The organism is Odoribacter sp. AF15-53, from assembly GCF_003479425.1.
Taxonomy (GTDB): domain Bacteria; phylum Bacteroidota; class Bacteroidia; order Bacteroidales; family Marinifilaceae; genus Butyricimonas.
This window is the reverse complement of sequence record NZ_QUHC01000013.1, coordinates 1-57,671: the sequence shown is the minus strand read 5'-3', so window position 1 is coordinate 57,671 and position 57,671 is coordinate 1. Positions and strand designations below refer to the sequence as shown.

Here is a 57,671-nt window from a genome sequence, read left to right as displayed (position 1 = left end):
TTGGGAGAGTGCGGACCGTCATAGCGAAACGATAAATCCTTTATTGTAATTTCTTTTGCAGGTGGTATTTCGTATATCAATCCACTATCTTGACTTTCTTCATCCTCTTTTTGATGAATTTCTCCCAATCTCTCTATGCTTATTTTTGCATCTTGAGCACTTTGAATAAAATTAATAAATTGGTCAATAGGCACATTTAATTGGGCTATAATGTATTGAATTGCGACCATCATACCTAATGTCATATCCCCACCAATCACAGCTCTTGCCGCCAGATAGGATACAACAATATTCTTTAATTCGTTAATCATCGTTGCCCCGATTTGCTGATTCTGTTGCAGGGTCATACCTTTCACACTAGCGTTGAATAAACGTACTTGTATTTTTTCCCACATCCAACGTTTTTGCTTTTCACATCCATTCAATTTTATTTCTTGCATCCCTGTTATTAGTTGCACCATGCTATTTTGATTGGCAGCAGCCTCCCTGAATCTAACATGATCTATGGCTCTCCGCTTTTTTAAAAACATTAAAACCCATAGTATATATATGGCACTACCAACAATGAAAGACAAAAGAATACCTCCATGATAACTTGCCATCATGAATGTATATATGATAAAAGTAAAAATAGCAAATAGCATACTAATCATAGTTCCAGTTAGAAAAGTTTGTATGCGGCCATGATCATCAATTCGTTGTAAAATGTCGCCTATCAGCTTGGCATCAAAAAAAGAGATTGGTAACTTCATGAGCTTAATCAGAAAGTCAGAAATTAATGCAATACTAAATCTCGCCGTGATGTGTAACATTAGCCAATTTCGAATCAACTCGTTCATGGTCTTGCCAAAAGATAATGCTAACTGCGCTATTAAAATAATTACAATAAAAGATACATCTCCAGTACCTATGCCATAATCGACAATCGCCTGAGTTAAAAAAGGCATTAAAACACTGATAATCACACCAGTTGTCATTCCTAAAAATACCTGAAAAATGTACTTTTTATAAGGATACAAATAATTTAATAGATAACTGTAGTGAAATTTTTCTTTTTTGTTTTCTATAAAGAAACTAGGTGTCGTTTCAAACGCTATTAGATATCCTTCTTGTTCATTAGAATTCTTACATATCCAATGATTCAAAAATTCATCTTTTGAATATATCGCAAAACCGATAGAAGGGTCCGCAATGTAGATATTGAATTCACCTTTTCGTTTTTTCTTTATTCTATACACGACAACAAAATGTTTACTATCCCAATGTACAATTACAGGAAGTGGAATGTCAATCAAATCCTGCCATTCAACTTTCGCTCCCTGGGCTCGTAATCCAATTTGTTCAGCAGCTTCACATATATCTAGCATGGTCACGCCAAATTTTCCAACATGCATAAGCTCGCGTAGGTGTTGCAATGTATATGATTTGCCAAATTTTTGAGCAATCATCCGCAGGCAAGTCGGACCGCAGTCCATACCGTCCAACTGAAGATATAAAAGAAATTTTTTCACTACATACTTTATAATGGTTATTATGCTGATGCAAATATATAAAACAAAGTTGAATAATCACATTTAAAAATAATATTATTGTTTATATAACTGTATTACAGTAATATAAAAATATGTAAGTTGTTTTGACTGAAAGCATTTATAAATACTATTTGGTATTCTAAATTATATACATATATTTGCCATGGCAAAATTATAATAATAACAAGATGTCAAATCTAACATTAGATCATAAACTCGAAAAGATTGCAGCTAGCATAACTTTGTATGCAAAGGGTAAAATGAAGACTCAGGAAGCACATGAAGATTTTGGTTTATTTAATGGACAGTGGGGTATGTTACTGTTTGAAGCATATTATCTGCACTACAATCCTAAATGTAGTATGCAGAAATTTTTTGACGAACATCTGGATTTTTGCCTGACGAGTTTAAGTGATGGATACCGAGCATATAGTTACAGTAATGGATTGTGTGGCATGTTATTAGCCTTAGAACATTTGCAAAAGAAAGAATTTATCGAAATTGAAATGTCAGAAGCTATTGATGTTTATGACAATCTTTTCAAGCAAATACTAGACCAGGAACTTCAAAATCCTAATTATGATTTTTTACATGGAGCTATTGGACTAGGATTTTATTTTTTACACCGGAATAATGCATTATCTATTTCATGTATAGAAAATATTATAAATCATTTATGGGCAGATGTGATTATAAATGGCGAACAGTATGCATGGAAAACTATATTAAATCTATCTGGAATTAAGGCGTTTAATATATGTTTATCACACGGGATGTCTAGTATAGCAATCTTTTTAGCTAGGGTTTATGAAAAAAACATATTAGAAGAACATACCCTTAAATTACTAAATGGCTGCATTCGATTTATTTTAGCTCAAGAAATTGATCACAAAAAATACGGTTCATTTTTTCCTAGTATAACAATAGAGTATGAACAACCTGATATTCTAAAAAGTAGAATGGGGTGGTGTTATGGCGATCTTGGTATCGCATTAAGTTTATGGCAATGTGGGAAAATATTACATGATGATGGTCTGAAAATGAAATCACTTGAAATTTTGAGATTTTCAACTCAACGAAAGCAACTAGAAGAAAATTCCGTGTGGGATGCCTGCCTATGTCATGGTACTAGCGGTATTGCTCAAATTTTCTTGCGGATGTATTATGAAACAGGAATATCTTCATTTTTAGATGCCAATAAATTTTGGATTAACGAAACATTGAGAATGGCTACATACACTAATAACGGAACTGGATTTAAGGCATTGGAAATGAAACAGTCAAAGCTTGATTATTTTGATAATTATAGTTTTTTGGAGGGGATAAGTGGAATCGGTTTATCATTAATGGCATCAAATTCGGATATCCATTTTTCTGATTGGGACGCTTTTTTATTAATAAAATGAACAGGAGATGCTTTTACTCCTTTATGTTAAAAGCAAAACAAATATAAATTCATATCATGAAAAAGTTATCAGTAAAAAAGACTGTTATCGCAAATCTTAACAGTAACGAAATGCAAAACGTTGCAGGTGGAACAGATCGTTTATGTGGTCCTCAAACCTACAACACAAAAACTTGCAGTGGACAAACTTACCAGACTTGGGAGGTTAATTGTAACGTTAGACCATGCAAGTAAAACATGATGGAGGGTATTATACCCTCCATTCATTTTAGTTACAGAAAACTAATTTCCAAATAATGTTTTTATAGCATGAAAAAGTTGAGAGAATATTCTTTTTTCCCTTCCGTGTTTTTTAGGACACCACTGTATCCATATAATTTTTGTTTCAATAAAGATCATTTAGAAGATGTATTCCTGGAAGGACTTTATATTGCTTCACCGGATTTATTTCAAGAAGTTTTAAAGAAGAAAACCGAAGAAAAAATAGATATTTCTCTGGAAAAATATTGTTCTCGCACAAGAACAAGGCCCACACCTTTTGGCTTATTTGCTGGTTGTTCAATCGGAAGTATAAATGGCACACACACGCATATACAATTAGTTCCCGTAAACAATTATCAACGAATTACCAGGCTTGACATGCTTTATATATATGAATTGATTCAATGTATAGAAAAGCAGGAGCATATATTATTTCAATTAACCTTTTATCCCAATAACAGTTTATATGAAATAGAAAAAGAATATCGGTATATTGAATATTTTAATTTTAATAAAAAAAGAATTCATCAAATTGTTAGTGTTGAAAAGGAGAAATATATATCCTTAGTACTAGATTATTCTAAAAATGGCGTGAAATTCTCTGAATTAATACAGGTTATTACCAAAGAAGGATTCACTTACGAGGAATCTATTGAGTTTATCAAGGATATGATTTCTTCTCAATTAATAAAAAGCGAATTAGATATATCTGTAACAGGTGATGATCCGCTAGAGATTTTAAAGAATAAATTATTGAATATTAAAGAGGCGAATCGGTTTGTAAGTATTATTGATGAAATACAAATTCTATTGAAAAAGATCGATGCTACTAATGATTGTAATAAGATTTCATATTATAAAAATATTAAAGAAATAATAGAACAGATTACCCCAGAGTTCATCCCGAAATATTTATTTCAAACAGATCTATTCAAACCGACAATAGAAGCTAAAATCTCAAATTCTATCACTGAAGAAATATATGCCGTAATCTCATTCTTAAATAAACTAACCTCATTGCCGACAAAAAATAATATTACAGAATTTATCACTAAATTTTCAGAGAGGTATTCTGACCAAGAAATGGATTTAAATTTTGTACTCGATACCGAAGTAGGAATTGGGTATCCCGTAAATCATGAAACAAATGATAGTTCTTCATTAATCGATGATCTATATTTTTCACAAATAAAGAAACGGGAATTATGCGAATATACTGCTTTGGAAAAAGTACTTGTAAACAAATATCAAAATGCCTTACAAAATAGATGCAATGTCATAAAATTAGATGATAATGATTTTCCTGATTTCAAAATTGATTGGAATTCAATGCCAGATACATTTTCTGTTATTTGCAGCATAATATCTGACACTGACAATAACAAACAGGTTTTAATTAAAGCTATAGGAGGGCACTCAGCGGGTTATTTATTGGGGCGTTTTGGACATCTAAACCCTGATATAAAATCTTTACTAATAGAAATTGCAGAAAAGGAAAAGGAATTGAATCCAAATACAATTTTCGCAGAAATAGTACATTTGCCGGAAGCTCGTACTGGAAACGTGATATTCAGGCCGACGATTCGAGAATATGAAATTCCTTACCTTGCAAATCCTTCTGTAAAACGGGAATGCCAGATTCCACTATCAGATATTACAATCTCAATTGCAGATGGAGAAGTTATACTTAAATCCAAAAGCTTAGAAAAAAGGATAATACCAAGACTTACAAATTCTCACAATTATAGCTATAACAGTATGCCTATCTACTATTTCCTTTGTGATTTACAGGGTCAAAACAAAAAAACAATACTATATCTTGACCTCGAAAACTATTTTAAAGACCACTCCTATTTCCCTCGTATCATGTATAAAAATCATATTCTTTTCAAGGAAAAATGGATTATAAAATCTGAAAAATTAAAACGCATGATACATTTGTCCGATGATGAATTGTTGGCTAACATAAGTGTATTTAGAAAAGAGAATAAATTACCCCAATATATCGTCATTCAAGAAGGAGATAATGAATTGTTTATAGATTTTAAAAAATTGATTAGTATAAAGACATTGCTATCACTAAGTAGAAATCGAACCGAGTTGAGATTTGAGGAGTTTGTTTTCTCTCCGAAAGATGCTGTTATCGAGGCTGAAAATGGATGCTTTACAAATGAATTTGTATTTACTCTTTACCGTTCATAATAACTATGGATAGATTTTATTTATTAGGCAGCAAATGGTTGTATCTTAAAATATATACAGGAATAAAAGTCGGGGAAGACCTTTTAATCAAAGATATTTATCCTATAGTCATACAACTGAAAAAGAAAGGATATGTATCTGAATTTTTCTTTATAAGATATTCAGATCCAGATTTTCATTTTCGAGTAAGAATAAAAATGATTGATACGTCTTGTCTTCCTGTACTCATATCGGAACTATATCATATATTGTATCCACTAATGAAAGAGAATATTGTTTGGAATTTACAGTATGATACATATAAAAGAGAGATTGAAAGATATGGAGGTGAAGATACGATACAATATATTGAAAGAGTTTTCAGTGTAGATAGTGAATGTATTATTTTACTTTTACGATTGTTACCTGAAGCAAAAAATCCAGATCAAGATCGATGGTTATTAGCAATTCCTCTAATTGATGATGTTTTAGATTGTTTCGGGTATTCAATTCTGGAAAAAAGAAATATAATGAAATATTGTTCAGATTCTTATAAAACAGAGTTCGATTTCACAAATCACACTTATAAAAAACAATTAGATGATAAATATCGCTTGAATAAAAATTTGATAAATCAATTTCTATCTAATACTTGTAGTGAGAGTAGTTCTTACCATGATATCCTTAATACGAGAAAAAAAGAATTACGAGAAATTTCTACCCGGTTAGGCAAACAACTCTCTCCTGATGTGATGTCAAGTATCATCCACATGTGTTTAAATAGACTTTTTAAGTCAAAGAACAGAATATACGAGCTTGTTATTTATGATTTTGTATATAGATTGTATAATTCAAAATTAGCGCGATGAATAAAATTAAATGTTTACTAGTATTGATCGTTTTATCATTTCCGGTTTGTGCCCAAAATGTATTAAATCGTTTGGATGAAAACCTTACCTTTGAAAATATATTATTTTATGACGCTGATATTTCTTTGGATCAGTGGGAAAATCATTGGAATGTAAAATGTGGAGATTTCAAAATAGATACAAATGTCTTTTTTGAGGGGGAGAAATCTCTTTTATATACGGTAAATAGTGGAAACGGAAGAATACAGTATTATATTCCGACCAACAATATCAAGGGGGATTCTTTGTATTTTGGTGGATGGATTAAGTGTGATGCTGTGAAAGATTGTGATATTACAATGTCGCTATATTATTCGGACTTCCTCGCTAGTAATCATCACCCCTCCGTACACTTGAAAGCAACAGGTAGTTCTGGATGGAGATTCTATTCAGATAAAGTAAAATATCGCCCCGGCAAGTATCTTATTATTGATTTACAAATTCAAGGCGAAGGTGGACAAATTTGGTTTGATAACTTGTCCATTAAAATAGATAATAATCCCGTATCAAATAAAGTGAGAGTTACGTATCCGAAGTTACCTTCCGAGATAAATTGCATACAGTCGGGCGTGAAAATGAATTCGTCTTTATCCAAAAAACAATTACTAAACCTAGAGTCATTATGCAAGATTTGGGGATTTTTAAAGTACTATCATCCTAAAATCGCCCAAGGGGAAATTGATTGGGATCAAGAATTATTCAAATATATACCATTGTGCATTGATGCAGATAGAAAAGAACTGAATAATATCTTTATTCAATGGATAAATCGTATCGGTGACGTGAGTACTTTGTCTCCTGCAAACAACCAAGGGGATAGTCTGGTACAATTAAAACCCGATTGGAAATGGCTAAAGAATTCTCAATTTGCGAATGAACTCCAACAAAAAATAACAGGATTAATTTATGATATAGAAAGAGTTCATCGCAATAAATACGTGAGTTTTAATGAATACGCCGGAAATCTATCGTTTAGCAACGAGAATGCATTTCCAGAGGCCAACCTTGCTGAAGATATCGGTTTCCGTGTTTTAGCATTGTTCCGATTATGGAATGCAATTCAATATTGTTACCCCTATCGAGATCTTATGGATTCGGATTGGCATACCGTATTACATGATTTCTTGCCAAGAATAATGAAGGCCGATACAGAAATGGACATCCAATTCGTATTGATGGAATTAACAAACTGTTTGAATGACTCCCATGCGGCAGTATCGTTTAATGGCTATCCATTAATTTACACGTCATCATTATATCCTGCTAATATTATTCCAGCAAATGTAATTCTCCAAAAAAGACAAGCGGTTGTTCGTAGTTTTAATAATGAAACATGGGAGAAATCAAAATTGAAAGTTGGAGATATTATTAAAAAAGTAAATGGAGTAAATATAGATCGCATTATTAAGGAAAAAAGTAATTACTTTTCATTTTCCACGCCTGGATATGCACTAAATAGAATATATCCTTTATTGACAAGTGCAACAGATACAATACAACTAACTGTTTTAAGAAACGGACAAAAATTGGAATTGAATATTGATGTAAATTCTTTTGATAAAAATTACAGACCATCCCTAAAAACAGCCGGGAAAGGATTCAAATTTGTATCAGATAGTATCGCGTATATTTATTTAGCGGAATTGTCTAAAGAGGACATCCCTGCAATATATAGCAAAATCAAATATACAAAGGGGTTAATAATAGACCTCCGTTGTTATCCCAAAGATACAGTTCGTAATGTATTAGGCAACTATTTATTTCCCAGGCCTCGTTTATTCGCTAAAGAAACTCGATTGGAAATTAAGAATCCTGGCACATTTACTTTTCAAAAGGAATATGTTATCGGAAAAGACAATCCCGATTACTATAAAGGGAAAGTGATCGTGCTAGTAGATAATAATACGATAAGTCAATCGGAATTTATTGCAATGGCCTTAAAACAACTTCCCAATAGCACAATTATTGGCTCCCAAACTGCAGGAGCAAATGGTAGTATTACCTTTTTACCTTTGCCCGGAAATATAAGCATGATTTTTACAGGTAATGGTATATTCTATCCCAATGGTGAAGTTATGCAAAGGAGGGGAGTGTTGCTAGATAAAACTATTCTTATGTGTAAAAGAATGGGGGATAGTAATATTGACTATTTACTACTAGAAGCAATTTCTTTGGTAAAATAATGTTGTGGTATCCTATTCAACAAGAACCTTTGTACATGTGAATGATTGGTCTGATGTTCTTTCCTGAACTAGATATTCTTTTGCAAACATGAAAAAAGAAGGAGTATACACAGTTTTTGAAACACTATCTTGAAAGGGAAAGTTTGATAACTAAGAAATATTCTTGTTGTAACTGTTTAAATAATAGCTATATAAAACAAAAAAGCAGCCCTTTTACAGACTGCTTCTCCTGAGCTGTTAATGGGATTTGAACCCATGACCTCTTCCTTACCAAGGAAGTGCTCTACCCCTGAGTTGTAATAGTAACTATTTGATTTATAGTTGTTTTATGTGATATAATCATTTTTATTTTTATATGGGTGAGAAAGTGGGTGTTTAAAATTATCAATATGCCAATATGTCAGATTATTATTAAACTTAAATTGTCTGTATTAGTTGTTTCTCTCTAGTGTAAAGAGAAATTTCTAATGAAATTCATAAGATAACAAGTAAAAATGATATTCTACTGATTATCTTATCCTCAACACTTCGAAGATATTTATTTTCTATATAATAACAGATCGAAGTGTAGGTGGTGAAAATTTAGCTAGTGTTGTTCATAAGTTATTGTTTTATAAATTATCTAGTATCTTTTTGTTGTGTGTGGTTGAATTTGAATTTTATATAAAAGATATATTATTGTTTGAAGTGTTGGTGATAGAGATTTAGTTTGTGTTGGTGTTAGTTCTTGTTTTTTGCGTTTTATTGAAAAAACATCGTCTGAATTATGATGAGGGAGAATCAATATTTTTATTTTCGATGTTCAAAGTATTTCCCAGATAGAAATGCGGAATTGTTCTCCTTCATATTCTTTTCTGGGAATGAATGTAATGTTTTTATTTCTAGTGTTTAATGTTGATGCCTTTTTGTTTTTGTAAAGAGGATCAATTGCATTTTTTCCATTGTTATGTTTTGAGTAATATTCAAGATGCTCATAAGTACTAATCATTAGAAAATAAGCCTTTATGTTGCTATTTATTTGTCTTCTATTGTATAATTTCACAAAATCTCGTCTGATTTTATCCATTCCAATTTCTTCAAAATCTTTGAAGTATGTTTTTAACTCGTAGATGGAATGGATGTTTTCTTCATTTTGTTTTTTCCTGTATATAACTATATCAGTTTTATTATAACATTCCTTTTTAAGTAAATATGTTCTATGGTGTTCGCTATTGTATATTGATATTATTCTTTCTTGAATATCTTTTTCTGATATGTTATTTCCTTTTTCTATTTGCAGTTCCAGTACTGCTGTACTTGTTAGTTTGACAAAATCGGTGTATTTCATAATTATATTTTTTATTAATGTATGATCAACTTCATCGTTGTTGTGTATAGCGATGAAGTTGATCGTTTAATTGTTAGTTACTTGGTTGTTTCTGGTAGTTTGGAGCATTCTCCATTTAATAATTGATACTTCGTTGGGTTATATCCATTACCAATGGTGTAGAAGTCGCTATTGTTATTTTGGACAATATTTTTTAGTACGCAGAAATCATAAAGTTTGGGACAGTCTGTAATTGAAATGTTTTTTACTGTACTAAGGTTTGTTAAGCCGTCAATATTATTAAGCATGGGGCACTTTGTGATTGTTAAATTTCCTGTGATTGTTGTTAGGCTAATTAAGTCAAGCGAGGTCATTTCTCCATTAATATAAAGATCTCCATTGATATTGTTTAATTTATTTAAGGCTAAAGTTTCGAGTGTTGCGCTGATCCTTGTTTCCCCTCCGATAGTTATGAGATTGTTTAATGATAGATTTTTTAAATCGGAACATACAACTTCGAACTCTCCACCAATACAGTTTAGTTGGTTTAAGCCTTCAAATGATGCGAAGGATTTTAACGCAAAACGAGTGTATTCAATTATTTTGAAATTACCATCGATTTTTTCTAAGTTTTCCAGTCCCTTGAATGATGCTAGGGCAGTTAAACAAGATGTGGAATTATAAGGTGAAGATGAGAGTAAAGATGAGGCATTTATTTCAAAGTTTCCACCTATGTAATTTAATTGATTCAACCCTTCGAATGATTTTAAGTTTTTCAAGGAAGAAGATCTATATTCGGGGTGAGTAGAAGCTATGATTTTGAAATTTCCGTTGATTTTTTCTAGGTTTTCTAATCCTTTGAATGATGTTAGGGCTTCTAGAGAAGAGCCGTCCTTCGTAGAAGCATTAATTTCAAAATCTCCACCTATATAGTTTAGTTTATTTAGTCCTTCAAATGAACCCAAGGAATTTAGAAAAAAAGTGTTGGTTTTAGTATTTTTTGCATCAGTTGTTATTTTGAAATTTCCGTTGATTTTTTCTAGGTTTTCTAATCCTTTGAATGATGTTAGGACTTCTAAAGAAGAACCTCGTTCCATAGAAGCGTTAATTTCAAAATCCTTGCCAATGCATTTTAATTTACTTAACCCTTCAAATGAGACTAAAGCTTCTAAAGAAGAGTTTCCTGAAGTTACTAATTTAAAACTTCCATTAATTTCCTCTAAGTTCTCTAATCCCTTGAATGATGTTAAGGTTTCTAAGGAAGTCGTAGCATTTATTTCAAAGTCTTCACCGATGTAATTTAGTTGACTCAACCCTTCAAATGATGTTAAGGTTTTTAAGGAAATACTAGAAGCTATAACTTTAAAATTTCCATTAATTCTTTTTAGACACTCTAATCCTTTGAATGATGATAATGCATTTAAAGATCCTATTGCAGCAGATGTATTTATTTCGAAATTACCTCCGATACAGTTAAGTTTATCCAGTCCTTCGAATGATGTTAAGGCATCTAAAGGAGATTTAGAAGAAGTGTTTATTTCAAAATTTCCCCCGATTGTTTCTAAGTTACTTAATCCTGCAAAAGACACAAGATTTGCCTTTTTTACTATTAAATCTCCTGTGATTTTTTTTAGTCCGTATAATCCATCCAAGTTAGTTAATTCACAATCGAGGGTTAAATTTCCGTCGATTTCGGTCAGTAAATTGTCAAGCTTTTGCAAAGTATTGCCAGATGTTGCTATATAAACATCTCCTACAATCTTCTTGTATCCTTTTTCTTTGAAATTAATCAAATCTTGTTCATAAAAGAATCTTACGTTTCCAATAAAAACATCGTTTCTCGGTGCTTGTATTATTTTAATTGTATCTGATAAATTACTGTTTTTATCTTTAATAACTATTTCTCCTTTTCTTTCAGTGTAATTTGGATTTTGTTTTATATTGAAATTTAAGATACTAGGAGAAAGGGATTTGGAAAGCTCTATTTGTTCTATCCAATTTTGAGATTCTTTAGCAATAATTACCTCAAAATCTATATTACTTTGTATTTTGATTGAAATTTGTTTACCTTCCATTGGTATATTGTAAATTTTTGTATCTAAAATAATAGCATCATTTTGCTCTTGACAAATAGTAATTGTATCTACTAATTCATCTTTACGAATTATAATTTCGGCTTTACGTTTTTCATAAGTTGAATTTTCAGATATATTAAATGTTAAACTATCTGTTATGAGATTTTTGGATGCAATTTGTGTTATCCATGTTTTTGCAGAGGAAGGAATAATAATATTATAATCTATGTTGCTTTTAATTCCAACTTTAACAATTCCTCCTTTACTAGAAATATTATATTCTTTTTTTTCTATAATAATAGCACTCGTCGGATTTTGTATAATTTCCACCGTATCAGATAAATCACTGCCCTTGTCTTTTATAATAATTTCTGCTTTGCGCTCATTATAAGTAGTATTAGGTAATATGTTATAATTTAGAGTGTTTGTTGCTAAAGCCCTAGATAAATCAATTTTTTCTACCCATTTTTCAGCATCGGTAGAAAGCAAAATATCATATTCAATGTTACTCTTTATTTCAATAGATATTTGTTGCCCTTCTGCTGGAATATCGTATTTTTTTTGTGTTAGTATAATCGTGTTGTTTTGTTTCTGGGTAATCCGTATAGTATCTGATAAATTACTATTCTTGTCTTTTACAACAATTTCTGCAGCCCTTTGTTCATACGATGTGTTCTCGGATATGCTTAGATTGATAATATTCGTTATTAATGCTCTGTATTGAATTTGTTTGATCCATTCTTTTGCATTGTCAGGAATGATAATGTCGTATTTAATGTTACTCTTGACTTCAATTTTAATATTTTGCCCTTCAGAGGGAATTTCATATTTTTCTTGTGTCAAGATAATAGCGTTGACTTGTGTCTGGTTGATGTTAAGCGTGTCTGCAAGTTCACTATTTTTATCTTTGATAATCACCTTTGCAGAACGGTTGTCATAAGTCGGATTTGCTTCAATGTTGAATATAAGATTATCCACCCTTGAACTTCTGCCAGTGATTCGAGTAACCCAATCTTTCACATCCTCCGGAATGATCACTTCATAATCGACATTACTCCTTAATTCAACATTTATATTCTCTCCCTCCGAAGAAACATTGTACGTGTCTTGTGTAAGAATCAATTCATTTTTTTGTGCTTGGTAAACATGAATTGTATCAGCTAAAGAGCTACTATTGTCTTTAATTATAATGATTCCTTCTCTTTTGTCTGTGGTCGGATTTGCTGAAATTTCAAAATTAAGATTCTTTGTTTCTAACCCTCTCCCAAGTTGTTTTGTCTCAACTTGCTTGATCCATTCGTTGTGTTCCTCTGGGATAATGGTGGAATAGCTAATGTTACTTTTAACTTCAACTGTGATGTTATCTCCTTCTGTTGGAATGTCATATTTTTCCTTGGTTAGAATAATCGCATCTTTTTTCTTCTGGGTGACGGTCATTACTTTTGTTGTCTCTCCTGCTTTAATGGTTAGATTGAAGTTTCTATCATCGTATTCGTCACTGGGATCAGCAATAGTTGTTATTGTAGAGTTTCCATTACCTTGGGTCGGATTAATTTTACACCATGTACTTGGGTTTGTAATAATCCAATCAAAATTGGAGGTGATAGAAAATGTTTTCTCTTCTCCTTCCGATTTAAATGTTAATTCATTTGGAGAGATTGTTAATGTTGTTTGTTCCCCTCCATTCCCATTTGGATTGTTGGGATCATCAGTTCCATTATCTTTACCACAACCGATGAAAAAGCTAGATAATTGTATCAGCATTGTTAGATAAATAATTGCATTTCTCATGTTATTAAATTTATTTGGTTAACGTTATTAATGCGTGTATGAATTTTTTTAAAAGATTTTTTTTAATTCGAGCTTTCATCGTGCAAGTTTTTGAATTCTTGTAATCTTCCAAATAGAAGTATGTTTTATCTTGCGAGAATCGTCCATGAGCGAAACTATTTCTTATATGAGTGAGTAAAGAAACAACTTGGTTGAATTTGCTATGCTGATAACAATAAAAATAATTATCAAGTTGCGATTTTGTGTCAATATTACTAATATTGAGAATGGTGGTAAAAGATATTGTTATTTTCGATTTTGCTAAAAAGAATTTAAATCTTTTTAAATTAAAGTTGTAGCCTTTGGGATTTTTTTTGATGTCATTCTCGTATCTCAAAATTATCTCTTTATAGATAAAGTCAGCCATATAGGAACTAATCGTGCAATTATTCATCTAAACATGAATTATTTACCCCAATCCCCTAGTGGTAAGTTATTAAAAAAAGAAGTGTGGAGATTGCTAGCTTATTAATCTTGAGGTACGACCAAGTAACCTTCGCAGAAATAAACAGCCACCCCACACTAGACCATAGTATATTTAGAAATTATATATGGCAAGCATGAGCGTTTGTACCGTCTATCCTTCTGCTTTAAAATTGGTCGTTTTCAAGATTAGGATAAAACCAAACACTTCTTATTAAATATGTCTGCCCTTCAGATTTCTCCAAAGGACACCACAAATGTAAATAATAATTAGCATTCTACAAACACTCATTTGGGGTGGCTGTATGGCAAAAGTATTAAATTTCAACGTGAATAGCTTGTGATCGCTCTTAATATATAACCATTCTATAATTCACCTCTTTGGTAGTCTATCCAGTGTAGACAACCAAAAAGATGCAATCCTTACCTCTTCTTGGATAGTAACAAGATCATGATAAAGATAAGAACCGCAATAAATTCCAACCTTGCAGACCTTGGATAAATAGTGAATATAGCGACTACATGAATGATGAAAGTGATCACGGTCATCACCATGATCACTTTTAAGCTCCTCTCGAATTTTCTATCTCTCATCTATTTTATATATAATTACCCACGCTAGTAACCTCCCTCTGAATAGCTAGAGTAACTTTCCTCACCGACTATAACATGATCCAGACAAGCCATGTTTAACAACCTGCAAGCCTCCATGATGTTCCTTGTTACTTTTAAATCCTTCGAACTCAAGGTTAAATTCTGGCTTGGGTGGTTATGGAAGATTATAGAACTAGCTGCATTAGTCTTTAGCATTAATTGTAAAACAGTCCTAGGATCAATGATAGTGTTCTCTTGATTACCGACACTCAGCCTTGCAACACCCAACACCTTTAAATTTCTATTTAACAACATGATCCATGCCTCTTCATGGTGATGTAAACACCCCTCAAAAAAAGGTCTGATTAATTTGTATGCCTCCATGGCCATCGTCACTCTTGGTCTATCTTTTGGCCGCACTTTCAGCTTGTATCTAATCTCTACCTCTGATAAGCTTGTTAAATCATCGAAATGTTGATTCGGTTCTATTCCAGTTTTAATTTCTGGTGATAAATATTCTTCTTTCATTAGTGATAAATTTAATTGATAAGACATTGATTTAAATAGAAATTAAAAAAGTGGAGAACTTCCACTTTAATTCGATTTCTTAAATGAAAGTTAGGGGGCGTTAGAGAGTAAATAATCCTAGTGTTCGATTAACACTAAATTTTTTTACACAGGGGGGATTCTATATAAGGTAGCCTTTTAAATAATCATTTCCCTTCAACACTATGATAGAATATATATACTATATAATATAGTCCAAAGTGTAGAGGGGGAATGGTGATTCACTTCATTATTTTTTTATATCCTTCTTCTTTTTGTAAAATCATGGACTTCGGCATCGTTTGAGTTGGTGTGGGTTTATTCATGATTTATTATAGAAAATGATTGATTTATTTCTTGCTATTATATAGAGCATAAAAAAAGGACAGGATTTGATGAAAGTTATATCCTTCAATCAAACCCTGTCCTTGATTTCCTTGTTTATCTATTTAACCTCTTCAAGCAAGAGATAACCCCATCCATTTTCCCTTCCTCCACGAGTTTTAAAAATCGCTTGCATAACTTGTTAGATTCATCCTCTAGATCTTTATTAATAAATTCCATCTCTCTATGGTAAATTTCAGTAATTTTAGATGGAAGAAGTTTAATGTAGTCTTCTCCTGCTTTTGAACTTGTTTTCATGATGTTATGATTTAAATTAGTTATATATGATTAACTGGCTAGAACGTGCTTATAATCTCCCAGCCCCATGTTTCTTTGCCATCAACATTCATTTTCGCCCTCTTTGTTTTAAATAACAGGTTAAAAAACTCGACTGCTGTTTTCTCTTTTAAAATGGAATCACCCACCTGTTGCCTGCAATTGTTTATCCTGTTACATATCTCAGGACTGGTTAATCTCTCTCCAACATTAAATGCTTTAAGTAACATTAGCCTGTACATTTTTATGCTTGGGTCTGTTCCCAGTTTTATTATCGCTATCTTTTTAAAGGCATTCATTTTTTTAGTGTTAATCATGAATCTCTTTAATTCATCATGTATTTTACACGAGGGTTCACCTAAAGCGTGTAGAGTTTCATAATGTTCGTTTATAGTCTGGTAAATAGGACGTTCCTTTATATCTAGTAGTATAGCCTCACCCTTTTCTTTTGGATAGGCATAATCATGAAAGAAAGTATCAACCGCAATATTTATCTCCTCTTGTGTGTATTTCTTCTTCTCTTTCGCCTCAATTTCCTCTTTTAAATCCATACAATCTTTTGATAGTTCCATGTCAATATTAAATGTTTCAAGTATTTTCTTCATCCTGTATAAATTGTTGTAAGCAATGTTGTTGATGTTATTATATGTAATGTTAGCTATCTTCTGGTGATTTATATAAGGACTGGAATAAATAAATTGAGAGAAGTAATTACAATTTAATTGTTGATCCAGCTTGATAGCTCTATAATCCTTTTCCAGTGTCTGGATTCTATTAAATTCCTTTCTTGTTTCTTGGGTAATCTTGTTTAATATGATAGTATATATTTGTTGATAATTAAATTCTTGTTCTTCATACAAATTATTACATAATAGATACCCTTCACTCGTGGTGCAATCCCTAAACCTGTTCATCACCTGTATAATATCAGTGTAGGAATGCCTGTTTTTACTTGGTGCTATAATTAATTTGTAATTATCCCCCTTAATATCGTACCCTTGTCTATAAGTTGTGATGATTATATCGGCATCAACTTTACCTGTCGTGATTAATTGATCGTAATAATCTGGATTACCTTCAACCTCTATATCATTCTCTATCTCTCCCTCTCCTTTAATATCTTTCCCTTTAGTTTTCTTGTTCGTCAAGGAATTGATAACAGCTATTTTATTAAATCCATGGTTAGGTAATCTCTCTATAATAGTATCCAGTTTATCGGATTTATCCAGTAGAGAGAGAACTGGTATGTAACCCTCTTCTTTAATCATTCTAGCCAGTTGAAGTATAGCTCCCTCTAAATTCTCTGAAAATCTTGTTACCCATAATTTCCTTTTACTAACCTCATTGGGAATGGCTCTGACTTGTTCAATTCCATTATATGCTGAATCATTAGATAATAAAGGAGTGCCAGAGAGAAGGATCACTCTATCGTATCCTGTCATCGCTGTTAGAGTGTTCTCTACCGTTTCTCTTCTCCAACTGTAATCAGTAACAAGTGAATGCGCTTCGTCAATGATTAACGTCATACCCTTTCTAATAAATCTAGGAATATGCTGATAAACAGTTATTAATTGCCTCTCTTCCTCTTTACTTCTATCGGCTGCACAATAATAAGGTATTCCATGCCTGTTAGCTAACCCTTCCATGAGGAATAATGTATCTGTGGCGTATAAAAATGGAATGTTATTCCTTTTTAAATAATCTAGCAAGTAATAAGATTTCCCACATCCTGTTGGTGCCTCAATGGAAATCTTGAATCTAGCGTTAAAATCCAGTGTCTCTAAAAAAACTGTTTCTGATAGATGCTTGTTGTAATTTAAATCTTTAATTTCTTTTTTTCTTTCTAGTATAAACATTCTCACGTATTAAATTATCCACTTCTTTCATCATTTTGATGTTGCAAACCATGGTTATTATTTATATATAAATATATCCAGTTTGCAACTGTATTGGATAGATTTAAATAGTTCAAGAAGTGGTTAAAACTATTATCATCTATAAAGCATGATTCAGGTGTTATTGATAGTGTTATTCATTATAAATGATTAGAATATCATTCGATTCATTAATTCCTTATTTATTTTTAATGATATATCAATCTAATTTATCTGGATGATTAGATATAAAAGCATTCCATTCTACATACTATATCCATTTGCAACAATCCGGGTAAAATGAAAACCCTATCAATTAAATTAACAGGGTTTCATGCCTCAATGTCAGAGAATGTTTATATGTGTAGATTTTGAGAAAGTAGATATAATGGTTATATATTATCTTATTTATTATCACAAAGATATTGATTAAAAAAATCAAAAACTATGAAAAGATAAGGAAGTTATAAAATTCATTAAATGATAACTTCTACTTTATATAACATGGTGTTAATGAAGGAGTATTGGAAGAAAACAAGTAAAATGCTTATCTCCTGTATCTATTAGATATTTATTATAACAATGCGAATGATCTGGATGATTAAACTTTAATTTTACTTGATTCATTTATAAACTTGTAATCATTATTTATAAACCTCTATCTCCTTCTTCTTTTACTTGTTGCAAATCATGATTATTATTATTTAATAAATAACTCTGGTTTGCAACATGAGGTTAGTAAGTTAAGGAGGTGTTTAATTGATTTGTTTTTGGTTAGTTGTTTAAAACAGGTAAGAGGTGAATGTTTATAGAATGATATTGTTAGATAGAAGAAAATAGAAAGAAGGAGGGGGATAAAGTGTATGTTTTATAATATTGTATTTAAATGGTAGGGTGTTTTAATAAAGGTATGGTATAAATATAGATAATTGAAATAATAGATTAGATAAATGGGGTAATTTCGGTGAAGGGTAAAGGATTGATGATAATATAGGGTTAGGTGTTATGTTTTTAGTCAATTACAGGGTAAAAAGTAATGTTTTACCCCAATTATAGGGTTGAAAGTTATGTTTTAGGGAATTATAGGGTATGGAGTTATGTTTTTATATAATTGATATAAATAGGCTCTGGTTGGTGATTGTTGAAGATATTTTTCATGAGGAAGGTGTCAATGATGTTACTTTTTCATATATTTGTAATGTATATAGGAGAGGCTTACAGGTATGCCAATGACTGTGATGTTTTTCTTATATATTATATAGTTCCTAGTTCTGCCAGATTTTTAATTTTTTTGGTTTTTATTTTTTTTAATTGGTTTAAATTTTTAATGTAAAATTATAATCAAAGAACGATGGAAAACTATATAGACAAAACGGAACAAAATGTTTCAAGAGAAACTAGTTCCAATAAAGTGGCTAGAAAGCCGAAAGATGCTTTTTGCATGGTAAATGAGAAGTATAGAAATATTCTTTCTAAACAAGTGCAAAAAGAAAATATTGACGTGAAAAAAATGGTCTTTGAAGAGGCTTTAAAACAGGTGGATAGTATAACTAAAAATAACTATCTCTCTGCACTTAGAGATATCGTCTTGAATAGATTAATTTCTAATGTGAAGTTCTGCAAGGACTGTATAGATTTAAGTTTGAATCCTTTTGCAGCAGCCCAGAACATTGCAATGTCTGGGAAAAAGCAAGTGGAGAAAGTTTTATCCTTTGGAATAGAATCAGTTTATAAAACTGGTAATCTTAATTCTCTAAGTGATGAACTTTTTACAGAAGAGGAGATGGCAAAGGCTAGATTCACAAGCCTGTCAACCTCTCCTTCTGGGGATCAGCTTAATGAGGCGTCAAAATTAATTGATGCTGTGAAGCAGGTTTTAGTTATCATGAATGGTAATGTTTCCCAAAGGGTACAACCAGCATGATATTCTTAAAGGTTTTTTAGCATTATAGAATAATAGAACCTTTCTCCTCATTGGCAATTAAGTTAGGAGAGAGGTTCTTTTTTTGGGGCAATCTTTTGATTAGATGAAACCGTGATCTAACCTGTGTTATTAAAATTGATTTTACCCATGAAAGGTAAAATATAAGCAATGGTTATTTTTTGATTCTAGTGATGTATTTAGCTTCATGATTATATTTTTGTAGTGATAGGATAAATATGGTATTTCTTATTTAGTGTCTAGATTAGAATTTATGAAATTAGTGATTATTTCTATTTTTTGGGGGGATTTACTGATTTTATTTTAGAGAGAAAAATAGCCTCAAATCCGAAGATGAGAGGCTATTTTGTTCATAATAAATTTTTCATGGCATCATCAATTTGAGAGTTCTCAAAGCTATCCAAATAGATTTGAGTTGTTTTTAATTCAGAGTGGCCTAATGATTCAGAAATTATACCAATATCCACTCCAGACCTTTTTAAAACAGTTGCAAATGTATGTCTAGCTACATATGTCGTTATTTTAATGTTGATTTTGAGTTCTTTCCCCATGATTTTTAGTGTTTTATTGATTTTACTTCTTACTTTTTGCAGTCTATTATATTGCTGCTGTCTTGTTATATGGATTTTTCTATCTAATATGGGAAAAATGTAATCTTCTCCCTCTGCATCCTGTTTCATATACTTTTTTAATATTGTTAGTGCATCAGGAAGAAGTTTTATTGCCAAGTTTTTTTGGGTTTTGTTTCTTGAATAATAAACATGTTCATTATCAATATCATTATACTTTAATGTGGCAATGTCTTTATAATTGATCCCTGCTGTGAAATAAGAAAATATGAATAAGTCTCTAGCAAGCTTATGATATGGACTTGGATATTTAAAAATGTTGGATATATCAAGTTCCTTCAGCATATAAATATCTTCTTTATGTATGGCTCTTTTTTGAGTTGTAGTCCATAACCTACCAACTTGATAGTTTATAAATGGAGATTTCTCACAAGTGAAAAGTCCTTTGTCTAAGGCTGAATTGAAGGCTGCTTTTAGGGTACTGAACTTGGTTGCAATACTATTGTCAGCAAGTCCTGCTTTTCTAAGGAACATTTCAAACTCAACCAAAAATTTATAGTTTATATCAGTGAAAGGGATATCCATAGAGCGATATTTGCACAAGGATGATAGGCAGTATTTGTATTTAGAAGCAGAACTTAATTTCCCTGAATCTTTTAGTGTGGTTACTTCTTTTTGGAAATAACTCTTGATTGTCTCAGATTTAAGTTTCTTTTCTGTGATCCCTAGCAAGTCATCAAGTGTAAATGGTTGATTTTGTATTTGATAGTTTAGAATTTTCTTGTTTATTTTTTGGATTTCCGTATCAATAAGAAGTTGGAGATATTCTCTATTGGGTGCGTTTCCTTTCACCTTATTGTATTCAAAATCCCAATCATTTGCATTAATTTTTATGCCAAGACTGATTCTTTTAGATTCGTTGTTATGACTGATTTTTGCACAGATAAAAGATTCATTGTGTTTGTTGATTTTTTCTTTTCTGAAATAGATAGAAATTGATGTGCTCATAGCTAAGATGTGTTTAGCTGAACATTGGCATCTGAAAAATGGGTGTCTAAATGGGTGTTTAAATGGGTGTTTAAACAGGGGTAAAATCCCTCTTTTTTTACTCAAAACCCCTTTTGTCACTTGAAAAATGAAAATATTGCATTGAAAGGGAAAGTTTGATAACTAAGAAATATTCTTGTTGTAACTGTTTAAATAATAGCTATATAAAACAAAAAAGCAGCCCTTTTACAGACTGCTTCTCCTGAGCTGTTAATGGGATTTGAACCCATGACCTCTTCCTTACCAAGGAAGTGCTCTACCCCTGAGCTACAACAGCAAACTTAAAGAACTCTTCCTCACTTTTCTTTCCATTCTTTCGAGCCTCTTGTCGGATTCGAACCAACGACCCCGAGATTACAAATCACGTGCTCTGGCCAGCTGAGCTAAAGAGGCGGTTTGAAAAGGGTAAGCTTACTATGTCGCACCGCTCAACCATCTACCCTTGCTGTCTTCCGACCCTGGGGGAGTTCGACAGGAACTGGTCGCATAGGACTTACCCGGGCACAAAAGTACAAAAATCTTCTCAGTTACCAAATGTTTTCGAGCTTTTTTGTGTACTAAAATAGGTATCAATATTTAATATGTTGGCTTATAGAAAGTTGTTTGTGGATATATTTTAATCTTGTTATATAAAAATGTGGATTAATGTAACCTAAAGTGTAAATTTCGTGTATAAATACTGTAAAAAAGAAGAGAATATTAAGGACTAAACGATCCAAACAAGCGTATGCAAACACAAAATAACACAACAGGGGCGGAGTTTCTATCCGATTTGAACGTTTTATTATCCACGAATTTGGGAGTGAACAGGAATGTGAAGTTGGCATTGAAGAAATTAGGAGAACACGAGAGAGCCGATCAAGTTTATATCGTGAGTATTAACCATGATATGACGTTTACTATATCGGAGGAGTGGAGCCGGAACGGGGAGTCTGTTTTCCCGGTAAACGACGAGAAACGGAGTTTTTATTATGACCGGAAACTGGAACAGGATTTAGAACGAGATAATTACATATATATACGGGATATTAATGACGTGACGAACGAGAGTCTGAAGAATGTCATGCAGGCCATGCAAGTGCATTGTGCGATATTTCTGCCCTTGTATATATCCAGTCATCTATTTTCTTTCCTATGCCTGAGTCGGTGTCATCAGGAAGAGGCGTGGACAGAGGATGAGATCGAGTTCCTGGTGCAGGTCGCATCCGTGTTGTCCGGGGCGCTTGAGAAAGAGGTGATTTTGAGAAAGCTGGTGAAACATCATGCTTTGTACCAGGATTTCATCGAAAACCGGGTGGATTACATTCTTCGGTTGAATCGGCATTTGCATATCAGTTTCTCGAATAAAACGTTTTATTCCTTGTTTGGGGAGTCTCGGGACGATATTGTCGGTTGCCGGATCGGGGATCTGATGACGGAAATGAGTATTTCGTCCAGTCAACTGGAAGGTGTCGTGAAACATCCGGAAACATTACTGGTATTTAACACGACGGTTACTTCCGGTGATAAAGTTTTGTTTATCGAGTGGAATGCTTACCCGGTGCGATTGGGGCGGGAGCATGTAGAAATTCACCTGATCGGGCACAACGTGACTTGCTTCAGGGAGATGGAGAACGAATTGACGTTGTTGAAAAACGAGTTGCAGACGTTCTCCGAAACGATGTTCCCGATGTGGAAGTCGATCAAGAATAATATCTTAGAGGGTGTCGAGGAGGGGAGTGATGGATCGCGATCGGAGATATATCAAAAGACGATCGCATTTAATAGGCTCTACGAGGAGTTTTTGTCAAAAATTGATTATAAATTTGCAGCGCATGCATATAGATCATAGCGAATATACGATACTTTTGGCTGATGATTCGGTTTCGAACCTGGAAAAGATGAAAAGCCTGCTGGCCGGAGAGAATTTTAAATTAATACCCACTCTGGAGGCGGATGAGGTATTTCTACTTGCTAAGTTAAGATTGCCGGATATGATAATTATTCGATTGGCATTGGAAGATGGGAAAGGGGTGACGGTCGTGCGCCAATTGAAAGAGAGTGCCTTGACCAAGTATATTCCGGTTCTTTACTTGACGATTCCTAACCGTTATGAGGATTTCAGACAAGTGGCCGATTACGAGGGAGTGGAGTTTATTTCTCGCCCGTTGAGTAAGAAAGAGTTGATACTGAGGATTAACAATCAATTGCTTTTGTTGGAATCACAGCGGATTATAGAACGGCAGAACGAGCGAATCCAAAGCGTAGCGTGTTCCAAGGATAAACTGTATTCCGTTATTGCTCATGACTTGCGGGCACCGATCGGGACGCTGAAGATGATTTTGGAGGCGATTGATCACCAGAAAGAGAAGATTCCGGATTCGAATATAAAACATCTTATCAAGATGTTGCACGAGACGACTGACGAGGCTTATTTACTATTGGAAAACCTGTTGTTGTGGAGTAATAGCCGGAACGGGTTGTTGCAGCCGTACATGCAAGTGTTTTCTTTCACGGAAGCGGCGAAAGAGGTGATAGCATTGCAGGAAAATATTGCCGAAGCGAAAGGTATCAAGATTTTTAACCGGATCAAAGATTCTTTCATGGTTTACGCGGACGTGAACATGATGAAGACCGTGTTGCGTAATTTGTTGTCGAACGCGATCAAGTTTAGTTACACGGGAGGGAAAATTGATGTCGATTGCGAGGAGAAGAACGGTTTCGTGATCGTGACGGTGCGGGATTACGGGCAAGGAATCAGTAAGGAACATCAACGGGGGTTACTGGACGAGGGCTTACACTTTATCTCTTATGGCACGCAGAAAGAAAAAGGAAGCGGGCTCGGTTTGCAACTTTGTAAAGATTTTGTGAAGATGAATCACGGGAAATTGTGGTTCGAGTCGGAAGAAGGGACAGGTACGACATTTTATTTTTCGATCCCGATGCAGTAAATTGGAAATGTTCGCTCATGGGAAGGGGAGCGGGTAGGAGTGGTTACATGCTTCCTTCGGTGTGAAATATGGATTTAGGTTATCTTTCACCTAACGTTAAAATGTATATGGAAAACAACTAGTAACCTGTAAATCGCCGGAGGCGATTTATCAAGATACTTGTTGGAGTTGGCTATTGCCTGATTTCAGGGCCTTGTACATTTTCAGGGCTCCCCACGCGTCTGTCGCTGCATAATGTACTTGTGCGGAGGTTAATTTGGGGGCTTCCCAGTTTGAGGTGCGTTGCCGTTTGGAAATTTTTACCTTGAAAATGATAGACATCAGTTTGGAGAATGACATTTCCTCGATCCCGAATGCTTTGGCGAATATCTGTAAATCCAAGAAACTGGCCGGGGTGAAGTTGGCTAACTTGCGCAGGCCGCGAATGTCGTCACGGATACCCACGCCGATTTTCATCACGTTTTCGTTTGCCAGGAGTGCTTGTAACGATTCGGATAACCCGCATTTGTTCAAACGGAATAGATATACCCGTTTGTCCGTGGCCAGTTGCAATAAACCTACCTGGTGTGTTACTCCTTTCTTGAATGCCGGTTTGGTTTCCGTGTCGAAGCCGATATACGAGTAGGAAGATAGATCGTTCACGGCTGCATCAATTTTGTTCTCGTGATCCACGACGACGATCTCCCCGTCAAACGTAAAAAGCGGTAATTCTTCTATTTCTTCTTCGCTGATTTTTGTCTTGTATTCCATGCTTGCGTCTCTCTACATGGAGTCGTCCGTGTCAGCTACTTTGTATATGGCCAAGTGGATGGCTCGTAGTACACTGGCACACGCTTTCCCCCAGTATAATTCAAAACTGTTATTTAATTGCCACAATGCTTCCTCGATCACGTCGATCATGCCGCTGCGATATGCCGAGATGAAGTTTTTCAGGTCTTGGTAGATATCGCACAATTTCTCGGAGATAGAATTCACGACCGGGGTTTCGCTGTATTGCATGTTGTCGTCGAATACTTCGAGGTATTCGTCATGCTCGCCCAGTATACGGTTTAACGTGGCGTGAAGGGCATTGTAATCCTCCTCGGTTACGACTTCTTCCATCATTCCGAGGTTTTCGCTTTCACATGAGGGGAGCAGGCTCCCTTTTAGATATATTAGCGGGATAAATTTCTGTAATTTCGACAATAACTCGCTGGATTCTTCTTCATGAGAGGCTTCTAAGTAGCCGCAAAACTCTTTCGCGACAGCAACGAATTCAATGACTTCCCTACTATATCCAATATGTTGTAAATCGTCCATAATCTTCTTATTTTTCACCACAAAATTACCAAATATCTTAGACTATCCGTAAGAAGCGGCCAAGTTTTTCATAATTGTCATGAAATATCATGTAAAAAAGTGCGGTTACGTTCATCACGAAGTAACCGCACCGAGACTAGCAACAATCTACATTCACTATGCCCCGGTTGCAATGCCGGGAATTCTCACTCTCTACTTATGCTAGCAATCTCTTTATCCCCTTCTGATTTTGTCATCTGTCTGGTGAAATTGTACTATTGATACGCCTTGCGGAAAATTTCGTTGTAGAAATCCCGTTAAAAATAGATAAGAATTCGGAGTGTTGGCTATCCGGTTGAGCCTGTTGATAATAGCGAGGTCGTTATTGGGGAAGTCGGAAGGCGTTCGGGGGATGCCTCTCTACTTCGTTTGAATCTCTCCAAAAAAGAAAAGAGTCAACATGAATATGCTAACTCTTTTATTATTGTTAATTCCAGCGGAAAGAGGGGGATTCGAACCCCCGAATCCCTTTAGAGGATTACACGCTTTCCAGGCGTGCCAGTTCAGCCACTCCTGCATCTTTCCAAATGCGGGACAAAGATAGAAATTATTTTTAATGAACACGTATATTCGAAGTGTTTTTTAACGGAAAATCGTTTTTAGGTAAAAATCAGGAGATTGCGGACATGAAAAAACAATTCTTTTTCGGGGAAAATGAAAAAGTGGTCCCGCTTGGAGACCGCTATGTCAAGGAATCAAACTAAGATCACTTTTTTGGTGCGTGCTTCAGTGACCGATTGATTAAAAACATTAAATAATCGTAGTGTGCTTTTCGTATCAAGATTACTCACTCCTTGACAAAACAAATATAGTAATTTTTTATTATTCAACAATGGTTATTTCGTTTAGTAAATTTGAAGCACCTGCATATTTGTCTATTATCCATAGTACAAAACGAATATCCACGCATACACATTTGTTATATTTAGGGTTGTAATAAAGGTCTCCGGCCATGGATTCCCAGTTCCCGTCATAGGCTAAACCGATTAATTCTCCTTTGGCATTAATTACCGGACTACCGGAATTTCCTCCCGTGATGTCGAGATCGGTGGCGAAACCGGTGTATAGTTTTCCATCTTTATCGGCGTAGCGACCCCAGTCTCCTTTTTGGATGGCAGCCCAACAATCGGGATTCAAGTCGAATTCCGGGTCGTTTTTCACGTATTTTTCTTTGTATCCGTCAATAGAGGAGCGGTAATCGTAGGTGACTCCGTCTTTCGGAGAATACCCGCCGACCGTTCCGTACGTGATGCGCATGGTCGAGTTGGCATCGGGTGCGAGAACTTTATTAGCGTTCATTTCCACGAGAGCTTCCATGTAAAGCGTTCTCAAGAGACCGATTTTCTGGTTATTATCCTTCAGGTAATCCCGCAGCGCGTAATTCTGAGTCTGTGCGGATTTCGTGATCAGGTAGGCCGGGTCTTTGTCAATGGTTTTCTTGTCAACCCCTTTATCCAACCAGGCGTATAGGCGTTCCTGATTTGCCAGTATAGAGTTTTTATACACGTAATCGGTCAGTTTTTGGTAGTCTCCCTTGAATTTTTTCACTAGTTGCGTGATCTCTTCCGGGAAGAATTTCGGGTCGATGTTGTTCACGTACAGTTCGATCATGGCGGCAAAAACCTTACGGTCTACTTGTTCGTCATAGTCTTTGAAGTACTGTTTACAGAAATTTCTTAGATTCTGACATTGTGAACAATCTTTGTGCATGAAACAGCTTCCCTCTTTCTCCATGGTGCTCTCGAAACCCTTGAAACGCATGGCCAGACGGGTCAGGTCGGCACCGTTGACAATGGCTTCCCGGTGATAGACTCCACTTGCTATGTAAGGGGCTGCATAAGCATAACATGCTCGTAAGTCCTCGATGAGGTTCCCGTATTTCGCTTTACGTGCGGGATCGGCGTTTATCCAGTCCGTTAATTTGGTTTCTTCGGCTGTTTTCAGACCTATGACGTCATATTTTTTCGTGTACTCGCATTCACCGATAGCGTATTTCCAATAGTTGCTGTTCATGAAATATTTGGACGCGTATTGAATGTTTATTTTTTCGTCCGCGTTCATGGCTTCCCGGAGAATGGCCAGTTTCGTGTCACGTACTTTAATCATGGCCGGGTTCGTGAGGTTGATTTTCTCGCTGACACCGAAAGACGGCGTGTAGCGAGCTGTCGATCCCGGATATCCCAGTACCATGGCATAATCGCCTTCTTTTATCCCGGCTGTAGAGACGGGTAACACGTATTTAGGGGTAATTGGCAGGTTGTCGGGAGAGTATTTTGCCGGATTCCCGTTTTTGTCCCCGTATACCCGGTAAATGGCGAAATCCCCTTTGTGCTGTGGCCATGACCAGTTGTCCGTGTCTTTCCCGAATGCCCCGAAACAGGTGGGAGGAGCTGCCACGAGTCGAACATCCTGGTATACTTTATAATAGAATAAGTAATACTTGTTTCCCCGTAACATGGCGGCACATGAGGCTTCATATCCTTTCTTGGCGTATTTTTTCTCGATCACCGAGTTGGCTCTTCTGGAGGTGTAGGGCATGGTTTCGTCCTCTTTCTCGAAGCTCTTCAGCACTTTCCTGTATTCGTCCGTGACGTCGATCACCCGATCCAGAAACATGACTGTTTTGCCCGGAATGCGGATTTCCTCGCTTTGATTTTTGGCCCAGAAACCGTTTTTCAGGTAATCGTGTTCCAAGCTACTTAATTTTTGAATATCATCGTAAGCGCAATGGTGATTCGTGATCATCAATCCGTTTTTAGAGATCATACTTCCCGTGCAACTCCCGAAATCGAGAGCCACGATTGCGTCTTTTAACGACGGTGTGGTTTCACTGTAAATTTCCTCGGCGGTGAGTTCCACGCCTCTGGCTTTCATCGCTTCGTAATTGGTTTGAGCCATAAGGTGGATTAACCACATTCCCTCGTCGGCTTTTGCCGCCAGCGTGCTACCCGCGATTAAAAGGGAGGCAATAATGCTTTTGATAAATGTTATTTTCTTCATCCCGTTATTTTTTTGGTAATAATACAAATTCCATTTTGTTTTTTTGTCCAAACACGGTTTTGGCAAATTTACGAATATCTGACGGTGTTAAGGCATTCATCATTTTTTCGTAGTTCGTGAAATTGTCAATCCCGTATTGATAATAGTCCGTGAGGGTTTCCGTCCAGTAAGAATTGGAGGAAATTCCTGTCTTGTATAGCTTGTTGAAATAGCGTTGTGCGTTTTCCAGTTCGAAGGGGGACGGGCCGTTTTTAGCAATGTCATCAACTTCTTTCTGGACGATTTCCAACATCTCGTCGGCCATGGTGGGAGCCGTGTCAAAATTGACTTCTATCGTTATCGTGTTGGTCGGTAATGCTTCCTCCGTGGCGTTGACACTGACGCTGTAAGCCCCGCCCTTTTCTTCCCGGATAGATTTCATGTATCTGTCTCGCAAGATATACCGGAAGGCTGCCGAAAGCACTTTGTTTTCGGCGGAATAGGGAAGTTTTGCCGTGTAAAGCACGCTGATAGAAGCTTTATCCGTGGTCAAGTCTTTCTCGATATGCTTTATGATTTTTCCTTTGGCATAACGTATTTGATTGTCCTTGTAATTTTGTTTTACCCCGGTTGTCGGTAGCGAGGCAAGGTAAGTTTCAACCAGCGGTTTGAAGTTCGCGAGGTCGATGTTGCCCGTGAAGATAAACGTGAAGTCCCCGGCATTGGCGAATCGTTCTTCGTAAATCTGTTTAGCTCCCTCGAACGTGATCGTGTTCGCTTTTTCAAGTGTCATGCTCGCTTTTCTCGGGTGGTTATTGTATTTGATCGCCCGAATTTCCCGGTCGTATTCGGTTTTCGGAAGTCCCTGGCGGTTGGTCAATGTGCTTTTTATCTTTTCCAATTGGCGGTTGAATTCCTGTTTGTCAAAGTTGGGGGCGGTGATGTAGAGATAGATCATCTGCATGAGTGTTTCCAAATCCCGACTGGCGGCGTAACCACTTAATGTTTCGTAGTATTCACCGATTTCGGGGCTGATGGATACGATTTTTCCCGCGTTGATTTGTTTCAAGTCACTCCGGGAGAAATCTTTTACCCCCATGAGGCGACAAAAGTTGTTGGCCATGGCCCCGTTTGCCAGCTCGTTATCCGGTAGAATGGAGGTGCCTCCTTTGCTGTAAGCTTTGATGTCGATGATATCTTTCTTACTCGGGTAGGATTTGACAATGACTTTAGCCCCGTTTGAAAGCGTCCATTCAACTGTTCCCACGATGTCATTTTTCTTCTCTTCCCGGATGGTTCCCGCTTGTGGCTTTTGAGTCATTAATCGGGTGGCTTTCAGTACCCGGTGGACGTACGGCGTGATTTCCAGCTTTCCTGCATTTTGAACCGTGGCGATCAATTCCTCGTCTTGCGGGTAGACAATGTTGTCTTTGCGGGGACCGAGGATCGTGATCAGGATATTTTCATCGGAAAATATATCGAGGGCCGTGCGGTTGAGTTCGTCTACCGTCAGGTTTTGTAGCGTGGAGATCGCCATTTGTTCGTAGAAATCATTCGGTGCGATCGGGGTTCCCGTGGTGAAATGATCCAGACAGGATTTTACGATGTCGGTACTCTTCTGGTTTTTCGCTTGTATGATTTGAAGTTTTACCGATTTGAGCATGTTCGACCGGATTTCATCGAATTCTTCTGGCGTGAAACCGTATTTTTTTATTCTTTCCACCTCTATGGCCAGTTCGTTCAGCGCTTCATTGACCTTGTTGTTTTTCACGGCACCCATCATGAATAACATTTTCTTGTTGGGCGTGATATCCGAATAGTTGGCGGCTCCTTGTCGGATGTACGGGTTTCCTTGCGTGGCTTTTTCCATCAACCTTTTTTTCAACAATTCGGAAATGATGTTTCTTTCCAAGTTGATTTTATAAGCGCTCACCTTTTGTTTTTCCGCCCGATCGGGAACATTCAGTTTGTACATCAGTCTGACGACCATGGCTCCCGCATCCGGGTCGGTAGAAATTCCCACGAGGGGTTTCTGGTTGTCGGGAACCGTGTATTCTTCTTTTTGTACCGGGTTTTGGGCTTTCGGTAGGGATGACATAGTTTGTTTGATCTTGTTTTCCATCTGGTCCACGTCAAAATCCCCGACCACGATGACTGCTTGCAGATCGGGCCTGTACCATTTGTGATAGAAATCCAGCAAAGTCTGGCGTTTGAAGTTCATGATGATGTTGATATCCCCGATCACGTTTCTCTCGGCGTATTTCGAGTGGTTGTACATCACGGGATATAGTTGTTCCGACAGGCGCATGCGAGGGATATCCCGGGTTCTCCATTCTTCCCGGATGACGCCTCTTTCCGCTTCGATTTCGGCCGAATCGCAGGTGATGTAACTTGACCAGTCGTGAAGCATCAACAATACCGTGTCGATGATACTTTCCCGTGCGAGAGGGACCTCCGAGATGTTGTAGGCGGTCACGTTTCTGGAAGTGAATGCGTTCACGTTTGTCCCGAAGCGAACCCCGATACTGGCGAGGTATTCCAACATGCTTTTCTTGGGGAAGTGTTTCGTCCCGTTGAAGGCCATGTGTTCCAGAAAGTGCGCCAACCCGTTCTGATCATCTTCTTCCTGCATCGCCCCCACGTTGTGGACGATGTAGAATTCGCCCCTGTTTTTCGGGTTCTCGGAATGACAGATATAGTAGGTCAGGCCGTTATCCAATTTCCCGATCCGGATGTTCGGATCCATCGGAATGGTTTGATCCGTACCTGCATTCTGTGCCGATAAAGAACAGGTAATCAGAATGAATAGTATGGTGTAGATAATGTTCTTCATAGTAGTGATTTACGATTTGTATAGACATAAGCTATACAGAGTAACTTGTTTTAAATTACTTTGTCAACATATGAAATAAGATAATAAGAAAAGGAGAGGGGCAAAAGTCCTTTACTACCCCCTCCGACTCCCCCTGTGTAAGGGGGAGGGTTGGTTACTACTTCCCCTCCTGTGTAGGAGGGGATAGGGGTGGTAGTTGTTCGACAAGTGGACTTTTGCCCACTCTCGGGGAGGATACTTACTCGACGGTTTTACCCGGCGTTTTAAAGGTTAAGGTTGCATCGATTTCTTTGGTCGTCCCGTTTGTATAATGGATTGTCCATTTCGGGGTTTGCAGTATCTCCCAGATCTTATCATCATCCAGTACATCTTTTACATACGTGATGCGGATTACCGGCATATCGCCGTTCAGTGCGGTAGCGAATTCCATAACACCGTCTTGTGTGGAAAGGAAACTTCCCAGATAAGGCACTTGACGTTGTACTAACGGTTTGTCCAGTCCTGGGTAAGGCATTTCGTACACGGCTGTTGCTGCATCTTCTCCATATTTCTTGAGAGCGATCTGGAAACGAGATTTCGTTTTCGGGAACATCATTTCCAAGAATTCCTGGCGTCCGATCGTGTCTACTTCTTCTGATATGTTTACCAGTTCGTAGTCACATTCGATTTTCTTGACCCCACCACCGTGTACCGGCATTTCGAATTCACGCGTTTCGATGATACTTCTCAATTCTTTTTTATCTATCGGTTTGTTGATGTCCATGAATAGTTTCACTTTCACGGGACAGTCATACTCGGTTTGAATTCCGTAGAATCCTTCTTTTTCACGGATGATATTTCCTAGGAAGGTCACGTCCATCTGGTCGAATAATTTTTCTACACCCAGGGTTATCACTTTCAATTGTTCCATGCCGGCAGGCGGTGTGTTCAATTTCCGTTTTACCGGGGTAAACATGGCGTTTTCTACCTTTTCTTTGCTTGTTTCCGACGGGTCGTAATACACGACAACAGCAAAACGGTTCACGTAAGTCGTTACTCCGTACACGCCGGGAACGTTCTTCATTCTGGCAGCAAATGCTTTGGAGCTACCGAAACATTTCACGGTTCTCATACCGTCTCGTTCGAAGGATTCCAAGTTTTCCAGTTTAGCCGGATCACCCCAACGCTCGTCAATCGTGGGAAGTTCCCAGTGCGTACCCATCCATATCCCGACGAAGAAAAGAACCACGACCAGAATGGCTGGTAACCAACGGAAGGCCGGTTTGCGGTTTATTTGCAGTGCGTTCTTGTTACATGCACCCATACATTCGCCGCACAAGGTACAGTCGATGTCTTTCACAACTTTCATGTTAGCCACGTCAATCTGTTGCGGGCATTTCTTGCTACACAAACCGCAATGATTACATTTTTCGTCATCCCGGGTGATGCGCAACAATGGGAATACTTTGCTTTCGTGGTAAACGATTTCGAAGATGTACCCGATCACGCAGCTTGCCCCCAGTAGCCAGTACCATTGCATCGGTAGGCCAAAGTATCCGAGGATCAGCGAAAGAATCAATAATCCCAGAAAGGTAAGGGTAAATTTGAACACGTTGCTCAAGGCTCCCAGCGGGCAGATGTATTTACACCAGAACATGTTGATAAACAAGTTACCCAAGAAGAGGCAGGCGATTGAAATCACGGCCATCCACGCGGTAAGTTCACCTTTGAATCCGGTGGCGATTGCGTAATACGGGTCAAAATTCTTGCAGAACAGTTCGCTGCTTGAGATCGTCATGTAGAATATCCAGAACAGGAGGATATATTTAACGGCTCTCAGGATCTTGTCGGCAATTGATCCCGTGGTGATGTTGATGTTAATTTTCATCTTTTTGCGCAACACGGCCATCCATTCGGTGACTGTTCCCAGTGGACACAGGTAGCCGCAGAATAGCTTGCTGAACAGGATAACCCCGATTGCCAGCGTGACTCCCATCATGATCTGCACGATCGACATGCTACATGCCAGCGTGTTTGAATTCAGGTAAGTCACGAGAGATTGCAATCCCCCGAACGGGCAGTAGGCTTCCACGTCGGCAGGGGCTCCCCCGAAAAATACTTTTAAGATGAAACCGGCAATCACTACAATCACACCCAGTTGTAGCACGTGCCTCCATAAATTTTTCTTAATCTTGCTCATTTCTTTTTTTATATTTGTTGTTTTTGATCCCTAGAATGACAGTCCGATAGTGGCTTGCAGCGTGGTCCAGTCTTTGCCGTCATACAAGCCGCTGGTTGACTTTTTATAATTTACGTTGCCAATAGCGAATAAATTCATTCCTTTTGCTTTATCAAGGAAATAGGTATAGCGAACGTTGATTCCCCCGGCAATTTTGTCGGATGTGATGTACTCGAATTCCTGTTCCAGTAAATCTTTCCGTTGCGAGTAAGCATCCAGATTCGGCAGACCTGTTTCCGCTTCCAGTTTCATTTTGAGCATGGTGCCTCCCCCGATGGTGTAAGCCCCGTTCAGTCCGCAATCCAGCATCCCTTTTTTGAACAGGAAGTTTTTAGTGAATGCAAGGTAACCTTCCACGTTTTTCAATGTCTGTTGGTACTTGGCAGGATAAAGTCTGTAAGTCCTTTCCACGTAGAAACCTTTGGCCCCGATCTGGGCGTTCCAACTGCTGTTATAGGCCGTACGGTTACGGAATAGGTTGTAGTTCACGTCGGCAGTCGTGGCTTCGATCAAGGATTTGTTCTTTTTCCCGTATTGTGTCCACGTGCTGTTCTGGTTGATAATCTCTTTTTGCTGGATATTTTCATATCCCAGCATGCTTGAGAAATCGGCTTTCAGGTTTATGTAGTGACAGAACTTCTCGCCACTGATATTTAAGGCCCCGGTGTAGTCATACACCCGTTGCTTCATTTCACCTCCGCGTTCTTTATTATAATTAGCCTTGAAGATTTCCTGTTTCTTTTCCAGTATCGAGAATTGGTTGAAGAAACGGATACGATCCGAGAAGAATTCAATCTGGGCGGCTCCTCCAAGTGCTTCATCCCGTATGTCACGCGTGATACTCGTGGTTTCGCTTACTTGCTCCGAGGTGTAAAACCACAGGCCTTCAACGGTAAGAAGTTCGGGAGTTCTCCCGGTTCCGATCGTTCTGATGTCGATATTTTCGGTTTCTTTCTCGTAAATGAAATTTACCCCGGCATTCAGAAACTTGGAACGATAAATCACTCCGGGGTATAATTTCAAATTCATATACGTGTTTTTGTTTCTGGCGTCTTTCTTCTTGGCATTGCTGGCGTTGACGTAGTCAATTTTGGCACCGATGGCCCAACGGCTTCCCAGCATGTAGCCGATACCACCTTCCAAGTGATAGGTTTCCTTGGTTTGACGTCCCGGCATACTGTCCGCGAAGAAGATCGGAGAACGGTATGGGTCGATCACGTTACACCAGCCCATTTTCAGACGATTCGTGTAATCGAAACTGAATTTACCATAGAAAAATACCCTGTTCAGTCTCCGGAAGGATTCGGTTTGAGCGTTGATCTTGTTGAACGCGGTAGGGGCATTCACGTTTCTGAAATTCCCTTTCCCGTATTGAAAATCAAGTTCGACGATGGAGAAATCCTGATTTTCATTGAAAATTAATCCGGCACTGTTTAAAGATTTTGTCCAGGGATTATTCGCCTTGATGCGATCCATCCGGTAAAAAATCTTTTCGTTATCCTGGGTTTGAGCATTTACTGCCGACATCCCGGCGATGAGTAGGCCCAGACCAAGTGTATATATTTTGTTGAATCTCATAATCTTCGTTTTTGGATACAGTTAGTCTATCTGTTTTTAAATGTATTCGGAACAACCTCGAAATCCTCACTGGAATTGTTCGAATCCGTGTATACGGTTCTGCCGTCAACGACCTCTTCCACCTTGCGGCAAATGGAATTACCCAAGTTGTTTGTCGGTAGATAAATGAATCCGGCGTCGACACTATTGGGAATCCGTTTGTTGGCCTTGCTGGCACTCATAACTGCTTCAACTCCGTCAACAACCCAGTCTTTGTGGATCATCAAGTATTTCATCGTGGCCGAAGGTTTTACCGGATCTTGTTCGATGTTGTTCGGGTTCTGGGCATAAGCCTGAGCACTGATAGCCTCGGATGTCGGGATTTTGAAAATTAACATAGCAGGTCCCGTCGTGTTAATTGTATATGCGGTTCCGTTATTTCGCCAGAACATATTTAGCGGTAGAACTCCCGGAGCTGGTACGGATGCAGACGTTAATATCGGATCCCAGAATGCGAAATCTGCCTTTGAAAGATCCACGGACAAGGAGGATATTTCCAAATGGTTGATAGCATTGAGGGCTATAATCACTTCTTTGCCCGGTTGTAGCGGGTAATCCTGACCGTTTCCGGGGAATTGCCATGCCATCATGAATATCGGAATCCGATCCCATAAACTTCCGTCCGGGTTGGTGAAATTACTGGGGGTACCGCTTGTTACCGGATTTGCGCAACCGACACAAAGACTGTCCAGGTAAGCCACCTCATCGGAATTGTTATAGATTGATATGTAACTGTCTTTTCCGGCGGCATAGTTTGTCCCGTCGTCTTTCTTGCACGAACCGTAATAGATTTCCTTGATGATTAACTGTTGTAACTTCGCGTGAGTCAGGTCGATCGTGTACGTTTCCTGATCTTTTGAGTTCTCGGTCAAGGCGATACGTTCCATTCTCCCGTTAAAGATGTCGATCGTGTTGTCACCTTTTTCCCGGTGTTGGGCAACGGCTTCATAGAATCCGTATTCGACGTTAAAAGAAGCGATTCCGGATGCGTCGCATTTACTGGAGTAGGTCAGGCCGGAAGTCGTGCTATATAACTTCACGTCGATACCTTCCGGGCTAGTGCTTTCAAAACCTTCCGGCATGTTCACCTTGATGCGGGCGCCGATGCTCATTTTTTCTTCTTTCAGACATCCCGTGAAAAGGAAGATGGTCAGAAGGGTAAATATATGATACGTTTTCATCTTCATTTCTTTTTAATCCGTTAAAATTTCAGGCTGATCTCGGCACCAAAGCTGATGTCACTGTTTACTCTGAAGTCAGAACCGCTGGATTTATAATATCTCCAAGGTTTGGCATTCGTGAAATTGTTCGCGTAGAAAGAAAGAGAGGCGTATTTCCCGATTTCTTTCGTCATGCGTAGATTGAGCATAAAATACGGGTCTAGAGAGTCTTCCACGAAATAAGTGGCTTTACCGCTTTTTATCATGTGTTGGAAAACCGGATCTTTCGCTTCCGTCTCCGTGAACGGGTGGATTGCTCCCTCCCGGTCCATGTAGGCTACCGGATTAACGTATTTATTATAGGTTTTGTCTTTTTCGATATCGCCTTCGACAATATTCCCGTCCTCGTCTTTCATGTAAGCCAGGCATTGTCCTTTATATTTGGAGAGAGCTTTCTGTTTGTCCATCCATACGCATTGTGCTCCCAGCGTGAAGATCAGGCGTAATTGGGGGATATGGGTTACCAGACGCAAGTTCGTGTTCAAACGTTGGTAAAGATTCCCGTTACCCACGGCATTTCCTCCTGCAAATAAGCCCACGTAAGGATAAGGCTCGTTGTCGATGTATCTGCTCTCGTGGAACATTTTGAGACTATTGTCGAACGTTTTCGTGTGGAAATAGGCCCCGTCCAGAAGAATGGAGGTTTTAATCACATCGATTTTTCCAAAATCAAACGAGTATTCAATACCCCATTTGTCGGTGGTGATCCCGTTATCCGGACGTTGGAAAACGCCGAATGTTTTTAAGGTGCGATAGCCTACCGGGTTTCCGTTTTCTACGACTTCCCCGTTCACGTATTCAGGATGAGTCAATCCGGCATTATAGTTGTATTCCCTGTATTCATACGGAATGGCGTATCCGGCTTGGTTATACCCGTTTGTCAGTTTTTCCTTGAAATAGGCCAAGCTGGCATTTATATTAAGTACCTTGAAGTCAACCCCGACTTCGAAATTATTACTTTTCGGGATTTTCAGTGCGTCGTTGTCCGTCTCGAAAACATTCGTGGTGATCATGGATAGCCTGTAATCGTTAGCATCATCTTTGAACGTGAAACTTGCCTTGTCAATATAAGCGGGGTCCGGGTACAGGTAAGCCAGAGTCGGCATTTTGTGTTGAATACCCCAACCGACACGGATGCTTAGGTTTTCCCAACCTTTTTTATTCCAACGGTTTTCGATCAGCGTGAAACGAGCGTTGAAACGCGGGTCCACGATCACGTCAAAATCGGCTCCTTTGGTGTCAATCTTGGTAAATCGGCTTCCCGCGGAGAGTTCCAACGATCTTTTGCCGATTTCGATTTTTACCTTGTCTTCAATGAATCCGCTGTATTCATTAATATAAGGAATATCCTTGAACGAGCGGGGGCGTACGTTTTGTGTCGGGGGATAATCCAAGGCGAAACTCTTTCCTTTTCCCTCGTTTCCTTTCGTGCTCCATTCACCTCCTAGCATGAAGTTATTGTAGAAAATACCGTATTTCCCGGATATGTTAGCCGTTAATTTGGCTTGTAAATAAACGGGTTTCCCCTCGATCTTCAAGTCACTATAATACTCGTAGGGGAGGAAGCCCGCCACGTGTTCCCCGGATTCCATGGCGGTGGTATTTGCCGCACCCACGGTGGTGTGTAAATCGTGATCCCAGTTGTACTGTTTGCCTATTGACCCGGCCACGGTGTATCTTAAACTGGTCAACCAAGCCTTGTTCACCATCCAGTTCCCGTAGATATTCAAGTTGATTTCTTGTTCCTCGGCCTTTGTTTTTTCTTCGGATTGTTTGTCCGGATCACTTTTTTGTTTGTCGAGCGTCATCAATCCTTTTAATTTGGCGTTGAAACTGAATGCTCTTCCCTGTGGATTAAAGACGTTAGAATATCCTAATTGTGCTGTCAACCGGTTGTAGGATTTTGCCGGGGTACGGATATCATTTTGTGATTGTACGTAATCGGCATCGATGTTCAGGAATCCCTTGTTTTCACCTAGGGCAAATCCTTTACCCGCGTAAACTTGTTTGATTTTCGGGTCTGTTTTGAAGCGGACTTCCAGCGGGGACCTTCCTGCTTTCGTCTTCACGATTACGGCCCCGGAGTTTAAATCTCCGTATTCTGCCGAGGCGATACCCCGGATTACCTCGATCGACTCGATGTTATCCACGGCGATCTGGCGAGCGTCGATACCTGTTCCGGCCGACGAGCTTATTCCCTGTGAGGATAAAGCCGTGGAAGCCATTTGCATGTTGGCATCGTTTGACATTCGAGCCCCGTCCACGATAACGGCCGTACCGAAAGAGTTGGTCGCATCTTTTCCCGTAACGTCGCGGATTGTCAATTTCGTGATGTCATTGAGGTTCGGGTTGATGGTTAATGATCCCGGTAACAATTGCATCACATCCACGATGCTGGAGGCCTGCACGTGTTCCAGCGCCGCTTTTTTAATAGAGGAAGAACTATTCAGTTTATTGCCGGCGGTAGCCGTCACCGTTACTTCTTTTAAAGCCAAAGTTTGTTCTTCCAGTTTTAGCACGTATTTTTCAATATTTTTATTCAAATTAATCTTCATTTCGTAATCCTTGTAACCAAGGCAGGAGGCTGTCAACGTGTATTCGCCTTTTTTTACGTCTTTAAATGAGAATTTTCCGTTAATGTCTGAAGTGGTCCATTGGTTTAATTCCTTGATATTGACCACTACGAATGGTAATGTTTCCCCGGACTTAGCATCTTGTATCGTTCCGGATAGGCTGACCTTTTCAGATTGGGCAAAGAGGTTCATGTGCCCGATCAAAAAGATGACCGTGCTTAAAAAAAACAATTTTTTCAAACTCATAGTAAGATCTTGTAGGTTTAGCTGTTTTTAATTAAAAAGTCTGTCCTCAATACATTCAAGTTTAATTTCGTTAATATTGTACTTGCCTAGCCATTCCTGCATCGCCACTTGCCGATCGGTCTTGTGCATGTGGTGGTGTATACTGCCCACCAGAATGCCTATTGCAATTCCTGCAGCGATGCTCATGCCTAAGTGTCTTTTGCGGATCACAGGACCGGCATTATCCATTTTATTCCGGGCCATTTTTTTCATGATCCCGTCATAAAAGTCCTCACGCACTTCCCTTACCTTGTCCTTTTCTATGATCTCTTCAACTTTCATGATTTTTCTCTCTTTGGTTATATGACAGACTTTATATTAAAAACTTGCGCGGGCAAGCCTTTTTTTTTCATTATTTCGTGATTTTTTTCACGGAATCCGTGTCCACCTTCAAAGAATCGGATTCTATATTCTTGTAATGCTGAAACTTAGGACACCGTTCGCATTTTTCTTTATCCGTGCATTTTTGTGCGCATTCCGAACAATGTTTATTGATTTCCAGTAAATCAATGAACATTTTTTCCAGTTTCTTGGACTGTTCCGGGGTACACACCTTTTTTATATTGAGTAAATGTCGTGCCGTCTGGGTCTTTAATGCTTTGTGCAGGTGTCCCACGGACGAGGCGATTTTATTCAGTTCTTCCATGGACGGGTTCGATTTGGCCAACTCGTTCAGCATTTGATAGCGTCTTTGGCAAAGTAGTTTCAGCACGAGCTGATGTTTTTCCAGCACATCCTTGTCCAGTTCGTTGATTAGCTCGTATTGCTCATCCGTGAAACCCAGTTCCTGACGCAAGAATTCGTTTGATATCGTGGAGTCTTCATTTTTGTAGACCGTTTTTTCCGGGGTAAAACAGAAGAACACGATGAGGGCCGTGTTCACCATTAACAGGATGATATTTACCCAGTAAATCAAATATTTTTTGTTTATCCCTTTCATGCCAATTCCTTTTATTTCGTGTTGAATATTTTCTCAAGATTATTTTTCGCACGGAAAATAAGCGATTCCACGGAGGAGAGAGAGACCCCCATGACATCTGCGATTTCCTTGTATGAAAGCTCCTCGTACTTGTTTAGTATTAAAGCCGTACGTTGGTTTTCGGGGAGCTTGTCGATAGCTTTGTGTAGCAATTCTATCTGTTCCTGTTCTTCCAGGATTTGTTGCTGGGGCATTTCAACCGATTGTGCCACCTCTTGTTGTTTCCATGAATCAATGTCTATTTTGATTGCTCGTCCCCGGGGTGATTTGCAGTGATTAATCGATCTGTTCACGGCTATCCGGTACAACCACGTGGATAATTTACTTTCGAACCGGAATCTACCGAGGGATTCGAAAACCTGAACAAACACGTCTTGGGCGATATCTTCAGCCTCGTCCCGATCATGCACGAACGCGTAGCAAGTGTTGACAACCATCAATTGATAGGTGTCGACTAACAACTTAAAGGCCTTTTGGTCACCTTTAAGAATGGCTTCTATCATTTCTTTCTCGTGCATTCCAAGATATTATCACACATCCCCCGCGGGGAAATCATCACTCGATCGTGCTGACAAGCAGCATGACGATACATTTTATCGTATCACAAAACGTTCCTTTATTGAGTTCAAATATAGTAATAAAAAATGAATACTCGCAATAGGGTGTTCATTATTAATATGTATTGGCATTCAATGATATGTATTAATGTTCTCGTGTTTAACTATTTGCTCGTGATTCTTTTTAGAGAGTATAATTTAATGAAGGTTTTTTAAAAAAGAAGAATGCATCTGTATCCCGCGAGCTGTAAAGCCTTTCAGAGTTTTGGGCTATTTAATATAAGTACGTCCTTTCGTGGGGCGAACGGGCTGGTCGGATTGAATGAACCGGATCATGGCGTTTACTACCGAGATATCTGAGTGTCGTCCTTTTCCCCTGTTCGGAAAATCGTAATCAACACTCACGTAATTGTTTAGAGCGACCTTGTAAATCTGCTCATCAACCAGAGGCTTCTTGTTTCGATCTAGAATAAGTACATCCGTTCCGTTTCCTTGTTGATCCCGGATAATCGTGTAACTACCGGGCGAGACGAACAGGTCAATGGCGAGATCCTCCCGGTTAAAACGGTTTAAAATCAGTGCTTTTATCTCTTTGAGCGTCATTTCATGCGTGACGATATGATTGCCGAAGGGTTCGATTGAAAGAAGTTGTTCCAGCGTGATATCTCCCTGTGGCAGTTGCGTGATGCGGATTCCTCCCTGATTGTAGAAAGCAATGTCGGATGAGGTGGCCGATAACATGGCATCCGTGACAAGGTTGCCGATGCTTTCCTGTGATTCGAACGGGAGGGCCGCCGTTCCGATAATTTGTTTAAAACGGGGGTGGTTGACAAAGAACTTCACTTTTTCTGTCATGCTGGAATCCGCTAGGGTAATCGTGTCGATCAGGCAAGATTCATAGGTACGTTCCGTGAGTTTTCCCCTTTTGAATTTCAGTGTTGTCAATCCTGCATATTGTAATTTGATCCCGGTTTGCCCGATTAGCACGTTGTTTACTCGCTTGGGCTTTTCCAGTAACGTGTGGGAATGGCCACCGATGATGATATCCAGTTCCGGCATTCGTGTTGCCAGCATCGAGTCGGAATCTACACCGAGGTGGGTCAACCCGATGAAAGCGTGGCACGACTGTTTCAATTGCCTGTAGTCGTCAATCTTGTCAAGGTAATTGTCGAACGTGATTTGCTGCAAGTGGCCCGGGTTCGTGCTGGGGATATGATCCTTTTCGGTTTGAATGAGACCGAGGAAACAGAGTTTGATACCGTCTTTCTCGATAGTGTGGTAGGGAGCGATGCTATCTAATTCGCTCCGGGAAGAGTTTATGTTCGCGCAAATAATCGGAAAAGTTGCATCATTTATTCTTGTCCGGAGAATTTTTTGTCCGAAATCGAACTCGTGGTTTCCCAACGTGCCTATCGCGTATCCCAGTTCATTCATCAACGTGATGATCGGCAAGCCTCTTTCTTCCGCGTAATCCACGTATGGGTTACCCGTGAATCTATCGCCCGCGTCCACCAGAATCACGTTCGGATGTTTCGCTTTCACTCGATTCACGAATGTTGCCAGTTTCGGGAATTGCTGAATCTGTCCGTGAATGTCGTTCGTGGATATGATCACGATCTCTTTTTCGTCCGTTTTTCCGTGACAACCGGAAAGAAGTATTACCAATAATACTATGGAATATATGTGTAGTTTCCATTCTAAAAAGTCCATGTACTTAATATATTTTTCAAATGACAAAGATAGTTGAAAAGAGAGGAGTTTGAAAAATATATGTTTGTAATTGTGGCTGAAAGGGATATGTCCTAGTTTAAACTTTAGAGCTAATTATTATCCAATAGCCTTTTTTTGTACTTCCTTCGTGTTTGATTAATCCGTTTGCGGACATTTTTGCCAAATGATATTTTACGCCTGCTATCGTCAAACCAATGTGATCTGCTAGTTGTTGCCTGGTAATCGTAGGATTCTTTTGAATAAGGTCTAAAAGACGTTCTTGGGTAGTTTTTAGGCTAGTGATTTTAGTTTCTAGGTTAGTTTTTTCGTTTTCTAGGTTAGTTTCTAGGTTAGTTTTTTCGTTTTTTAGGTTAGTCGTAACTTTATTTCTATAAAGTATTGTTGTAAATTGGTTACCTGATTCGTTATTAATAAAATCTATGTGTACGTCCTCTTTTAAGGCTCGTATAATGCCTGATCCTAAACCACGGTAGACCATTGTTTTTGCACAGAAGTTGGCAATTTGCTGGTTCCGTTGATAAGAATTACCTAATTTTATATCCTCAACAGTTAATCCATCCGGAAGGCATCCTGGGCTAATAATTTCGACTCTATCATCAAAAATTAATAATCGGATTGCAGCTGTTTTTATATACTCTCGGTGGACCAATGCGTTCTGAAGTGTTTCTTCCAAAGCGATTTCAGATATCTCTAATTTCCCGATGGAATTAAATGATTGACCGGCTTGAATGTGATGAAGATTTGATTTTAAGAATGCCATGCCTTGTTCGAATAATTCAGGTATAGTACCTTCTATATCTTTACTATCCCTGTATTGAGTTCCTGCGATATCGTTCCCATAAAAAGCAACAGCTTTAATCATGAAAGACGGTTTGTATTGTTGAGGGTGCTTGCCGAAGTAAAGTAATCCTGATAACGTTAATGTCTTCGATTCATCCATGATACGTAAGTTTTGTAACAGGTGCTCGTAAGGCATTCCAAAATCTTCTTTTTCCTTATGGTATACTTTTCGAATGTACGTGTCGATAAGTCTTCCGTCTAAATCTTTTTCAGAAGTTCCTATAACAGGTTCTTCATCTGGCGTATACGTATGGGAATAGTGGAATAGGCGTAGTATTTCGCAATTTTCAGTGATCCGACGTTTATCAGCTCCTTGTTTTACCCAGATATTTCCATTAAGATCTTTGTAGGGTTTATTTATACCTTCTTCGATATAAGCGATTAATATTGGATGTTCATCAATAATTACGACGTCTGTTTGCAAATAGATAACTGGACGTACTTGTTCGTTGGCAGTATTTCCAAGCTCGCTGGCTGTATTTTGAATTTCTTCATAGGTAAGTCCTTTGATAGCTCCAGTTTTGTCTTCAACCCCTAAAATGATAATTCCCCCTTTGCTGTTAGCAAAAGCGATCATTTCTGCTGCAAGTTGCTTTTGCGAGGAGAACCTTTCTTTGAACTGTACGGTACTGGTTTCACCGCACTGTATTATTTTCTTTAGTTCGGTCGCTTGCATGGTCTTGTTTTTGTAAGTTTTTGTTGTTGATTACAAATATAACGAATTATTCTAATCAAGAACCCGTTTAAATGGATAATTGTAATTGATTTTTGATGTTATAAATGTTTTTAGAGGAGTGATACTATAATGAAATTAATATAAGTATCGTTCCCTGAATTTGGGAAGGTCTACTTTCAGTATGTTTTCAAGGAAGTTTTCCACGCTGCCATGATCCTGTTTTATCCGGTCAATTCCGGCTTGCAGGAATTCTCGTTTTACTGTCAGCACGGATTTTAATTCCGGGTTTTTCTCCAGTTCCTTGGCGTACTTGTTGCCCAGGTAAATATTTGATGCGAGGTAATCCTGCATGATGGTTGTCTCGTCTACCCCCAGCGCGTACAATATTAGTGCGGCTCCCATGCCCGTTCTGTCTTTCCCGGCGGAACAATGGAAAAGGAGGGGAACTTCTTGTTCATCTTGTAATAATCTGAAAAAGATCCTGTATTTGTCGACAAACGTGCTGTCCGTGACGAAGAGCGTGTTCATCTGCATCATGATACTATCCATTTGCGTGGTGTTCAGGTCGGTAAGTCCGATCAGGGACATCACGTTACCGGGATCAATGGATTGGGGATAGGAATTCCGGGTAGATCGGGGGAGCTTGTCGGGTGCGGCTTCTATCTCGTTCTTGCCTCTGAAATCGACAACGCTCGTGATCGGGATTCCGGCCAAATAGTCCAAGTCTGCCGTCGTCAGGTTGTGTAAATCGTCGGAACGGAATATTTTCCCCCACTTCGTGAATCGCCCGTCTTTGTTTTTTATACCGCCCAAATCCCTGAAATTGTATCCCCCGGCCATGGGTAACTGTCTTTCGCTCAATATCGCTTTCCCCTTGTCGGTTACCAGTTGATAGTATTTTTTGTCGGGAGACGGGAGTTGAATGGTTTCGCTTCCTTCGCCTTGTGCCAGCGGGGTTGAGAAATCAATCGAATCAACGGAAGGCCCTGTGTATAACGTCCATTTTTCGTTTGTCGTTATATTCAACGTCATGTTCTTCGTGTCTTTATCTACAAAGATTTGCGCGATCCCGGAAATGTCCTGTCCCTCGTAAGTTGCTTTGTTTATAGTCTTGTTTCTGCGTGAACAGCATACAATCGTGGTGATAATAATCATAAAAACAATTTTCATCATGTTACAAACTTTTGAATGTGTTGGTGTCCATTCATCTGATTGTTACAAATATGGGGATATTCTTCGGAATAAAAAAATACTTTTTAAAGGAAGACAGAGTGCGTAACTTTCTTATCTTTGTCATCTTGAATAAAGGAAAAGAGGTTCGTTTATGTCATTGGAAAAAGTAAAACAATATTTTGATGCCCTGGGCTTGGGGCAACGGATTCATGTACTGGATCAATCAAGTGCAACCGTGGAGGAAGCGGCCGTTGCGGTCGGGTGTGAACCGGAACGTATTGCCAAAACGATGTCCTTTCTTTTGGGTGATGATCCCATTTTGATTGTTACCGCGGGGGATGCAAGGGTGGATAATAAAAAATATAAGGAGTATTTTCACCAAAAAGCCAAAATGATTCCCGGTGAATTAGTCGAGAAATACATCGGACACGCTCCCGGTGGCGTGTGCCCGTTTGCCATTCCTCAAGGTACGAAAGTGTTCTTGGATATTTCTCTCAAGCGCTTTGCCATTGTTTACCCGGCCGCGGGAACAAGTAACAGTGCTATCGAATTGTCGATAAAGGAATTGGAAGACAGTTCCGCTTACACCGCTTGGATTGACGTGTGTAAAGGCTGGCAAGAGGAATAGGTTACTCGTGTATTTTTACGGGTGTTAATTTATATGCGACTGCAATGCTAGCAGCGTGTTATATCTTTTATGCCTTAACTTTCTTTTTGCTGCAAATAGAATAATCTTTTTTGAGTTTCAATTTCAGCACGTAATTCATCTTCAGAAGGAAGATAGGTTTTATATTTTGAAGCAAATAACTGTTCATTTCCATGTAGGATTGAATAACGTGCAATATCTTCGTCCGTGTCTGCACAAAGAACAATTCCTAGAGTTGGGTTATCTCCTTCGGTTCGTTTCAGTTCATCGTACATACGGATGTACATATCCATTTGGCCAACGTCTTGATGAGTGATTTTGCTTGTTTTCAAGTCGATAAGAATGAAGTATTTAAGTATATAGTTGTAGAAAACAAGGTCGATGAAATAATCTTGTTTTTCCGTATGGATATGTTGCTGACGGGAAACAAATGCGTAGCCTTTACCTAGTTCCATCAAGAACTTTTGTAGATTCGAGATAATAGTAGTTTCCAATTCTGATTTAGTAAAATCGGAATTGGGGGATAAGCCCAAAAATTCTGCAACTACCGGATTTTTTATAAATTCGAACTTGTCTTGTTGAAAAGGGGTTGTGAGCTTTTGCATTTCTTTTTCTACTAAATCTTTGTGTTGCGATTGTAAGATTCGGAAATAGTATTGTGAAGCAATATTTCGTTGTAACGTGCGTACACTTCAGGTTTGTTGCGCGGCTTCTTTCATGTACCAGTTACGAGCGTCATTGTTTTCTACTTGGAGTAGAACACGATAATGCGTCCAAGATAAGATCGGATAAGATTCTGGACTCAGTGAGTCCAAAATTTCGGGGAATAGTTTATAGAATTTTGAATATTTGTATAACGAGCTGTAATCAAATCCTTTACCATAAATCTTTGTGAGTTCTTTTGATAACGTTTCTATTATCTCCTCTCCGTATTTGGCTCGGTTTTCACCTTGTAACTCTTCTTCTGCTATACGTTTTCCTAACAGCCAATTACGTTGAACTAATGCAATATTAATAGCATTATATGCATACTTGCGTGTACGTTCAATAATTTGGCGAGCGTCTTTTAGTAGATTGTCACTTTTCGAGTATGTGATATTTTGTTCATTTAAATTATTCATGTTATTGGTTTGCTTGTTTATTTGTGATCGTTTTATGCCAGCTCGTTACCTTATAATACAAAATTAAGAAAATAAATTGGTAGATGAAGTTGGGAAAGAATGATTTTTCATAGTTGTATTATTTTAGGTGATCAAGGTTTGTCCATCCTTTGCCCATCGCTTACATCTCTTCGTTATCTCTTTCTTATAGTATCGTTAAACTCCCCTTCTATTACAACGAAGAGATAACGAATGAATAAGAAAGAGATAACGAAGAGATGTAAGCGTATGTATAGCGTTGGAAATACCTTTGATTTTTGTATCTTTGGACAATCGAGCCTGAACGACAGGAGGATTCGGGGCTCGTGAACAAAATAACAGGTCATTTATGAAAATAATATCTATTCGAGAAAATCCGGAATACCGGGAAATAGCCATAAACTATTTTTCCAGCAAATGGTCATCTGTTCTGCGAGAAGTGTATGAAGACAGTATAACCCATACGGGGGGAGCGGAAGATGTCCTGCCGCAATGGTATTTACTGGAGGAGGAGGGACGTATAATCGGTTGTGCCGGGTTGATCACCAATGACTTTATCAGCCGGATGGATTTGTACCCGTGGGTATGCGGGTTGTTTATCGAGGAAGAATTTCGGGGGAACGCTTACGGGAAGTTATTGTTGGAAAAAGCAATGGACGACACCCGCGAGGCCGGGTTTACTCATCTTTATCTTTCGACTGATCACGTGGGTTTCTACGAGAAATACGGGTTCCGTTACATCGGGCAAGGCTATCATCCGTGGGGCGAAACTTCCCGGATTTACGGGATTGCCGTGCGGTAAACGTGGAAAAGGAATTGTTACCGGGTGGATATTTTATAATAAAACCCCAAAAGTTTTTTGTCTGACTTTCGGGGTTTATATCATTGTTACAAAAGTGGTATAAATGAGACGTATATACCGGCAATAATCGCCGAGGTGATCACTCCCGATATATTGGCTCCCAAGGCATCTCCCAGGATAAAGGAGTCCGGATTCTCCTTGCTGACCAGTTTCTGGGCGACTTTTGCCGTGGTTGGCACGCAACTGACAGCCGCGATACCGATGACGGGATTGTAATTCCCTTTCCGGATAAAGTACATGATGTACCCGCCGGCAATACCGCCGATCCCGGAAAGTAATAAGGCCACGACACTTAGAATCAACAATTTGATGATATTCGGATCGAGTAGCAGGTGAGCGTCACACAGCACACCCAGCAACATCCCCAACATGAACGTTGACCCGTAAAGCAGTGGCCCGCTCACGAAATCGTAAACGTGTTTCATACCCGACTCCCGTACGGCAACCCCGATAAACAGGGAGAAGAACAGGGGTGAGGCCACCGGGAACAGGAAGCATAGCACGGCGCAAAGGATAACGGCAAAAGCCAGTTTTACCTTGGCATCGTACTGTTTAGGTGCTTTCTTCTCGGTCATCTTGATAGCCCGCAACCGTTGCGGGATAAGCAGTTTCACCAGGTAAGGATACCCGCCGTACGTTAATCCGAGGTACAAGTAGGCAACCACCGTGATCGGCACGAACAAGTGTTTGGCAAGAACCAACGAGGTAAATAGTACCATGGGACCATCGGCACCCCCGACCATGGCTACCGAGGCACTTTCTTTCAATGTCAATCCCATGGCCGAGGCGATGGGTATGGTCAGAAAAGTCCCTAATTCGGCGCATAATGCCAGGAAAATGCTGGCGAAAGGTCTTTGGAGCAGGTACCCGACATCAAGCAGAGTCCCGATACCCATGAACACGAAACAGGCGATTAACCCGTTGCTGAAAGTCAGCGTGTAAATGGGTTGCAGGAAGTCGATCTGCATGACGTTCATCAACTCGTCGGTATCTGTAACCATGGGATCTAGGAAAAGGTTGCCCAGCGTCCCGTCGGGCATGATCAGCGTCCCGCAGTTAATGGCGATCATACCCAATCCCATGGGGATCATGATCATGGGTTCAAGCACGCCTTTCCAGCCCAGGTAAATTAACAAGAATCCGAGAACGATCAGCACGACCCGCGCGGTCGCCAAAAACCAACCGCTGGCAGCCATCGTCCCGATACCTTGAAACAAACTGAATATATCGATATTTTCCATCATTATGTAAATCTTAATAGAGAGAATGAGTTTATATATATATGTCACGCGTCTGGGTTAGGCCGTGACTCTTTTTTTGGTTTTTAACCCGTCAACCGTTTCTTTTATCTTGTGAGCCAAGCTTTGGTGTCCTTTCGTGTACGTGTTACCTTGTTCGGCGGTAGTGGCTTCAGTCAATGCAACATGGTGGTGCGACCTGAGTGCTCGTTTCATGTTGACAATCTCTTCTTTGTGTAAATGGTAAAAGTCGAAAAAGTCAGCCCAGTTGGCGATAATTTTGATAATTCCGGCAACAAAGAATCCGATGATGAAGGTAATACCCATCATTGCTAATGTAGAAAAAAATAAATTAGACATGGTAATATAAATTTTTAATATTAATAGCGTGAATGATTTAATTGGACGTGAACCCTTTACTCCCGATCCCGGGAAACAATGATTCACCGCATGACGTGTCGCTAAATTCATGCATGATCACGTGACAATTGCCGTATCGGTCATCTGCACGTGTTCGGATATAAAAAACGAAGGCTAAATAACTATCTTTCTCAACGTGTAGATGAAGTACTGACACGATGATTTTACGAAGCTATAATGATAGTATAAATTCTTTGTGTCTCTGTTCATTAACGGCGTGTCATGGAACGAGAGCATGAGTATCGTGGATATAAATTTCAAACTTCTGGACGGGTTTGATCCCCGGTAAGAAGACGTGGATGAGAACGAGGTGTCGTTGCGGCTCAAATTTACAACATCCAACCCTTCAAACGAGAAACGTTCATTCGTGAACGCGGCATCTTGTTTTGAATTGGACGAGAGTTGACACGCGAGTCCTATTTCATCGGCATGTTGTTCCGATACAGCCATCCTCTCCTGTGAGTTCTGTACCGTTTTACCCGTGATTTCGTTCAAACAGAAAACCGTGGCTAAACAAACTAATATGCCGATTAAATATCTTTTCATTTCGATTGCAAACTTACAACTTATATACGTGAGTTGTCTTTTTTAAGATGTAATTTTTGTGAATATTTTGGGGAGAAATTGGGCTTACGGGTATTCGCGAAAAGGGGTGTCTTTTCGGGGGAGACGGGTGGTGATGGAATGTGGGCTAAAAAGAGGGAGGTTTGCTTTCTCGTTTTCCCTGGATGCTGCGGGAATAAAATTTCGAGTAGTCTTTTGTCTATTTGAATAAAGTGTTTACTTTTATCCTTCGTATGGTTAGCGGGATCACGAGTTGAATATCCATCAAGTAAACAGGTATTATGATGAAACAAGAGCGGCATAACAGTAATTTGATTAATCGTTATCTCCCTGCTGACTATCAAGATTCTTTTCGAGTAGAAATATCCACGGAGGAAGCGATCACCCCGGAAGAGTTTCTGGATATGGCTTTTAATCAATCTCCGGGTTGGGTCAACTGGCTTTTCAAGTTGAGGGATGTGTTGGTAAAACCCTTGGGATTGGATTCCGGGCCTCGTTTGATTGATTCGATACAGGAGAAAGACGCCAACGAGATCATTTTCGGGATACCCGACAAGCACTTGAGTTTCCACGCGTCCCTGTGGTGCGGAAAATGGGAAGCTGGCAGGCAAATCCTTGAAATCACGACAGTCGTGAAATACAATAACTGGCTCGGTAGGTGTTATTTTTTTGTCGTGGAACCTTTCCACCGGATACTCATGAAAGCAACCTTGAAACGGATTGCGAAGAAGCGGGGTAAAAAGTAAATTCAGCCTGTCGGGAATTCAAATACACGTGAGGATAAGTAAGGGTAATTCACCCCTAATAATAAGGTAATAATATCCCTCTTTCGAAGCTGTTCCGTAGCTCTCTCGAAGCTTCTCCATTTCCCGTTATTCCAGCAACGAGGAAGCAACGTGAAAGCAACGGGGGAGGGGTATTATTACTTTAGTATTACCTATAATTTAGGTATGGATTACTCGAATAGAAGGTTTATGGTTTGGGAGGTGTTTTTTCTGTTGCCGTCGTAACCGTTACGGTTGTAACAGCGTGAATAGTGTCTTTTAAACCTTTAATCGTTGATGAGGTAAAACGCCGAGAGATATATGAAATTTCTTTTGAATGATTCTTTGCTATAGATATAGGAAAAGAATTTATATGACTAAAGAATTATGTTGATTTTGTAATAGCATAGGATATTTTGAAAGATAATATTGTCTTGATTAAAAATTGCTGTTCGTGAATTTTATAGATTATCGGTGATAATTGAATTTGTTTTCTTAATTTTGTCTTACATACAAAGCGTTTGTTTTTTTTGTTTAATAATGAGGATATATTATGTATGATTTTAATCCAATAATAGGGACTATAAATGAGCTTTTTTTTTCTTTTGCGAAAGATGCGATTGGTGCAGGGTATTCTGGATTAATTGGGGGGAAATGTAGTTTATTGGCAAAAGGTATTCGTGATAAGATCACTAAAAAAATTCCCGATTTGTTGAAATCAGTATTGCCGAATAGTAATTATATGGTAAAAGGTTCCATAGGAGCGGGATTATTAACAAGAACTCCTTGGGTTGCAATATTAGATAAACAAATTACAACATCAACGCAGGAGGATATCTATATCGTGTTTTTGTTCTCTACGGATTTGAAACATGTGTATCTATCATTAAACCAAGGAACAACGGTTTCTGGAAAATTTGGGACGAGGCTTCGTAAGAAGCAAATTGTTGAACGAAGAGAGAAAGTTCGCCTATTGTTACATGCGGATTCCGAATTTTTGATAGAAAGAAATGATTTTGATATTGCAGATGAATTGTATAAAGAGGGTATAATTTATTGTATCGAATGGGATTGCTCTTCATCACAAGATAAAAATAAAATTTTGAATGAATATATTCGTGTATATGATAGATACAAACAATTGACTTCGGTTGATATAAATCAAGATGATATGAATATTAATTTGCCTACAGAATATCGTTCGTTGCTCGCGGCTATTCATTCGAAACCGTTTATCCTTTTAGCCGGAATTTCTGGATCGGGAAAGTCTCGAATAGTTCGCCAGTTGGCTTATGCTACTGGTGGAGAAGATGCTGATAAAGAGCAAAAACCTTATAATTATGAAATGATTCAGGTGCGGCCCAATTGGCATGATTCTTCTGAATTGTTGTGATATGTAACAAGAGTATCTGGTAGGGCTGAGTATATAGTGACTGATTTTTTACGTTTTCTGGTTAAGGCTTGGTATTTTGAGCATGTGCCGTTCTTCTTGTGTTTGGATGAAATGAATTTAGCTCCCGTAGAACAATATTTTGCAGAATATTTGAGTGTTTTGGAAACTCGGAAATTACGTGATAATGTGATTGTTTCTGATGTACTTATTCCGGCTTTAGATGAATTTGATGAGAAAGAAAATGGGTTTCGGGTTAGTGAAAATGTATTCTCCTTTTGCAGAAATACCTCATAAATTGAAAGTGAAATTACAAAAATCTTTGCAAGAGGTTCTTAAACTAGACAAGGAGAATAGCAGCTTTTTACATGATTGGTTGAAAAGTCATGTTGGTACAGTGCATACTTTTCAGGGGAAACAGGCTTCCGGCGTGATTTTGTGTTTGGGGCTTGATGATCAATCAAAGGGAGCTGCTTCTTGGGCTTCATCAAAACCGAATTTGTTGAATGTAGCCTTAACCCGGGCTAAACATCGTTTTGTTGCTATCGGGGATAAAGATATATGGCTCAAGCAACCTTATTTTTCGGAATTACGGTCGCTTGGGGTGAGTGAAGGAATATAAGGTTCATTTTCCTGTTATCGCAACTTTTATCACACCCTCAAGTTTATTCTCGAAAATACGATAGGCCTCTTCGATTTCATTTAATGGAAACTGGTAAGTGATGAGTGGGGTGGTGTCAATCTTGCCTTTTTCTATTAACCGAAGAATTTCGGCACAATCGCAACCATCCACTCCCCCCGTCTTGAAAGTAAGGTTTTTACCGTACATGTCGGGTAATGGCAAAAGTTGCGGTTTGTCGTAGAGGGCAACCACGGTTACAATGGCGTTGGGGCGTGCGCATTCCCATGCCATGCGGAACGTGTCATCGCTTCCGGCAACTTCCAGTACCACGTCAGCCCCGCCATGATCACTATGTTGAAGTACGAATTCTTTGCATTTTTCCGGTTCGGTCACCAGTACGTTAGGGTAGTGTTCCCGAACGAACTGAATTCTTTCGGGTGATTTTTCGCAGACAATAACTCGTTTCGGTTTCTTTAGCATCACGCAAAGCAGGGTACATATCCCGGTTGGCCCGGCCCCGATGATGAGTACCGTGTCGTCTTCCGTGATCTCTGAAATGCGTGCGGCCCAAAATCCGGTGGCAAGCACATCGCCCACGAAAAGAGCTTGTTCATCGCTCACCGTGTCGGGAATGCGGTTGAGCCCGCTATCGGCATAAGGAACACGAACATATTCGGCCTGTCCTCCATCAATGCGGCAACCCAACGCCCAGCCTCCATTGGGATCGGTACAGTTGTTCACGAATCCTTTCTTGCAGAAAAAGCACTCTCCACAAAAGGTTTCCACGTTAACGATCACCCTGTCCCCGGGTTTCACGGTCGTAACGTCAGCGCCTGTTTGTTCTACAATACCCACCATTTCATGCCCAACGGTAATACCCGGTACGGCCCGGGGTACACTTCCGTGTTTGATGTGCAAATCACTGGTACAAATGCTTCCAAGCGTGACACGGACGATAGCATCCCGTGTGTCCTTTATTTGAGGAATCGGTTTCTCTTGGAGACGGAAGTTTCCTTTGCTTATGTATGTGTATGCTAACATTTAATCGTAACTATATACTTTGAATATTGTAATTAATAAAAAGCATTTTTCTTATTGGGTCCCAAATATAAGGTATAAATTTTAAAAGAGAGCTTCGGGAGTTCTAAATTAAAAGAAAAGGTGTTAGTTTTTGAGTTTACAGCTTTTATTGCGGATATTCATTCACGACCCATCTGCCCGTCCGATCGGAGCCTTCTCTTTTAATTATTCTCTTTTTGGTTAGTTGAGATAAGTGGTGTTTTATACTTCCCTCGGTACTGTTTAACAGATAAATCAATTCCCTTCTTGTAATAGTTGGATTTGCTTTGATTGCATCAATTATTTGTTGTTGGGTTGTTTTGGTTTTCTGGATGTTTTCTGGATGTTTCTTGAGTGTCTGTTCCAAAGCCTTTCTCAAAGTATTTTTTCGATACATTTTCGACCACCCTAAAAGCAGTATGGAGAGAGAAATCAAACATTGCTTCTCCATTACCATTTTCCTGTAATTCTTTTTGAACTCGATAGACTCCTCTACTAAAGCGATTGACGTACCCCAATACCTTCATCGCTTCTGCAATGAACGGGTTTCTATAATCACTTACATTTGGAAAGTTTATCGGGCTAACTTTACCATATAGCCCTCCCGGATTTTGTATTTCAATACGATCGTCATATTCATAAAATTGAATTGGTGCATTTGAATCGTAATCGCGGTGCATAATTGCATTCATCAAAAGTTCACGAGTTGCCCAGTAAGGATATTGGGAAACAATTTCTTCCCGTAAAACACTTACCGGGATTGGGCGTTTAATGGATACGCTTGTTTCAATAAAAGTATCTATCTTGGGCAAGGATTTACATAAATTCCCATCAAATTTGAATTCATGGATGATATCGCCTGTCTGTCTTTTCCTTTGAATCGTACGTATTGGATATAAGAACCATGCACGTATCTTTCCGGGTTATTTCCAAAAAGGATAATGGCACCGATGGTTGGGCAGTTGTATCTTAAATCGAAAAATCCGAGAGAATGACTTACAGATGTACTTGCTTAGTTGCTGTATTATGTAAAATAAGGAGAAAAACTAAAGGAATTACTGTCCAATTGCAAGAACAAAAAAATGCCTCCCCCCAATAACAAAACTCTAACAAAAAAGTATTCTATAAAAAGAAACTCGCGATAGTGATTCTAATGAGGCTATCGTGAGTTTTATTAGGGGCTTACTGGTTATGAATTTGAAAACAGAATACATATTACTTGAGTTCTGTTTCTTTATTTACACTATTTCGTGGATACAGCCTCAAAAAAGTCATTTTATTAGCATAGTTGGTAAATTTATATTGTCATTTTTTGTAACATCTATTAGATTTTTCTTTAATATCTCAATGTCTTTTGTGTATTTTCCTAAGATATATAATGTTAGATCAACCATTAATGTTTGTGTTTTGGATTTTGTATCCATTTTTCCATTATTCCATATGATTTTATTGAATGGACTCTCGGGGAAATGGTAACTTATTTTATCTATATTTTCTTTGAAAAAATCAATTTCATTGTTTTTATAGAACTCAACATACAGTCGTGTTATCATTGTAAAACCAACTGGGCGAAATAATAAATAAGCATTATTTTTTCTAAGATTCAATAGTGTGTTATTTTTGTTAATAAAGAAATCTTTATACTCAGATTTAGATGTGAAAATATCGTCTAAAAATTGATCAACAATAGCTTTAAAATCTTGTATATTTTGTTCATCCCATTCATTTGTTTTTTGTGGAATCCTATATAATGACTTTAATCGTTTTATAGAATCATATAGATTGGTTATATTTGTAAAGTGCGTAGAATCATTCGGTTCTAAATTAGTACTTTCAGATAAGGCAATTAAATTGCCTTTATCGAAATATTTGGATTCTGCATATACTCGACGAGTTACTATAGATACAATTTCTTGTTCATCAATAATAATTTTATCTCTTTTCGCAACTGGTTTTGCATTCTTGTTAATGTCAGAAAATAACTTTCTAGTTCTTTTCATTCCAGGACGATCATCTATATGGGCAACAAAGACTACTGAGTATTGATCATCTATTAATACTCGCTTATTTTCTTCTTTATTCATTTCTTCTTGATAGGCTAGTTGTATGCCTGCAACTCGATGCTGTCCATCAATAGCAAACATTTTTTCATCACCATCAAAGATCATTAAGCCTATGGAATCTTTCATATAGATTTCATCTAAATTGTCTGAAAATTTTTCTTGTGCTCTAGATAAATCAAATTCCAGCCAATCAGGTACTCCATCAAAAATTCCAACAATTATTGAGTTGAAGAAACGGGATTTATCATTCAAAAGATATTTGGCAATATCTTTTTTTCTATTCTTTAGATCTCTTTGTAATTCTTCATCCAAAGATTTTGCCTCTCTAATGTCCTTGGCTGTCTGAATCCAGTCATAAATTTGTGATGCAGTCATTAAAGACGAATAATAAACCCAATCTCCAATTACGCCTCTCAAACAAGGTAATATTAATTTTGTTGTACTCATGGAAATGCCTTTCTTAATTGTTTTAATTCAACAGGAAAATCTCGATCGCAATATATGGGATAGAAAAAACCATGAAGATATTTTTCTATATTTTTCAACTCTTCAGATGGCTTTTGAACATATGAAAAAGCAATATAAACGTTGTTGTAGTACTTTTTTAACAGGCTATGAACTTTCCCTCTTTTTTTAATTTGTTCAATATGGAAATAATCAGAAAGTCTTTCTCTCAATGGACGAGCAGAGTCATTCTCCCCTGCAATTCCTACATATAGAACGAATTTTGGTAAATCGTAAATTAATTGATCCCCTTTTACAATAAATAAATAGACTCCTGTATGATCTTGGTTGATAATATTATTTATATTTATTTTTCCTAATACTACATCTTGGTATTTGAATTCAGTCCAATTGAAATTGTATTTATTCAATTGTTCATAGTAAGAATTCCAATAATTGGGGTCGAGCATTAATTCTTCTTTATAAAATGCAAATCTGTGTTGAGGTATTGCATTAATATTATTTTGGTAATCTCTAGATAAATTCTTATCTAAAACATCTAAAGTAGCAAACTTCATGTGTTTAACTTTTTATACTTTAATTATTTGTATTATTCTCTCATATTTAAATTATAAATCGTATTTAATAAATAGTTATTTTCTTTCCCAATATTGTTTGATTTTAAATCTTTCGGCAAGTTTAAATTCTTTGATATTTGTAATAGCCTGACCTTTTTCGATCTTTTCCATACTTTTGGAGATCGCATATGAATATTTACTTGATAATCCAAGAAATTTTTCAATAGCTTTTGTGTTCTTATCTTTAATATCAAGAAGAAATGCCATTTCACACATTGAAGAGAAATCAAAATTAGATTGATTATATTCTTCAATACCTTGAGATAATAAAATGATTGAAACCCCTTTAGATCGTATCTCTCTTAATATTTTTTCTAGAATTTCTTGATACTTCTTTTCTTTAAATAAGACATGAGCTTCATCTATTAAAATTACGTAGCGCATTGCTCTAACTCCATTTTCAACAGGAGTATTTTCCATATTCATAAATGTGTTGTAGATATAATTTATGATGAGGAAAAGTGATGTGAAGCGAAGAGAATTTGATAAATCTCCAGATAAAGACAGATGGAAAAGCCACGCGACTTTGACCCTTTT

General features: G+C 38.2%; 45 protein-coding genes, 4 tRNA genes and 1 other RNA gene (1 of these 50 running past the window's edge). 13 read left to right on the top strand and 37 right to left on the bottom strand.

The window, feature by feature from the left end; all coding sequences use genetic code 11:
• Positions 1 to 1,511 carry the 5' portion of a peptidase domain-containing ABC transporter gene (locus DWW52_RS18380; RefSeq protein WP_118717117.1) on the bottom strand. It extends 682 nt beyond the left edge of the window, so 1,511 of the gene's 2,193 nt are visible here — the first part of the coding sequence; its start codon is at positions 1,509 to 1,511; its stop codon lies off the left edge, out of view.
• 209 nt (positions 1,512 to 1,720) lie between these two features.
• On the opposite strand from DWW52_RS18380, the gene DWW52_RS18375 reads away from it, so the two are divergent.
• The 5 genes from DWW52_RS18375 to DWW52_RS18360 all read left to right on the top strand — a co-directional run bounded on the left by DWW52_RS18375 (position 1,721) and on the right by DWW52_RS18360 (position 8,470).
• A complete protein-coding gene (locus DWW52_RS18375) occupies positions 1,721 to 2,938 on the top strand; it encodes a lanthionine synthetase C family protein (RefSeq protein WP_118717115.1) in 1,218 nt (405 codons plus the stop codon).
• A 56-nt stretch (positions 2,939 to 2,994) separates the two neighbouring features.
• Positions 2,995 to 3,171, top strand: a complete 177-nt coding sequence (locus tag DWW52_RS21420; protein ID WP_199692020.1) for a class I lanthipeptide — start codon at positions 2,995 to 2,997, stop codon at positions 3,169 to 3,171.
• Between the two features lie 75 nt (positions 3,172 to 3,246).
• Positions 3,247 to 5,400: a lantibiotic dehydratase family protein gene (locus DWW52_RS18370; RefSeq protein WP_118717113.1), complete on the top strand. Its 2,154-nt coding sequence runs from the start codon at positions 3,247 to 3,249 to the stop codon at positions 5,398 to 5,400.
• A gap of 5 nt (positions 5,401 to 5,405) precedes the next feature.
• Positions 5,406 to 6,248 (top strand): thiopeptide-type bacteriocin biosynthesis protein, encoded by an 843-nt coding sequence (locus tag DWW52_RS18365; protein WP_118717111.1) that lies wholly within the window; start codon positions 5,406 to 5,408, stop codon positions 6,246 to 6,248.
• A complete protein-coding gene (locus tag DWW52_RS18360; protein WP_118717109.1) occupies positions 6,245 to 8,470 on the top strand; it encodes a S41 family peptidase in 2,226 nt (741 codons plus the stop codon). Before DWW52_RS18365 ends, DWW52_RS18360 begins: the two co-directional genes overlap by 4 nt.
• A gap of 232 nt (positions 8,471 to 8,702) precedes the next feature.
• On the opposite strand, the gene DWW52_RS18355 is transcribed toward DWW52_RS18360, so the two are convergent.
• The 6 genes from DWW52_RS18355 to DWW52_RS18325 form a co-directional block, all read right to left on the bottom strand.
• Positions 8,703 to 8,773, bottom strand: a tRNA-Thr gene (locus DWW52_RS18355).
• A 499-nt stretch (positions 8,774 to 9,272) separates the two neighbouring features.
• Positions 9,273 to 9,797 carry a hypothetical protein gene (locus DWW52_RS18350; protein ID WP_118717107.1) on the bottom strand — a complete coding sequence of 175 codons (525 nt, stop codon included), beginning with the start codon at positions 9,795 to 9,797 and terminating at the stop codon, positions 9,273 to 9,275.
• 77 nt (positions 9,798 to 9,874) lie between these two features.
• On the bottom strand, positions 9,875 to 13,642 hold the full coding sequence (locus DWW52_RS18345) for a BACON domain-containing protein (protein WP_118717106.1): 3,768 nt from the start codon (positions 13,640 to 13,642) through the stop codon (positions 9,875 to 9,877).
• Between the two features lie 1,080 nt (positions 13,643 to 14,722).
• Positions 14,723 to 15,226 (bottom strand): JAB domain-containing protein, encoded by a 504-nt coding sequence (locus DWW52_RS18335; RefSeq protein ID WP_158582663.1) that lies wholly within the window; start codon positions 15,224 to 15,226, stop codon positions 14,723 to 14,725.
• 459 nt (positions 15,227 to 15,685) lie between these two features.
• Entirely contained in the window at positions 15,686 to 15,886 is a 201-nt protein-coding gene (locus DWW52_RS18330; protein ID WP_118717100.1) for a hypothetical protein, read from the bottom strand.
• A gap of 38 nt (positions 15,887 to 15,924) precedes the next feature.
• Positions 15,925 to 17,760, bottom strand: coding sequence for a DEAD/DEAH box helicase family protein (locus DWW52_RS18325; protein ID WP_118717098.1), 1,836 nt, complete (start codon positions 17,758 to 17,760; stop codon positions 15,925 to 15,927).
• 1,369 nt (positions 17,761 to 19,129) lie between these two features.
• On the opposite strand from DWW52_RS18325, the gene DWW52_RS18320 reads away from it, so the two are divergent.
• Positions 19,130 to 19,702, top strand: a complete 573-nt coding sequence (locus tag DWW52_RS18320; RefSeq protein ID WP_118717096.1) for a hypothetical protein — start codon at positions 19,130 to 19,132, stop codon at positions 19,700 to 19,702.
• Between the two features lie 368 nt (positions 19,703 to 20,070).
• Here the strand turns inward: DWW52_RS18320 and DWW52_RS18315 are convergent, their stop codons facing one another.
• The 4 genes from DWW52_RS18315 to ffs all read right to left on the bottom strand — a co-directional run bounded on the left by DWW52_RS18315 (position 20,071) and on the right by ffs (position 21,835).
• The gene (locus DWW52_RS18315; protein ID WP_118717094.1) at positions 20,071 to 21,297 is read right to left on the bottom strand and encodes a site-specific integrase; all 1,227 of its coding nucleotides are present in this window, start codon (positions 21,295 to 21,297) and stop codon (positions 20,071 to 20,073) included.
• 244 nt (positions 21,298 to 21,541) lie between these two features.
• Positions 21,542 to 21,613 (bottom strand) — tRNA-Thr (locus DWW52_RS18310).
• A gap of 42 nt (positions 21,614 to 21,655) precedes the next feature.
• Positions 21,656 to 21,729 (bottom strand) — tRNA-Thr (locus DWW52_RS18305).
• 7 nt (positions 21,730 to 21,736) lie between these two features.
• Positions 21,737 to 21,835: signal recognition particle sRNA small type (gene ffs / locus DWW52_RS18300), an RNA gene on the bottom strand.
• Between the two features lie 228 nt (positions 21,836 to 22,063).
• On the opposite strand from ffs, the gene DWW52_RS18295 reads away from it, so the two are divergent.
• Together DWW52_RS18295 and DWW52_RS18290 are read left to right on the top strand one after the other, a co-directional pair.
• A complete protein-coding gene (locus DWW52_RS18295; RefSeq protein ID WP_118717092.1) occupies positions 22,064 to 23,167 on the top strand; it encodes a GAF domain-containing protein in 1,104 nt (367 codons plus the stop codon).
• Positions 23,151 to 24,266: a hybrid sensor histidine kinase/response regulator gene (locus DWW52_RS18290; protein ID WP_158582662.1), complete on the top strand. Its 1,116-nt coding sequence runs from the start codon at positions 23,151 to 23,153 to the stop codon at positions 24,264 to 24,266. Before DWW52_RS18295 ends, DWW52_RS18290 begins: the two co-directional genes overlap by 17 nt.
• A gap of 150 nt (positions 24,267 to 24,416) precedes the next feature.
• On the opposite strand, the gene DWW52_RS18285 is transcribed toward DWW52_RS18290, so the two are convergent.
• The 15 genes from DWW52_RS18285 to DWW52_RS18215 all read right to left on the bottom strand — a co-directional run bounded on the left by DWW52_RS18285 (position 24,417) and on the right by DWW52_RS18215 (position 45,285).
• Positions 24,417 to 25,016, bottom strand: a complete 600-nt coding sequence (locus DWW52_RS18285) for a 3'-5' exonuclease (protein WP_118717088.1) — start codon at positions 25,014 to 25,016, stop codon at positions 24,417 to 24,419.
• Between the two features lie 12 nt (positions 25,017 to 25,028).
• Positions 25,029 to 25,565, bottom strand: coding sequence for a DUF5063 domain-containing protein (locus DWW52_RS18280; RefSeq protein WP_118717086.1), 537 nt, complete (start codon positions 25,563 to 25,565; stop codon positions 25,029 to 25,031).
• Between the two features lie 476 nt (positions 25,566 to 26,041).
• A tRNA-Ser gene (locus DWW52_RS18275) sits at positions 26,042 to 26,129 on the bottom strand.
• Positions 26,130 to 26,426: 297 nt separating this feature from the next.
• On the bottom strand, positions 26,427 to 28,604 hold the full coding sequence (locus DWW52_RS18270) for a S46 family peptidase (protein ID WP_118717150.1): 2,178 nt from the start codon (positions 28,602 to 28,604) through the stop codon (positions 26,427 to 26,429).
• Between the two features lie 4 nt (positions 28,605 to 28,608).
• Positions 28,609 to 31,416 (bottom strand): pitrilysin family protein, encoded by a 2,808-nt coding sequence (locus DWW52_RS18265; RefSeq protein WP_118717084.1) that lies wholly within the window; start codon positions 31,414 to 31,416, stop codon positions 28,609 to 28,611.
• Positions 31,417 to 31,654: 238 nt separating this feature from the next.
• The gene (locus DWW52_RS18260; RefSeq protein WP_118717082.1) at positions 31,655 to 33,595 is read right to left on the bottom strand and encodes a 4Fe-4S binding protein; all 1,941 of its coding nucleotides are present in this window, start codon (positions 33,593 to 33,595) and stop codon (positions 31,655 to 31,657) included.
• Positions 33,596 to 33,625: 30 nt separating this feature from the next.
• Positions 33,626 to 35,212: a DUF6850 family outer membrane beta-barrel protein gene (locus DWW52_RS18255; protein WP_118717080.1), complete on the bottom strand. Its 1,587-nt coding sequence runs from the start codon at positions 35,210 to 35,212 to the stop codon at positions 33,626 to 33,628.
• A gap of 26 nt (positions 35,213 to 35,238) precedes the next feature.
• The gene (locus DWW52_RS18250) at positions 35,239 to 36,432 is read right to left on the bottom strand and encodes a DUF4876 domain-containing protein (protein WP_158582661.1); all 1,194 of its coding nucleotides are present in this window, start codon (positions 36,430 to 36,432) and stop codon (positions 35,239 to 35,241) included.
• 20 nt (positions 36,433 to 36,452) lie between these two features.
• Positions 36,453 to 39,290 carry a TonB-dependent receptor gene (locus tag DWW52_RS18245; protein ID WP_118717076.1) on the bottom strand — a complete coding sequence of 946 codons (2,838 nt, stop codon included), beginning with the start codon at positions 39,288 to 39,290 and terminating at the stop codon, positions 36,453 to 36,455.
• A gap of 27 nt (positions 39,291 to 39,317) precedes the next feature.
• A complete protein-coding gene (locus tag DWW52_RS18240) occupies positions 39,318 to 39,611 on the bottom strand; it encodes a hypothetical protein (protein WP_118717074.1) in 294 nt (97 codons plus the stop codon).
• A 70-nt stretch (positions 39,612 to 39,681) separates the two neighbouring features.
• Complete coding sequence (locus tag DWW52_RS18235) at positions 39,682 to 40,269, bottom strand: Spy/CpxP family protein refolding chaperone (RefSeq protein ID WP_118717072.1); 588 nt, start codon at positions 40,267 to 40,269, stop codon at positions 39,682 to 39,684.
• 11 nt (positions 40,270 to 40,280) lie between these two features.
• A complete protein-coding gene (locus tag DWW52_RS18230) occupies positions 40,281 to 40,826 on the bottom strand; it encodes an RNA polymerase sigma factor (RefSeq protein ID WP_118717070.1) in 546 nt (181 codons plus the stop codon).
• Between the two features lie 309 nt (positions 40,827 to 41,135).
• Complete coding sequence (locus tag DWW52_RS18225; RefSeq protein WP_118717068.1) at positions 41,136 to 42,575, bottom strand: bifunctional UDP-sugar hydrolase/5'-nucleotidase; 1,440 nt, start codon at positions 42,573 to 42,575, stop codon at positions 41,136 to 41,138.
• 97 nt (positions 42,576 to 42,672) lie between these two features.
• Entirely contained in the window at positions 42,673 to 44,112 is a 1,440-nt protein-coding gene (locus DWW52_RS18220; protein WP_158582660.1) for an RNA-binding domain-containing protein, read from the bottom strand.
• 135 nt (positions 44,113 to 44,247) lie between these two features.
• Positions 44,248 to 45,285 (bottom strand): tyrosine-protein phosphatase, encoded by a 1,038-nt coding sequence (locus DWW52_RS18215; RefSeq protein WP_118717066.1) that lies wholly within the window; start codon positions 45,283 to 45,285, stop codon positions 44,248 to 44,250.
• 151 nt (positions 45,286 to 45,436) lie between these two features.
• On the opposite strand from DWW52_RS18215, the gene DWW52_RS18210 reads away from it, so the two are divergent.
• Entirely contained in the window at positions 45,437 to 45,913 is a 477-nt protein-coding gene (locus DWW52_RS18210) for a YbaK/EbsC family protein (RefSeq protein WP_118717064.1), read from the top strand.
• Between the two features lie 74 nt (positions 45,914 to 45,987).
• Here the strand turns inward: DWW52_RS18210 and DWW52_RS21415 are convergent, their stop codons facing one another.
• Positions 45,988 to 46,536 (bottom strand): PDDEXK nuclease domain-containing protein, encoded by a 549-nt coding sequence (locus DWW52_RS21415; RefSeq protein ID WP_370449535.1) that lies wholly within the window; start codon positions 46,534 to 46,536, stop codon positions 45,988 to 45,990.
• Positions 46,537 to 46,623: 87 nt separating this feature from the next.
• A complete protein-coding gene (locus DWW52_RS21410; protein ID WP_370449534.1) occupies positions 46,624 to 47,052 on the bottom strand; it encodes a DUF1016 N-terminal domain-containing protein in 429 nt (142 codons plus the stop codon).
• A 367-nt stretch (positions 47,053 to 47,419) separates the two neighbouring features.
• Here DWW52_RS21410 and DWW52_RS18200 point away from each other — a divergent pair, with 367 nt between their 5' ends.
• Positions 47,420 to 47,872 (top strand): GNAT family N-acetyltransferase, encoded by a 453-nt coding sequence (locus DWW52_RS18200; protein WP_118717062.1) that lies wholly within the window; start codon positions 47,420 to 47,422, stop codon positions 47,870 to 47,872.
• A gap of 86 nt (positions 47,873 to 47,958) precedes the next feature.
• Here the strand turns inward: DWW52_RS18200 and DWW52_RS18195 are convergent, their stop codons facing one another.
• From DWW52_RS18195 to DWW52_RS18185, 3 genes are all read right to left on the bottom strand, one after another.
• Entirely contained in the window at positions 47,959 to 49,173 is a 1,215-nt protein-coding gene (locus tag DWW52_RS18195; RefSeq protein ID WP_118717148.1) for a sodium ion-translocating decarboxylase subunit beta, read from the bottom strand.
• 57 nt (positions 49,174 to 49,230) lie between these two features.
• The gene (locus DWW52_RS18190; protein ID WP_118717060.1) at positions 49,231 to 49,530 is read right to left on the bottom strand and encodes a hypothetical protein; all 300 of its coding nucleotides are present in this window, start codon (positions 49,528 to 49,530) and stop codon (positions 49,231 to 49,233) included.
• A 174-nt stretch (positions 49,531 to 49,704) separates the two neighbouring features.
• Complete coding sequence (locus tag DWW52_RS18185) at positions 49,705 to 50,136, bottom strand: hypothetical protein (RefSeq protein ID WP_118717058.1); 432 nt, start codon at positions 50,134 to 50,136, stop codon at positions 49,705 to 49,707.
• A gap of 299 nt (positions 50,137 to 50,435) precedes the next feature.
• Here DWW52_RS18185 and DWW52_RS18180 point away from each other — a divergent pair, with 299 nt between their 5' ends.
• The 3 genes from DWW52_RS18180 to DWW52_RS18170 all read left to right on the top strand — a co-directional run bounded on the left by DWW52_RS18180 (position 50,436) and on the right by DWW52_RS18170 (position 52,930).
• On the top strand, positions 50,436 to 50,900 hold the full coding sequence (locus DWW52_RS18180) for a DUF2867 domain-containing protein (RefSeq protein WP_118717056.1): 465 nt from the start codon (positions 50,436 to 50,438) through the stop codon (positions 50,898 to 50,900).
• 571 nt (positions 50,901 to 51,471) lie between these two features.
• The gene (locus DWW52_RS18175; protein ID WP_118717054.1) at positions 51,472 to 52,311 is read left to right on the top strand and encodes an MrcB family domain-containing protein; all 840 of its coding nucleotides are present in this window, start codon (positions 51,472 to 51,474) and stop codon (positions 52,309 to 52,311) included.
• A gap of 229 nt (positions 52,312 to 52,540) precedes the next feature.
• The gene (locus DWW52_RS18170; protein ID WP_233556979.1) at positions 52,541 to 52,930 is read left to right on the top strand and encodes an AAA domain-containing protein; all 390 of its coding nucleotides are present in this window, start codon (positions 52,541 to 52,543) and stop codon (positions 52,928 to 52,930) included.
• A 3-nt stretch (positions 52,931 to 52,933) separates the two neighbouring features.
• On the opposite strand, the gene DWW52_RS18165 is transcribed toward DWW52_RS18170, so the two are convergent.
• The 6 genes from DWW52_RS18165 to DWW52_RS18145 all read right to left on the bottom strand — a co-directional run.
• Positions 52,934 to 53,971 (bottom strand): alcohol dehydrogenase, encoded by a 1,038-nt coding sequence (locus tag DWW52_RS18165; protein ID WP_118717050.1) that lies wholly within the window; start codon positions 53,969 to 53,971, stop codon positions 52,934 to 52,936.
• 145 nt (positions 53,972 to 54,116) lie between these two features.
• A complete protein-coding gene (locus tag DWW52_RS21405) occupies positions 54,117 to 54,386 on the bottom strand; it encodes a winged helix-turn-helix transcriptional regulator (RefSeq protein ID WP_370449533.1) in 270 nt (89 codons plus the stop codon).
• Positions 54,286 to 54,801, bottom strand: a complete 516-nt coding sequence (locus DWW52_RS21400) for an ATP-binding protein (protein ID WP_370449532.1) — start codon at positions 54,799 to 54,801, stop codon at positions 54,286 to 54,288. Before DWW52_RS21400 ends, DWW52_RS21405 begins: the two co-directional genes overlap by 101 nt.
• Positions 54,802 to 55,260: 459 nt before the next feature.
• Positions 55,261 to 56,499 carry a DNA sulfur modification protein DndB gene (locus DWW52_RS18155; RefSeq protein ID WP_118717048.1) on the bottom strand — a complete coding sequence of 413 codons (1,239 nt, stop codon included), beginning with the start codon at positions 56,497 to 56,499 and terminating at the stop codon, positions 55,261 to 55,263.
• Positions 56,496 to 57,074, bottom strand: a complete 579-nt coding sequence (locus DWW52_RS18150) for a hypothetical protein (protein WP_118717046.1) — start codon at positions 57,072 to 57,074, stop codon at positions 56,496 to 56,498. The genes DWW52_RS18155 and DWW52_RS18150 overlap by 4 nt, the downstream gene beginning before the upstream one ends.
• Before the next feature lie 75 nt (positions 57,075 to 57,149).
• Positions 57,150 to 57,671 (bottom strand): helicase HerA-like domain-containing protein (locus DWW52_RS18145; RefSeq protein WP_118717044.1); only part of this gene is annotated, 522 nt, incomplete at its 5' end.

Bases quoted from the DNA above. Each gene is read 5' to 3' on its own strand.
- DWW52_RS18200 (WP_118717062.1), top strand. From the start codon at position 47,420: ATGAAAATAATATCTATTCGAGAAAATCCGGAATACCGGGAAATAGCC.
- DWW52_RS18155 (WP_118717048.1), bottom strand. From the start codon at position 56,499: ATGAGTACAACAAAATTAATATTACCTTGTTTGAGAGGCGTAATTGGA.
- DWW52_RS18215 (WP_118717066.1), bottom strand. From the start codon at position 45,285: ATGATGAAAATTGTTTTTATGATTATTATCACCACGATTGTATGCTGT.
- DWW52_RS18365 (WP_118717111.1), top strand. From the start codon at position 5,406: ATGGATAGATTTTATTTATTAGGCAGCAAATGGTTGTATCTTAAAATA.
- DWW52_RS18175 (WP_118717054.1), top strand. From the start codon at position 51,472: ATGTATGATTTTAATCCAATAATAGGGACTATAAATGAGCTTTTTTTT.
- DWW52_RS18240 (WP_118717074.1), bottom strand. From the start codon at position 39,611: ATGAAAGTTGAAGAGATCATAGAAAAGGACAAGGTAAGGGAAGTGCGT.
- DWW52_RS18320 (WP_118717096.1), top strand. From the start codon at position 19,130: ATGGAAAACTATATAGACAAAACGGAACAAAATGTTTCAAGAGAAACT.
- DWW52_RS21420 (WP_199692020.1), top strand. From the start codon at position 2,995: ATGAAAAAGTTATCAGTAAAAAAGACTGTTATCGCAAATCTTAACAGT.
- DWW52_RS18315 (WP_118717094.1), bottom strand. From the start codon at position 21,297: ATGAGCACATCAATTTCTATCTATTTCAGAAAAGAAAAAATCAACAAA.
- DWW52_RS21410 (WP_370449534.1), bottom strand. From the start codon at position 47,052: ATGAATAATTTAAATGAACAAAATATCACATACTCGAAAAGTGACAAT.
- DWW52_RS18170 (WP_233556979.1), top strand. From the start codon at position 52,541: ATGAGAAAGAAAATGGGTTTCGGGTTAGTGAAAATGTATTCTCCTTTT.
- DWW52_RS18180 (WP_118717056.1), top strand. From the start codon at position 50,436: ATGATGAAACAAGAGCGGCATAACAGTAATTTGATTAATCGTTATCTC.
- DWW52_RS18265 (WP_118717084.1), bottom strand. From the start codon at position 31,416: ATGAAGAACATTATCTACACCATACTATTCATTCTGATTACCTGTTCT.
- DWW52_RS18370 (WP_118717113.1), top strand. From the start codon at position 3,247: ATGAAAAAGTTGAGAGAATATTCTTTTTTCCCTTCCGTGTTTTTTAGG.
- DWW52_RS18270 (WP_118717150.1), bottom strand. From the start codon at position 28,604: ATGAAGAAAATAACATTTATCAAAAGCATTATTGCCTCCCTTTTAATC.
- DWW52_RS18325 (WP_118717098.1), bottom strand. From the start codon at position 17,760: ATGTTTATACTAGAAAGAAAAAAAGAAATTAAAGATTTAAATTACAAC.
- DWW52_RS18290 (WP_158582662.1), top strand. From the start codon at position 23,151: ATGCATATAGATCATAGCGAATATACGATACTTTTGGCTGATGATTCG.
- DWW52_RS18235 (WP_118717072.1), bottom strand. From the start codon at position 40,269: ATGAAAGGGATAAACAAAAAATATTTGATTTACTGGGTAAATATCATC.
- DWW52_RS18375 (WP_118717115.1), top strand. From the start codon at position 1,721: ATGTCAAATCTAACATTAGATCATAAACTCGAAAAGATTGCAGCTAGC.
- DWW52_RS18250 (WP_158582661.1), bottom strand. From the start codon at position 36,432: ATGAAAACGTATCATATATTTACCCTTCTGACCATCTTCCTTTTCACG.
- DWW52_RS18225 (WP_118717068.1), bottom strand. From the start codon at position 42,575: ATGGACTTTTTAGAATGGAAACTACACATATATTCCATAGTATTATTG.
- DWW52_RS18195 (WP_118717148.1), bottom strand. From the start codon at position 49,173: ATGGAAAATATCGATATATTCAGTTTGTTTCAAGGTATCGGGACGATG.
- DWW52_RS18185 (WP_118717058.1), bottom strand. From the start codon at position 50,136: ATGAAAAGATATTTAATCGGCATATTAGTTTGTTTAGCCACGGTTTTC.
- DWW52_RS18330 (WP_118717100.1), bottom strand. From the start codon at position 15,886: ATGAAAACAAGTTCAAAAGCAGGAGAAGACTACATTAAACTTCTTCCA.
- DWW52_RS18190 (WP_118717060.1), bottom strand. From the start codon at position 49,530: ATGTCTAATTTATTTTTTTCTACATTAGCAATGATGGGTATTACCTTC.
- DWW52_RS18150 (WP_118717046.1), bottom strand. From the start codon at position 57,074: ATGAAGTTTGCTACTTTAGATGTTTTAGATAAGAATTTATCTAGAGAT.
- DWW52_RS18210 (WP_118717064.1), top strand. From the start codon at position 45,437: ATGTCATTGGAAAAAGTAAAACAATATTTTGATGCCCTGGGCTTGGGG.
- DWW52_RS18350 (WP_118717107.1), bottom strand. From the start codon at position 9,797: ATGAAATACACCGATTTTGTCAAACTAACAAGTACAGCAGTACTGGAA.
- DWW52_RS18295 (WP_118717092.1), top strand. From the start codon at position 22,064: ATGCAAACACAAAATAACACAACAGGGGCGGAGTTTCTATCCGATTTG.
- DWW52_RS21415 (WP_370449535.1), bottom strand. From the start codon at position 46,536: ATGCAAAAGCTCACAACCCCTTTTCAACAAGACAAGTTCGAATTTATA.
- DWW52_RS18220 (WP_158582660.1), bottom strand. From the start codon at position 44,112: ATGCAAGCGACCGAACTAAAGAAAATAATACAGTGCGGTGAAACCAGT.
- DWW52_RS18280 (WP_118717086.1), bottom strand. From the start codon at position 25,565: ATGGACGATTTACAACATATTGGATATAGTAGGGAAGTCATTGAATTC.
- DWW52_RS18360 (WP_118717109.1), top strand. From the start codon at position 6,245: ATGAATAAAATTAAATGTTTACTAGTATTGATCGTTTTATCATTTCCG.
- DWW52_RS21405 (WP_370449533.1), bottom strand. From the start codon at position 54,386: ATGTATCGAAAAAATACTTTGAGAAAGGCTTTGGAACAGACACTCAAG.
- DWW52_RS18345 (WP_118717106.1), bottom strand. From the start codon at position 13,642: ATGAGAAATGCAATTATTTATCTAACAATGCTGATACAATTATCTAGC.
- DWW52_RS18245 (WP_118717076.1), bottom strand. From the start codon at position 39,290: ATGAGTTTGAAAAAATTGTTTTTTTTAAGCACGGTCATCTTTTTGATC.
- DWW52_RS18285 (WP_118717088.1), bottom strand. From the start codon at position 25,016: ATGGAATACAAGACAAAAATCAGCGAAGAAGAAATAGAAGAATTACCG.
- DWW52_RS18335 (WP_158582663.1), bottom strand. From the start codon at position 15,226: ATGAAAGAAGAATATTTATCACCAGAAATTAAAACTGGAATAGAACCG.
- DWW52_RS18260 (WP_118717082.1), bottom strand. From the start codon at position 33,595: ATGAGCAAGATTAAGAAAAATTTATGGAGGCACGTGCTACAACTGGGT.
- DWW52_RS18165 (WP_118717050.1), bottom strand. From the start codon at position 53,971: ATGTTAGCATACACATACATAAGCAAAGGAAACTTCCGTCTCCAAGAG.
- DWW52_RS18255 (WP_118717080.1), bottom strand. From the start codon at position 35,212: ATGAGATTCAACAAAATATATACACTTGGTCTGGGCCTACTCATCGCC.
- DWW52_RS18230 (WP_118717070.1), bottom strand. From the start codon at position 40,826: ATGCACGAGAAAGAAATGATAGAAGCCATTCTTAAAGGTGACCAAAAG.